48 protein-coding genes (1 of these 48 running past the window's edge) are annotated in these 57,671 nt (G+C 50.6%); 13 read left to right on the plus strand and 35 right to left on the minus strand.

The window, feature by feature from the left end; all coding sequences use genetic code 11:
• Positions 1 to 189 precede the first annotated feature (189 nt).
• The gene (locus WH45_RS06835) at positions 190 to 378 is read right to left on the minus strand and encodes a hypothetical protein (RefSeq protein WP_017812600.1); all 189 of its coding nucleotides are present in this window, start codon (positions 376 to 378) and stop codon (positions 190 to 192) included.
• A 467-nt stretch (positions 379 to 845) separates the two neighbouring features.
• Here WH45_RS06835 and WH45_RS06840 point away from each other — a divergent pair, with 467 nt between their 5' ends.
• Positions 846 to 1,886 (plus strand): serine hydrolase domain-containing protein, encoded by a 1,041-nt coding sequence (locus tag WH45_RS06840; protein WP_052723654.1) that lies wholly within the window; start codon positions 846 to 848, stop codon positions 1,884 to 1,886.
• Positions 1,876 to 3,117, plus strand: coding sequence for an MGDG synthase family glycosyltransferase (locus tag WH45_RS06845; protein ID WP_052723655.1), 1,242 nt, complete (start codon positions 1,876 to 1,878; stop codon positions 3,115 to 3,117). Before WH45_RS06840 ends, WH45_RS06845 begins: the two co-directional genes overlap by 11 nt.
• Before the next feature lie 25 nt (positions 3,118 to 3,142).
• Here WH45_RS06845 and WH45_RS06850 read toward each other — a convergent pair whose 3' ends face one another.
• Positions 3,143 to 3,715, minus strand: coding sequence for a xanthine phosphoribosyltransferase (locus WH45_RS06850; RefSeq protein WP_046213668.1), 573 nt, complete (start codon positions 3,713 to 3,715; stop codon positions 3,143 to 3,145).
• A gap of 661 nt (positions 3,716 to 4,376) precedes the next feature.
• Between WH45_RS06850 and WH45_RS06855 the strand changes: the two genes are divergently transcribed.
• Positions 4,377 to 4,736, plus strand: coding sequence for a helix-turn-helix domain-containing protein (locus WH45_RS06855; RefSeq protein WP_046213669.1), 360 nt, complete (start codon positions 4,377 to 4,379; stop codon positions 4,734 to 4,736).
• A gap of 229 nt (positions 4,737 to 4,965) precedes the next feature.
• Here the strand turns inward: WH45_RS06855 and WH45_RS06860 are convergent, their stop codons facing one another.
• The 17 genes from WH45_RS06860 to WH45_RS06940 all read right to left on the minus strand — a co-directional run bounded on the left by WH45_RS06860 (position 4,966) and on the right by WH45_RS06940 (position 23,749).
• The gene (locus WH45_RS06860; RefSeq protein WP_046213670.1) at positions 4,966 to 6,291 is read right to left on the minus strand and encodes a UDP-glucose dehydrogenase family protein; all 1,326 of its coding nucleotides are present in this window, start codon (positions 6,289 to 6,291) and stop codon (positions 4,966 to 4,968) included.
• Positions 6,292 to 6,578: 287 nt separating this feature from the next.
• Positions 6,579 to 7,742 carry a glycosyltransferase gene (locus WH45_RS06865; RefSeq protein ID WP_052723656.1) on the minus strand — a complete coding sequence of 388 codons (1,164 nt, stop codon included), beginning with the start codon at positions 7,740 to 7,742 and terminating at the stop codon, positions 6,579 to 6,581.
• Positions 7,706 to 9,073: a sugar phosphate nucleotidyltransferase gene (locus tag WH45_RS06870; protein ID WP_046213671.1), complete on the minus strand. Its 1,368-nt coding sequence runs from the start codon at positions 9,071 to 9,073 to the stop codon at positions 7,706 to 7,708. Before WH45_RS06870 ends, WH45_RS06865 begins: the two co-directional genes overlap by 37 nt.
• 63 nt (positions 9,074 to 9,136) lie before the next feature.
• Entirely contained in the window at positions 9,137 to 10,429 is a 1,293-nt protein-coding gene (locus WH45_RS06875) for a glycosyltransferase family 4 protein (RefSeq protein ID WP_046213672.1), read from the minus strand.
• Positions 10,430 to 10,719: 290 nt separating this feature from the next.
• The gene (locus WH45_RS06880; RefSeq protein ID WP_046213673.1) at positions 10,720 to 11,304 is read right to left on the minus strand and encodes a WcaF family extracellular polysaccharide biosynthesis acetyltransferase; all 585 of its coding nucleotides are present in this window, start codon (positions 11,302 to 11,304) and stop codon (positions 10,720 to 10,722) included.
• 39 nt (positions 11,305 to 11,343) lie between these two features.
• Positions 11,344 to 12,594, minus strand: coding sequence for a glycosyltransferase family 4 protein (locus tag WH45_RS06885; RefSeq protein WP_152663499.1), 1,251 nt, complete (start codon positions 12,592 to 12,594; stop codon positions 11,344 to 11,346).
• The gene (locus WH45_RS06890) at positions 12,524 to 13,783 is read right to left on the minus strand and encodes a hypothetical protein (RefSeq protein WP_046213675.1); all 1,260 of its coding nucleotides are present in this window, start codon (positions 13,781 to 13,783) and stop codon (positions 12,524 to 12,526) included. Before WH45_RS06890 ends, WH45_RS06885 begins: the two co-directional genes overlap by 71 nt.
• Positions 13,746 to 14,393 carry a DapH/DapD/GlmU-related protein gene (locus WH45_RS06895; RefSeq protein ID WP_052723657.1) on the minus strand — a complete coding sequence of 216 codons (648 nt, stop codon included), beginning with the start codon at positions 14,391 to 14,393 and terminating at the stop codon, positions 13,746 to 13,748. The genes WH45_RS06890 and WH45_RS06895 overlap by 38 nt, the downstream gene beginning before the upstream one ends.
• The gene (locus WH45_RS06900) at positions 14,390 to 15,550 is read right to left on the minus strand and encodes a glycosyltransferase (RefSeq protein ID WP_046213676.1); all 1,161 of its coding nucleotides are present in this window, start codon (positions 15,548 to 15,550) and stop codon (positions 14,390 to 14,392) included. The genes WH45_RS06895 and WH45_RS06900 overlap by 4 nt, the downstream gene beginning before the upstream one ends.
• 431 nt (positions 15,551 to 15,981) lie before the next feature.
• Positions 15,982 to 17,349, minus strand: a complete 1,368-nt coding sequence (locus WH45_RS06905) for a flippase (protein WP_082096573.1) — start codon at positions 17,347 to 17,349, stop codon at positions 15,982 to 15,984.
• Between the two features lie 15 nt (positions 17,350 to 17,364).
• The gene (gmd, locus tag WH45_RS06910; RefSeq protein WP_046213677.1) at positions 17,365 to 18,348 is read right to left on the minus strand and encodes a GDP-mannose 4,6-dehydratase; all 984 of its coding nucleotides are present in this window, start codon (positions 18,346 to 18,348) and stop codon (positions 17,365 to 17,367) included.
• Between the two features lie 78 nt (positions 18,349 to 18,426).
• Positions 18,427 to 19,365 carry a GDP-L-fucose synthase family protein gene (locus WH45_RS06915; RefSeq protein WP_046213678.1) on the minus strand — a complete coding sequence of 313 codons (939 nt, stop codon included), beginning with the start codon at positions 19,363 to 19,365 and terminating at the stop codon, positions 18,427 to 18,429.
• A gap of 39 nt (positions 19,366 to 19,404) precedes the next feature.
• Complete coding sequence (locus WH45_RS06920; RefSeq protein ID WP_046213679.1) at positions 19,405 to 20,100, minus strand: sugar transferase; 696 nt, start codon at positions 20,098 to 20,100, stop codon at positions 19,405 to 19,407.
• The gene (gene galU / locus WH45_RS06925; protein WP_046213680.1) at positions 20,100 to 21,005 is read right to left on the minus strand and encodes a UTP--glucose-1-phosphate uridylyltransferase GalU; all 906 of its coding nucleotides are present in this window, start codon (positions 21,003 to 21,005) and stop codon (positions 20,100 to 20,102) included. Before galU ends, WH45_RS06920 begins: the two co-directional genes overlap by 1 nt.
• A 390-nt stretch (positions 21,006 to 21,395) precedes the next feature.
• Positions 21,396 to 22,067 (minus strand): CpsD/CapB family tyrosine-protein kinase, encoded by a 672-nt coding sequence (locus tag WH45_RS06930; RefSeq protein WP_046213681.1) that lies wholly within the window; start codon positions 22,065 to 22,067, stop codon positions 21,396 to 21,398.
• The gene (locus tag WH45_RS06935; RefSeq protein WP_046213682.1) at positions 22,051 to 22,806 is read right to left on the minus strand and encodes a YveK family protein; all 756 of its coding nucleotides are present in this window, start codon (positions 22,804 to 22,806) and stop codon (positions 22,051 to 22,053) included. The genes WH45_RS06930 and WH45_RS06935 overlap by 17 nt, the downstream gene beginning before the upstream one ends.
• A 565-nt stretch (positions 22,807 to 23,371) precedes the next feature.
• On the minus strand, positions 23,372 to 23,749 hold the full coding sequence (locus tag WH45_RS06940) for a hypothetical protein (protein ID WP_046213683.1): 378 nt from the start codon (positions 23,747 to 23,749) through the stop codon (positions 23,372 to 23,374).
• A 528-nt stretch (positions 23,750 to 24,277) separates the two neighbouring features.
• Here WH45_RS06940 and mscL point away from each other — a divergent pair.
• Positions 24,278 to 24,739 carry a large conductance mechanosensitive channel protein MscL gene (gene mscL, locus WH45_RS06945; RefSeq protein ID WP_046213684.1) on the plus strand — a complete coding sequence of 154 codons (462 nt, stop codon included), beginning with the start codon at positions 24,278 to 24,280 and terminating at the stop codon, positions 24,737 to 24,739.
• Between the two features lie 171 nt (positions 24,740 to 24,910).
• Here the strand turns inward: mscL and WH45_RS06950 are convergent, their stop codons facing one another.
• The 3 genes from WH45_RS06950 to WH45_RS06960 all read right to left on the minus strand — a co-directional run bounded on the left by WH45_RS06950 (position 24,911) and on the right by WH45_RS06960 (position 27,195).
• Positions 24,911 to 25,216 (minus strand): hypothetical protein, encoded by a 306-nt coding sequence (locus tag WH45_RS06950; protein WP_046213685.1) that lies wholly within the window; start codon positions 25,214 to 25,216, stop codon positions 24,911 to 24,913.
• A 239-nt stretch (positions 25,217 to 25,455) separates the two neighbouring features.
• Complete coding sequence (locus WH45_RS06955; RefSeq protein ID WP_046213686.1) at positions 25,456 to 26,244, minus strand: TrmB family transcriptional regulator; 789 nt, start codon at positions 26,242 to 26,244, stop codon at positions 25,456 to 25,458.
• Positions 26,245 to 26,346: 102 nt separating this feature from the next.
• Positions 26,347 to 27,195 (minus strand): zinc ribbon domain-containing protein, encoded by an 849-nt coding sequence (locus WH45_RS06960; protein WP_046213687.1) that lies wholly within the window; start codon positions 27,193 to 27,195, stop codon positions 26,347 to 26,349.
• A 234-nt stretch (positions 27,196 to 27,429) separates the two neighbouring features.
• Between WH45_RS06960 and WH45_RS06965 the strand changes: the two genes are divergently transcribed.
• On the plus strand, positions 27,430 to 29,508 hold the full coding sequence (locus tag WH45_RS06965) for an ATP-dependent helicase (RefSeq protein ID WP_052723659.1): 2,079 nt from the start codon (positions 27,430 to 27,432) through the stop codon (positions 29,506 to 29,508).
• 115 nt (positions 29,509 to 29,623) lie between these two features.
• Here the strand turns inward: WH45_RS06965 and WH45_RS06970 are convergent, their stop codons facing one another.
• From WH45_RS06970 to WH45_RS06985, 4 genes are all read right to left on the minus strand, one after another.
• Positions 29,624 to 30,331 (minus strand): hypothetical protein, encoded by a 708-nt coding sequence (locus WH45_RS06970; protein ID WP_046213688.1) that lies wholly within the window; start codon positions 30,329 to 30,331, stop codon positions 29,624 to 29,626.
• A 146-nt stretch (positions 30,332 to 30,477) separates the two neighbouring features.
• Positions 30,478 to 31,419, minus strand: a complete 942-nt coding sequence (locus WH45_RS06975; RefSeq protein WP_046213689.1) for a M15 family metallopeptidase — start codon at positions 31,417 to 31,419, stop codon at positions 30,478 to 30,480.
• A gap of 78 nt (positions 31,420 to 31,497) precedes the next feature.
• Positions 31,498 to 32,394, minus strand: a complete 897-nt coding sequence (locus tag WH45_RS06980; RefSeq protein WP_046213690.1) for a hypothetical protein — start codon at positions 32,392 to 32,394, stop codon at positions 31,498 to 31,500.
• The gene (locus WH45_RS06985) at positions 32,391 to 35,537 is read right to left on the minus strand and encodes a DEAD/DEAH box helicase (RefSeq protein WP_046213691.1); all 3,147 of its coding nucleotides are present in this window, start codon (positions 35,535 to 35,537) and stop codon (positions 32,391 to 32,393) included. Before WH45_RS06985 ends, WH45_RS06980 begins: the two co-directional genes overlap by 4 nt.
• Before the next feature lie 235 nt (positions 35,538 to 35,772).
• Here WH45_RS06985 and WH45_RS06990 point away from each other — a divergent pair, with 235 nt between their 5' ends.
• A complete protein-coding gene (locus tag WH45_RS06990) occupies positions 35,773 to 36,477 on the plus strand; it encodes a copper homeostasis protein CutC (protein ID WP_046213692.1) in 705 nt (234 codons plus the stop codon).
• 111 nt (positions 36,478 to 36,588) lie between these two features.
• Here the strand turns inward: WH45_RS06990 and WH45_RS06995 are convergent, their stop codons facing one another.
• From WH45_RS06995 to WH45_RS07015, 5 genes are all read right to left on the minus strand, one after another.
• Entirely contained in the window at positions 36,589 to 37,518 is a 930-nt protein-coding gene (locus WH45_RS06995; protein WP_052723660.1) for an ROK family protein, read from the minus strand.
• A 288-nt stretch (positions 37,519 to 37,806) separates the two neighbouring features.
• Positions 37,807 to 40,251 (minus strand): glycoside hydrolase family 31 protein, encoded by a 2,445-nt coding sequence (locus WH45_RS07000; protein ID WP_046213693.1) that lies wholly within the window; start codon positions 40,249 to 40,251, stop codon positions 37,807 to 37,809.
• A 468-nt stretch (positions 40,252 to 40,719) separates the two neighbouring features.
• Entirely contained in the window at positions 40,720 to 41,994 is a 1,275-nt protein-coding gene (locus WH45_RS07005; protein ID WP_046213694.1) for an ABC transporter substrate-binding protein, read from the minus strand.
• Between the two features lie 181 nt (positions 41,995 to 42,175).
• Positions 42,176 to 43,012: a carbohydrate ABC transporter permease gene (locus tag WH45_RS07010; protein ID WP_046213695.1), complete on the minus strand. Its 837-nt coding sequence runs from the start codon at positions 43,010 to 43,012 to the stop codon at positions 42,176 to 42,178.
• Complete coding sequence (locus WH45_RS07015; RefSeq protein ID WP_046213696.1) at positions 43,012 to 43,941, minus strand: carbohydrate ABC transporter permease; 930 nt, start codon at positions 43,939 to 43,941, stop codon at positions 43,012 to 43,014. The genes WH45_RS07010 and WH45_RS07015 overlap by 1 nt, the downstream gene beginning before the upstream one ends.
• 421 nt (positions 43,942 to 44,362) lie before the next feature.
• Here WH45_RS07015 and WH45_RS07020 point away from each other — a divergent pair, with 421 nt between their 5' ends.
• Positions 44,363 to 45,121 carry a tryptophan-rich sensory protein gene (locus WH45_RS07020; RefSeq protein ID WP_046213697.1) on the plus strand — a complete coding sequence of 253 codons (759 nt, stop codon included), beginning with the start codon at positions 44,363 to 44,365 and terminating at the stop codon, positions 45,119 to 45,121.
• A 147-nt stretch (positions 45,122 to 45,268) separates the two neighbouring features.
• On the opposite strand, the gene WH45_RS07025 is transcribed toward WH45_RS07020, so the two are convergent.
• From WH45_RS07025 to WH45_RS07035, 3 genes are all read right to left on the minus strand, one after another.
• On the minus strand, positions 45,269 to 45,649 hold the full coding sequence (locus WH45_RS07025; RefSeq protein ID WP_046213698.1) for a RidA family protein: 381 nt from the start codon (positions 45,647 to 45,649) through the stop codon (positions 45,269 to 45,271).
• Between the two features lie 114 nt (positions 45,650 to 45,763).
• Positions 45,764 to 47,053, minus strand: a complete 1,290-nt coding sequence (locus tag WH45_RS07030; protein ID WP_046213699.1) for an MFS transporter — start codon at positions 47,051 to 47,053, stop codon at positions 45,764 to 45,766.
• Positions 47,054 to 47,687: 634 nt separating this feature from the next.
• The gene (locus WH45_RS07035; protein WP_046213700.1) at positions 47,688 to 49,082 is read right to left on the minus strand and encodes a sensor histidine kinase; all 1,395 of its coding nucleotides are present in this window, start codon (positions 49,080 to 49,082) and stop codon (positions 47,688 to 47,690) included.
• Positions 49,083 to 49,328: 246 nt separating this feature from the next.
• On the opposite strand from WH45_RS07035, the gene WH45_RS07040 reads away from it, so the two are divergent.
• The 5 genes from WH45_RS07040 to WH45_RS07060 all read left to right on the plus strand — a co-directional run bounded on the left by WH45_RS07040 (position 49,329) and on the right by WH45_RS07060 (position 55,759).
• Positions 49,329 to 50,186: a carbon-nitrogen hydrolase family protein gene (locus WH45_RS07040; protein WP_046213701.1), complete on the plus strand. Its 858-nt coding sequence runs from the start codon at positions 49,329 to 49,331 to the stop codon at positions 50,184 to 50,186.
• Positions 50,187 to 50,191: 5 nt separating this feature from the next.
• Positions 50,192 to 50,905, plus strand: a complete 714-nt coding sequence (locus WH45_RS07045) for a GNAT family N-acetyltransferase (RefSeq protein WP_046213702.1) — start codon at positions 50,192 to 50,194, stop codon at positions 50,903 to 50,905.
• A gap of 3 nt (positions 50,906 to 50,908) precedes the next feature.
• Positions 50,909 to 51,580, plus strand: coding sequence for a hypothetical protein (locus WH45_RS07050; protein ID WP_046213703.1), 672 nt, complete (start codon positions 50,909 to 50,911; stop codon positions 51,578 to 51,580).
• Positions 51,581 to 51,906: 326 nt separating this feature from the next.
• Positions 51,907 to 52,617 (plus strand): YoaK family protein, encoded by a 711-nt coding sequence (locus tag WH45_RS07055; protein ID WP_046213704.1) that lies wholly within the window; start codon positions 51,907 to 51,909, stop codon positions 52,615 to 52,617.
• A 463-nt stretch (positions 52,618 to 53,080) separates the two neighbouring features.
• Positions 53,081 to 55,759, plus strand: coding sequence for a YhgE/Pip domain-containing protein (locus WH45_RS07060; protein ID WP_046213705.1), 2,679 nt, complete (start codon positions 53,081 to 53,083; stop codon positions 55,757 to 55,759).
• Between the two features lie 39 nt (positions 55,760 to 55,798).
• Here the strand turns inward: WH45_RS07060 and WH45_RS07065 are convergent, their stop codons facing one another.
• Positions 55,799 to 57,358, minus strand: a complete 1,560-nt coding sequence (locus tag WH45_RS07065; RefSeq protein WP_046213706.1) for an HD-GYP domain-containing protein — start codon at positions 57,356 to 57,358, stop codon at positions 55,799 to 55,801.
• 257 nt (positions 57,359 to 57,615) lie between these two features.
• Here WH45_RS07065 and WH45_RS07070 point away from each other — a divergent pair, with 257 nt between their 5' ends.
• Positions 57,616 to 57,671: the start of a potassium/proton antiporter gene (locus tag WH45_RS07070; RefSeq protein WP_046213707.1), read on the plus strand. It continues 1,420 nt past the right edge of the window; the window shows 56 of its 1,476 coding nt (coding positions 1–56); it begins with the start codon at positions 57,616 to 57,618; its stop codon lies beyond the right edge, outside the window.

The following is a 57,671-nucleotide window of genomic DNA, read 5'->3' on the forward strand; positions in this document are numbered from 1 at the left end:
TGACGCCGGTAGAGTACCGACGCCAGTTTGCTTGATGGGGCTTTTTTAACTGTCTACAAAATAGGGGCTTGACCAAGAGCTGCCAGGGGACATGTATTTTGCAATTTCAGTATGGTTAAAATCAAATTCGGGTGTTACTTTGGATGTGAGCGGTAGCCGCTCCTTTCAATGTGCTTATACACGAGTTCATTAAGAGACGGATGAATTCAGTCGGATCAGCTCATCCTCCACAAGAAGCGTGAGTTCTTCTTCGTATCCTCCAGTTATGTGGTATTTTCGCACATATTCCTTCACGAATTTCTTTGGATCCTTAGGCCGGAAGATTCTTGTCATCTCCCGTAGACTTTCCTTGACTTCGTTATGACCTTTAGTTGCCATGGAATTCCCTCCCCAAAACGTGCCTTGTTTTTGAGAACGCCGAAAAGATCCGCGATGTGTAGTGTGATATGAAGTTGTGTCGTCTGTGATCTTTTAGCACTTTCGGTAGGCATTTATCCTAAACAATACCCCTGCAAAGTCGTGCTGAATCATTCCGGCTGTCTACTCCTATGTTGCTGTACAAGGCCGATATTGCCTGTATAACTCTGGAATCTCTGTAATGAGTGTGCCTCTCTGGCGCACTGACTGCTCAGGCATGGCTGTCTACAATCAGTACTTATCTAAGCACCATCTAGGTTCATCATACCACATATTGTGGCGGCATATCATCTTTATGGAAGAAGTTATTTAGCGAAAAAGGCTTTAATTTCAGAAAAACAGCATTAGAAAGCATAGATTCTCGAGCGAGTACAGCATTGCACTCCAAATCGGGTAAAGAACAGTAACCTACCCGAAGGAGAATACCCATGAGCGAAAAAATACCCATTCTAATCTCATCCAATCTGCTGCGCCCTGCACTGCCTGTCGATATCGCCCGTAACCCTGTTATTGACGAACAGCAGCTGCGCAAGACCGATGAGCGGCTGGAGCGGGAATATCCTCGTATCAATAGCTTCCTCGTTGCCCAGAGTGGACAACTGGTATACGAGAGCTATTATAATGGCAATACGGCCAGTAATCTGGCAGATCTGCGTTCAGCGACCAAGAGCTTTACGTCTGTCCTGGTCGGCATCGCCAGGCAGCAGGGTTTGTTTGACAATATCGATGAACCGATTGAGCATTATCTCGCAGACCAGTTTCCCGCCCATCCGTCTGCAGAGCTGCGCTCGACGACGATCCGGCATCTGCTGACGATGACCGCCGGCTTCGCCTGGAAGACTGGCAAAAAGCTGGGCGAGCCGGATATTCACCAGTTCCACCGTACCCGTCACTGGGCGCGTGCCGCACTGCGGCGTCCGATTCTGCCGGAGACGCGGGATGTGTTCCAGTATCGCAGCATTGATACCCATCTGCTGTCGGTGCTGATCAGCCGCTGGAGCGGACAAGATGCCTTTAGCTATGCCAGAGATACTTTGTTCGGTTCGCTCGGTATTGAGCAGGCTGCCTGGTCCCCATCACCCGAAGGGGATTCCATGGGACATGTCGGCCTCTGTCTAACGCCCCGGGATATGCTGCGCTTTGGCGTCTGCTGCCTCCAGCAGGGCAAATGGAAGGAACAGCAGATCATCCCGGCCGATTGGCTGGAACAGTCATTTACACCCCAATCCGAAGGATACGCCGGTTATGGCTACTATGGATACGGCTGGTGGACCGGCAAACAGGACGGATTGGATTATGCCTGTGCGCATGGACATGGCGGGCAGGAGATTATTATTTTGCCGCAGCTGGATACTGTTATTGTATTTACGTCGGACAGCAAAGTACGCAAATATAAAAACCCCCGGCATCTGCTGCCGGAAATGCTGTTCCCTGCGCTTCAGGAAGCACAAGAAGCCAATGGTAAATGAATCCAAGCAGGAAAGGAATATCCCTATGCAGCATGGTTCACCCTGTGTTCTGATTGTATATGCAAGTTATGGCGATGGACATCTGCAGGCTGCCCGCTCGCTTCGCGACAGCCTGTATCAGCGAGGCATCGAGCGGGTCATCCTGCTGGATCTGATGGCAGAATCCCATCCATGGATGAATGAAATGACCCGGCTCATTTATATGCAGAGCTTCAAGACGATTCCGCATCTGTATGGCTGGTTCTATTACCGAACTCGTGAAATGAAAGCAGGCACTCTGCTCTCCAACTGGCTGCATTCGTTTGGTATCCGTCGTCTGCGGGAAGTGATGGAGCGTGAACAGCCGCATCTGGTTATACATACCTTTCCCCAGCTGGCCCTGCCCCATCTCCGGACCCGCTGGGGCCTGACGATCCCGCTGGTGAATATTGTGACCGACTATGATCTTCACGGACGCTGGCTGCATCCGCATATCGATCATTATTATGTACCTTCCGAAGAGATGAGAGATGAAGCGATACGCCGCGGCGTTGCTGCCGAGAGGATCACTATAGCCGGCATTCCGCTGCATCACAGCTTTGAACAGCCGGAGACGGATGAAGAACAGCGCAGACAGCAGCGCCGGAAACTGCAGCTGCAGACCGGACTGGATCCGCAGCGCAGAACCGTCCTGCTGCTGGCCGGAGCCTATGGTGTCCTCAAAAATGTGCAGGAAATATGCGAAATGATCGACCGGCGTGCAGATACGCAGCTAATCGTCATTTGCGGGAAAAACAAGGAACTGTGCGAGGAGATGGGCAAGCGTTATGCCCATCATCCGTATATACGGATTGAAGGATTTACGAAGCGGATGAATGATTGGATGAGCATGAGTGACTGTGTCATCACCAAGCCGGGCGGCCTGACGATGGCGGAATGCATCAGCTGCAGACTTCCGGCATTCCTGATGAATCCGGTCCCCGGACAGGAACTGGAAAATGCACTCTATCTGGAAGCCAGGCAGGCCGCACGAATCTGCAGGAACGCGCAGGAGCTGAATGCTGCGCTGGGCAGCGCACTGGATCAGCCGGAGATACTGGAAAGTATGCGGCGGCATATGGATACGCTGCGTACGCCGCCTGCCTCTGCGCAGATTACGCAGGAGCTGATTGACCGCTACCTCAGCCGTGTGACAGATGAAGCAGCCGCTATCCGGCCCATGCTGGCTTTGCAGGGCGGCCGTTATATGTGAGCGCTCTGATCAGGCAGCCACAGATTCAGTCGGCGAATTGTACCTGTCCATCTGCCAGACCGGCGATGCGAACGAGCGATTCCAGCCGGTAACCTTCGTCTGTCAATAATTTGGCTCCGGGCTGGAAGGACTTCTCAATCACAATGCCAATCCCGGCTACCTGCGCTCCCGCCTGCTGCACGATCCGCGCGAGGGCAAATGCCGCCTCACCATTGGCCAGGAAATCATCAATGATCAGCACCCGGTCTCCGGGATGAATGAACTTTTTGGATACGGTAATATCGTTGCTCTGCTGCTTGGTGTACGAATAGGCAGTTTCTACATAGATGTCCTCCGTCAGTGTCAGTGACTTTTGCTTACGGGCAAAGATCAGCGGCACATTCAGCTCCAGTGCCGTCATAATACCAGGCGCAATCCCCGACGATTCAATCGTCAACACACGCGTCACATTTTCACCGGCAAAACGGCGGGTAAATTCCCTGCCAATTTCCTTCATCAGTACAGGGTCCATCTGGTGATTGATAAAGGAATCGACCTTGAGTACATTGCCCTCCAGTACGATACCCTCCTTGATTACTTTGCTGCGCAGCAGTTCCATAGGTCCCATCTCCATCTCTTTTTTGATTACATTGTATATACCACATTTGTGGCATAACATCCACACTGCAATCTTCCAAAAGACTGCCGATGATGTTCATCTTCATACAGAAGCGCCAGCTGTTATCCTGCAGGATATAAGGCGATAGCCCTGCACTTCCGTCCAGAAGTCGCATCCTCCTGAAGCGATCTGCCCATATCTTCAACTCCATTTTCCACCGGGTTCTTCCGGTTAGTTATATATCTGCCGATAATTCATCCGAAAACTTATAATTTTGGAATCAAATCCGATATATAAATAGGATGCTGTATTTACAGAGGAGCCTGTTTATTTTAGTATCTTGTTATTAAACCGTTCGCAAATCGAATAATATTTTATAACAGTATTACATAACCCAATTTTCTCTGTTTGGCTTGCCAGTGTTTATAATACTTTTAAATCTATTATTTATATTTTTTGTAAAAATTGCCTATGATAAAGATAATAGGCGTATACTATTGAAAATGGAAGTATATTGGTTATGTGGCACCGTTATAGAAGTTATCCAAAGTAGGCAATCATATCGCACCATGATATACTTTATGTATTGTTTGCGGCTTTTCTCCTACTTCCTCTATTATTCAGGTCGCATACATTATAGCTTCATTAGGAGGTCTTTGTATTGTTCGCCCAACGCCTCAAACAACTTCGCAAACGGCGAAATATGTCGATGAAGGAAGTCGCAGATTATATTGGAGTAGCCAAAAGCACGTATGCAGGCTACGAGTCCGGCTATCGCCAACCTACACTCGAAACGATTCAGGCTATCGCCCGCAAGCTGAACACTACTTCGGATTATCTGCTTGGCTTAACGGAGCAGTACGACCCCATTTCCCCAAATACGAACGCTCGTGAATTTCTCAACCATGCCCATCTTCACTGGGATGGCGTTCCCCTCGAAGCTGATGATCTTCAGTTGATCCGTCAGCTGCTGGAGCGTGTCGTACGGGATCGTGCACACTCTGAAGAAGAACAGCATTAGTCATTTCACTTCTTTCCTGCCCAACATCATGATTATAATATAGATTTTTACCTGCCTACTTTTCTATACTATATGCAGCAATATAAGCCGGTCTGATCGGTCATAAGCAGGCCGGCTTATTCGTATTTTTTGTCCTGCCCGATTTGTCGAAAAACAGCACAAAAAAGCACCGGGACGCTCTAATAGGCGGCCCGGTGCTTTTTTTGACAATTATTGGTTCAAATTTAGGTTAATTGGCTACTATAAAACTATCACGCAAGAGTGATGGACGACCCATGGAATGGTAGTTCAGACCAGTCGCCTTGATTCGTTCGGCACTGTACACATTGCGTCCGTCGATCAGTACAGGATTGTTCATAACCGCCTGAACTTCCACCAGATCCACGTTCACGAACTCGCCCCATTCGGTGAGCAGGCAGATCGCATCGCAGCCGCGCGCAGCTTCCAGTGCATTTGCTGCATAAGTGACGGATGGGTGATCGTACTCACGACGGAAATTATCTGCTGCTACCGGATCGAATACCTGTGGCAGAGCACCAAACTCAACCAGTTTTGGCACGATCTCCAGGGATGGTGCATCACGAACATCATCGGTATCCGGCTTGAATGCCAGACCCCAGACAGCAATCTTTTTGCCGCTGAGAGTACCGAGTGAATCCAGCAGCTTGTCGATAACCGCCCAGCGCTGGGATTGGTTGACTTCAACGACCGATTTGAGCAGTTTGAAGTCATACTCCACGTTACCGGCAATCTGGATCAGTGCATGGGTATCTTTCGGGAAGCATGAACCACCGTAACCGATACCTGCATTCAGGAAGGAAGCGCCGATACGACGGTCCATACCCATACCTTTGGCTACCTGATCCACATCCGCGCCTACTTTGTCGCAGATGTTGGCAATCTCATTGATAAAGGAGATTTTGGTCGCCAGGAAGGCATTGGATGCGTACTTGATCATCTCGGCACTACGGATATCCGTGATAACCAGATTCTCTGTCAGCGGTCTGTGCAGAGCGATCAGCATGTCAGCTGCTTGTTGTGTCTCTACACCGATAACGAGACGATCCGGGTTGAATGCATCTTTGACGGCAGAACCTTCACGCAGGAATTCCGGCATGGATGCTGTAGCAAACGGTTGATCGGTCAGGCTGGCAATAATGCTGTTGACGCGCTCGTTGGTACCAACAGGCACGGTACTTTTAACAGCTACTACGGTGTAACCGTTAATTGAAAGCGCAATCTCGCGTGCAGCGGCCTCGATATACTCCAGATTCGCTTCACCGGATGGCAGTGGAGGCGTACCTACCGCGATGATAACCAGATCGGATTCGGGTACGGAAGCACTCAGATCCGTTGTAAAGGAAAGGCGTCCTTCTTCGACGTTGCGCAGCATGATTTCCTGAAGGCCCGGCTCATAGATTGGAACGCCGCCATTTTTCAGTGTTTCGATTTTTGCAGGAATCTTGTCGACACAAGTCACTGTATTACCGACTTCCGCAAAGCAGACACCAGACACCAGACCAACATAACCTGTACCAATAACCGTAATTTTCATTATTCACACTCCCATTTCTGTTTGTTGTTGAGTATTGAAAGCGATGCTATTTCACCAAGTGATTGGGTAATCTCTATTCACGTATAATGTTAATCAACCGATATAGTCTATATAAGTATTGGAGTATCCAATCTCATTTCTATATTTGGAGGCTGATCATTATGAGAAACCAGGGAAATCCGACATTTGCCAAAGGTTGTCTGTGGGGTACTGCAGTGTCTCTGCTGCTGTGGGCCGCTATCTTCTGGATGGTTATGCACTAATTGACCGACGCTGCGTGTAATCCATTACACTTTTACATGCTGTAAAAGATTATGAATATAGTCCGTAATGTCTGTCAGTGCCGAACGTGAATATCCGTATGTTTCGTTAAAGGAAACATGCTCGTGCGGTTCATCATTCCAGAGTTCCAGGCCCTGCCCGGACATCAGATCAAGCTGCTGTATTTCTTCCCATGACATTAACGTTACCGGATGTTCCAGCGGAATAGCCGCGATAGTATGACGGTCTTCATAGAAACTGCTCCGGTTCAGCAGAACCAGCGGCTTGTTCAGCTCGACCGCTTCACAGATCGTGCCCCAGCCCGGCTTGGTAATGACCAGGTCTGCGGCAGCCACATAATTCTGTGACTCGCTGTAGTCTGCAGGAATATGGGAAATATTCGGCCGCTCGATATCCATATTGGCAGATACGATAAACCGGCAACCCTCACTATCCCACAGCTTCAGGGAAGACAGCTCGTCCACCTGAATGCTCATGCCGAGTGCGAAGAAGATCAATTTGCCCTTGCCGTCCGGATTCAGCTCCTGGCGAATCCGCTGCACTTCTACCGGATCAGGCTTCCGGCAGAAAAACCCGGTATCGATCCTGCATTTGCATCCCCATGCGGGTTCTGCGCTGCCGGCCAGACCGATAAAATGATCCATGCGAGCATACGCTTCGCGCAGTCCGTTCAGTTCATGCAGCTCCAGCATATCGCGGTAGGCCGTATACCAGGTAAAGTTGGAAATGCCCAGTGACTCAATGCCTGCCTTAGACGCTGCTGCTACCGGAATCGGCGAGATATCGCTGATGACCAGCTGTGCTCCGCTTTCCAGCAGAAAATTCTTCTCCAGCTCCACTTTTTCATCAAACAACGACATGTCGCTATTATATTGATGACGCAATCGTGGAATATCGGCTGCAATCGAATCCTTTTGCAATACATAGCCGGTATCGGAGAACGTACGCCTGAACTCCAGCTGATGCTTGCCTGTGGTCTGCAGGGATTCCTGCAGGAACGATAGTGCTTTGCCCGAATTGATAATCAGGCGTATGGGCGTCTGCGTGCAGTTGTCCAGCATCTGCCGGATCACTGCAATACTGCGTGTGGCATGCCCATAGCCGTAATCAGAGACGTAGTAGCAGATGGTCGTCAGATCTTCAGGCAGTTTTGAGCGATATCTTCCCATGAATGAAACAGCTCCACCAGTTGATTATTGCGTGCATACATTCCTGTCTGTACAACAATAAATTCCATTGTGCTTGACGCCCGCATACTGTGCATCGCTTTGACCGGAATATGCAGTACGTTGCCTGCACTTACCCGCATCACATTACCATTGAGGACAAATTCACCTTCACCTTTGACGATGGTCCATACTTCTTCACGTTCCGTATGGCTGCGGTAGCTGAGGTTATGGGCTTCTTTGAGTCCGATCCGCTTGGTGGATACGCAGCGTCCGTCTTCATACTGCTGATCATCCAGCACATGGACCCAGCCCCACTGGCGTTCCTCAAACATCGGTCCCTGGTCAAAGTTCACCAGTTCTTTCAATTTGGGGCTGCTTGCCTTGTCGGATACGAGAATGCCATCCGGGCTGACCGCCACGACAACATCCTTCATGCCCAGTACGGTAACCGGAATATTCGTCTCATTGACCAGATGCGTGTTCTCGCAGTCTACGCTGATAATGCCGCGTCCGATCTGCACACTGCTCATTTCCTCGGTCAATGTGTTCCAGGTACCCAGGTCTTTCCAGTAGCCGGTATAAGGAACCGCTACGATATTTTCCGCTTTTTCCACGACTTCATAGTCAAAGCTGATCTTCGGCAGACTCGCATAACTGCGCAGGAATTGCTCGTAATGAATCGGCATTCCCTTTTGCTCCAGCAAGTTGATAATGTAGCCGAGTCTGAAGGCGAATACGCCGCAGTTCCAGAGCGCTTTCTCTGCAATCAGCTGTTCTGCGTATTCTTCCGTCGGTTTTTCCTGGAAGCGGCTGACCGAACGAAGACCGGTCACGCTCGTCTCACCGGACGGGATGATATAGCCATATTTGGAAGACGGATACGTTGGTTCAACACCGATCAGCGCCAGATCCGCATTGGATTCTTCCAGCGCGTCCTCCAGGCTGCGTACCGTTTCAAAGAAATGATTATCGACATAAGGATCGACCGGGAGAATCGTAACGACTTCGTCCAGGCTTACACCCTGAATGGAATACAGATAGGTTGCTGCCAGTGCAATGGCAGGAAACGTATCCCTTCTTTCCGGCTCAACGATTAGCGGTACATCGGCTCCGACTTGACTGCGCATAATCTCCACCTGAGACTTGCCGGTGGCAATATAGCTGGATTCGCTAAGTCCGCTGATGTCCAGCTGATTCCATACACGCTGAACCATCGATACCAGCTCACCCTGCTCATTTTCCAGCACTCTCAAAAACTGTTTGGATCTCGCATCATTGGATAGAGGCCACAGACGCTTTCCTGAACCTCCGGATAAAAGGATAAGTTTCACTCCGATCCCTCCTATGTTTTCTGTATATTTGTTGTCTTGCTCGCGAATCATTGGTGACACAGCTTACCTGGATTCAGGCAGCATACTTGGCGATGAGGACGGTGTAACCATGGACAGCAGCAGCTGGCGGTATTTCTCCAGCGATACATCGCGGCGGAGATGTTTTTCCAGATAGTCTCTTCCGTTTTGACCGACCGTTTGCAGTTCCAGGCGATCCATCGCATACAGTGTGCGAAGTTTTACAGCGACATCATCATAATTTTGAGGCTCTGCCACCAGACCGCAGTAGCTTTCCACAATCAGGCGATGCGCTTCACTTCCTTCCTCGAGTACACCGAGTACCGGTTTGCCGGCAGCCATGACTCCGTAGATTTTGCTGGGAACCGATACACCCTTGATTCCCTTCTGATTGACAACCAGATGAACGTCAGCGGCATTGAGTGAATATTTCAAATCCTCTTTCGGTTGAAAGGGGAGAAAACACACTTGTCCGGATTGAATCAATCCGTGCTGTTCAGCATAATCCATCATTTTCTTCTTCATTGCGCCTTCGCCGATAAAAGCGAATACCATGTCTTTGCATTCTTTCAGCTTCGGCACCACACTGATCAGGTTTTCGAGGTCATAGTAGAGTCCCAGGTTACCGGAATACATAACGACGAATTTGCCTTCCCAGCCATTGTCGCGAATAAACTGTGCGACACGCGGATGGTCTTTGCCGACCGGCACAATCTCCTGCTCATTGGTCCAGTTGTTGATGACCGTGTTGGCAATCTGCTTGCGTCCGCCGAACCGTTTGTCCAGCGTCTCCTGCATATCCTTGCCGACTGTGATGACATGATCGGACATGGAGCAGTTAAAGTTATCTACCGCCCGGGCCATATTGAAAATCCACTTGCGATCCGTGTATCCGACCGCTTCCGCCTGTTCGGGATTGAAATCCTGGATATTGTAAATATGCTTGGAACGTTTCAGGATTTTGCCAATCGTACCGATCAGTCCACCCAGTACCGGCGGCGTCGAGATCGTGTAGATAAAGTCGGTGTTTTTTTCCTTCAGCAGCTGATAGGTTGCGAACCAGAAATACGTCGAGATGTACTTGATCCGGCTCAGCTTGTTCTGCTTGTCCACTTCCGGCAGACGAATGCGAACCACTTCGATGTTCTCCAGACGGTCACGCATAACCCGTCCCTGGGCACCCGAAGGACTCACATAGCCCGGAGGGCATTCGGCAATGACGGTAATATCAAAGTCATGCTGCAGGTACAGACACAACTCGGTTAACAGTTGTCCCGTTGAGGCATAATCGGGATAAAAGTAGTTAATGACAAATACGATTTTCGGTTTATCCTTCACATTTATCCCTCTCCAGCGTTTGGATTTTAAAACGCGATGTTGCTATAGTGCTTCATCCGCTTCGGCAAGGGATTCGGTCACGTCCTCCGGTGGACCATGGGAATCTTGGATAGGTTGGTAATGATGGATTCCCATCGTCCAATGTCGTCCTTTGACCGAATTCCCTTGCCTGCGCTCTGTGCATATGCGCGGTTGCGTTTGTAACATCCAAATATTTTTCAATACATTTACAAGATTTATTCAAGATCTGGATTACTGAAAAGATAAGTATTATGAGCATAGATACTTTATTACTTCACGATGTGTACAGCAGCGGGCTGCTGTTCTTCCGGGAACCGGTGCTTATGGAAAGCAGCGGGGAAGCCGATGTGGACTTCGTTTCTCGGGATGTCTTTGATGACGGTGCTGCGTGCTCCGGCTACGCCCAGTTCATGGATGGTGATGCCCGGGTAGACAAATACGTCGCTTGCCACCCATGCGCCATCTTTGATAATGATCGGCTTGGTAATCAGGCCGAATGTGGGGTCGCTGAGCTTGTGGCTGCCAGTGCACAGATAGGAATTCTGTGAGATGACACACTGGCTGCCGATGACGATCTCATCCAGACTGTAGAATTCGACGTTGTCTCCGATCCAGGAGTGTTCACCGATGGTGACTTTCCATGGATACGTGAATTTGGCGGTTGGACGAACCCTTACGCCGGGCGCCAGTCTGGCACCAAAGGCATTGAGCAGGAATCGTCTCCAGCCGTACATGTTATGCAGCGAGAAACGGAACAGCGTTCCCTGAATGAACCACCAGATCAGGCAGTACCAGCCGGGTTTGCCCCGTGAGTATTCTGCCTGGGTGTATTGATCCAGTCTGATTTGCGTCATTTCCGTCTCCTCCCTTCCGGCGGCAGGGCTGCTGCCGCTCTACTCTGCCGGTGCGGACTCGGAATATACCGATGCTTCCGGCTTGCCGCTGATCGCGCGGCGCAGTACTTTGTCGATCTTGCCAGCCACCACTTCGTGGGCACAATCGCTGACCAGCCATTCCATGGCTCGGACAGGATACAGGCTGTACTGCTGCGGATGAGCAAGAATCTCGTTCAATCCGGCAGCCAGTTCCTTGGGATCGTCATTGTCATACGTTACGAACATATTCTGATTAATCACATTGATATCGGACACGCCGGAGGTTAGTACCAGCTTGCCGTATTTGATGTATTCCACGACTTTGGACGGGAACGAGCATTCACTGAAGCTGATTTTCTCGCGCTGGGTGTTAACGAACAGGTCAGCGGTCTCCATCAGCTGTGCATAATCGTGATCGTCCAGGAACCCGTGGAATGTAATCTTGATCTGTGGATTCTGATGGCTCTGGATAAACTGCTTGAGCTTGTCTTCCAGCGGCCCGTAGCCGGTTATATCGAGCTCCAGCTTGCGGCCGGTGTTCACATAAGGAAGGGCATCCAGCAGAATCTCAATGCCGCGATCATAATCCAGTCGTCCGGAGTAGACCATCCGGAACGGGCGCTCGTCCGTCCCTAGATCCACTTCACGGACCGGCTTCAATCTGGATGGATGAACGGTACCGCCGCGTACGACGGTATAGTTATCCGTGGTAACTCTTTTCTTCAGTACCGAGGTCACCAGTACGGCGCCATCGAGCAGCTTGTTGGCGAATTTCTCAACAGCTACGGATAATTTTTTGTAGTGTTTGTTCGTCTCGGTGACGGCGTAGATGCCATCCTCGTATTCCACAACCAGTGGTACACGGTACAGCAGTTTGAACAAAATCGCCGGCAGTGCCGTCTCCAGGCGGTAGTTGTAAAACACAACCGCTCTTGGTTCTTTCTTGTGCTCCCGGTTCCAGCGTACGAGCTGGAAGAAGGTTGTGAACAGGGTCATCAGCAGGCTGACGCCTTTCAGGTCCACCGTTCCCGGATAGACCACTTCACTGTTGTTGCCAATCGGATAAGCATCCCGGCTGAACCATTTCATCGTATTTTGCTTGAGCAGCAGCGGGGAGATGACGGTAATGTCATTGCCGCTCTCTTCCATGGCCAGCAAAATGCAATCGATCTTTTTGTTACCCGCCGTATGCTTGGCGCTATATCCCCTCTTTTGCTGTAACTGGCTGTTGACGTAGGGGGCGACGTATGCGACTGACTTCGTTTCCACGGATTTCACCACTCTCTATCTTTTCGTTAAGTCTCAGTCTGCTCGTATCCAGGAACATCAGCACGAGGAATATCGGCTGGAACAGCATATTCTCTGTGGAGAAGACAATCACCAGACCGATAAAGATGAGCAGTGTCTGAAACACGCCGCCAATCGGCCTGAGCAGTTGGAAGAAATAATAAATCATCAATATCAGCAGCAGCGGCAGTCCAAACTGGTATCCAAAAGTGAGCAGGGAGTTGGAAGAATCCGGTAGCCCGTATCGCTCCATCAACACTTCATTATTCTGGAATCCCCAGCCGACCAGCGGCTTCTCCACCAGCAGCTGCAGATTGGATGTCGTATCCAGTGAGCGCCGGTTAAAGGAAGCATTGTCCTCCTGGAACTTGTCGGTAATGACACCGCTTTGGACGATGAAGAAGGCCAGCGGGATAAATACAATCAGGGACATGACCATCTGTGCCAGCTGCTCGCGCTTGCCGTTACGGATGACATACGCGAGATAAATCAGTGCGCAGATCATGTAGCCCGATGTGGACATCGTTGTCAGCAGGGTAGCCGTCAGGATAAGCAGTTTCCATTTCGGCACTTTCCGGTTGGTGAACAGCATCAGGAAAATGCCCAAATTCAGAAACACCTGATAAGCGCCCGGCTCCCAGAAGATCCCCTGGTTGCGTGTCATGTTCCATAGTCCGTATACATGGAAAGGCGTAATCCGGTAGGCGCCTCCCCATACCGGTGTCGGTGGAACGAGCTGGCGTACCAGCGCCGCATCCAGCACTCCGGCCAGATAGAACGGCATGCCCAGCAGAGCGAGTGCCACGATCAGCCACTGGTAGCTTTGGGCGGCCTGACGGAGATCAATCCGGTTCAGGACCATGAATACCGCTGCCATCTTCAGGATCAGTCCGATATAGCCGTTCAGATTGTTCTGGTACAGCAGCATGTTAAACAGGAGAAAGATAACAATGAAAAGCAGAATCAGGAACTGTTTGGGTTCAATCCGTTTCGGAAAATAGAACACCAGCGCAATCGCGAACAGAATCATAATAAATTCGGAATACAGCAGTTTACCGAATAATACGGAGCCCGATGTAATCACAATGAGCATGACGGCAATAAACGTCAGAAACTTGTTTTTGACCGTGATGTCATTTGGATTGGACAGCGTATAGGGATTTAACGTCATTATCATTCACTTCCAAACGTTTGATCACTTTGGCAGGCACTCCGGCTGCGATGCAGTTCGGAGGAATGGAACTTGAGACAATACTGCCTGCGCCGATGATGCTGTTTTTGCCAATCGTTACACCTTTTAACACAATCGAGTTGGCGCCGACCCATACGTTATCTTCGATAGTCGTTGCCGCTGTGCCGATATCTTCGGGCTGCTTGTTGAAGCGCCGTCCTTCCGGCTTGATCGGATGGAAATCCGTATCGCTGATCTGCACATTCACACCAAGCATCACTTCATTACCGATCTGAACACTCGACATCGCACAGATGCTGGCACCACTGATGCCCACATCGTTGCCGATCGTAATGTTCGCTCCACTGCGCAGCGTACGAATCACGGTCCGGTGATTCAGCCCGATCGGATTACTGTAATCCGACGAGCACAGAATCGCGTTGCGACCGATCGTAATCTGGCTGCCCGGTTCCTGATCGACAATCGGCATGCCGACCGCGATCAGGTTGGGGCCAAAGGCGATCCGCTGTTCCTTGAACATCCGGCGGGTCACCCAGGTGGAACACTTCTTGGCCACTTTCCGTTTTACTTTGATAAAAGAATTAATCATACAGGCTCCCTGACAAAGAAACGGTTGTAGAAGTCAAAGGTGCGTTTGGCATTCTTTCTGGCATCAAAGTTCTCTTCGGCAAAGGACAATGCGTTCTGTCCCAGCTTCTCGTACAGCGCAGGGTCCGTACCGATCTTGATCATGTACTGGGCCATCTCATTGTAGTTACCCGACTCAAACAGATAACCGGTCTTGCCATGCAGGATCAGTTCATTCGGTCCGCCGATGTTGGTACCGATCGCCGGCTTTTTCATCGCAGCGGCTTCGATAATGCTGCGCGAGAAATGCGGTTCTACGAACGGGCACATCATGACATTGCTGGCAGCAATCATCTGCGGTACATCATCACGGAACGCCAGCGGATGGATCTGATCATTGCCTTTGCAGGCTTCCATGACTTTGTCTTCATACGCGTTGTTCTTATTAAAGTAAAATCCACCAACGATCAATTTGAACTTCGGATGATCCTTGCTGATTTTGTTAAAGGCATTGACCATATCGAGTACACCATTGCCGCTAACAATACGGCCGATATATAGGAAGACGATATCGTCATCTGCAAGGCCAAGCTCTCGGCGTACTCCGGCACCACTTACATCCGGGTTATAGGATTTGAAATCCACAAAGTTGTACACGACTTCCAGCTCACGTCCCGCACTGTCGACAGTCTCGGAATCGAACTGGTCAATGGAAATGTAACCGTCCACGTATTTATGATTCATCCGCTTCAGGATGTTACCGGCAAAAGAGTTCAGCAGCGGCTCCCGCACATGGCAGACCACTTTGGTATCCGGGGATACTTTTTTGGCTGCACGTGCCACCTGGAACAGACAGGTGCTGTTCAGATGAATAATGTCCGGCTGGTATTTGCGAATGTATTTTTTAGCCTGAAAATAAGTCGGCAATGCACCGATCAGATTACGAACAAACAGCTTAGGCGTCATGCCGGATACGGTAGATCCGTGGAAAGGAAACATGCCTTTCGCCACTTCCACCGGCAGTCCGCCGGATTCCAGCAGCTTGACCGCAGGACCATTTCGAATCGTGAGCACGTTCCCCTGGAACTTTTGCTTGTCCAGATGGCTGATCAGGTAGGTCAGGCTTCTCGGTGCGCCACCCATATAACCCGAATGATGGACATACAGTACTTTTTTCAATGCCTACGCCTCCTTATTTCTTTGCTTGAATTTCTTTGCTTAAATTCACTTGAATATGAAGTTGGCGACAGTTCAGCGATACACCGCTACAGCATCGGCTCATTCTTTCAGGCGCTGTTAAGATTGAATATCCTGAAATACTGCTTTCAGCAGTGGATATTTAATCTTAAAGGCTTCTTCAAGAACGATTCCGTTGCTTTCGCTCAGGTTGTCCGCACCACTTCTGCGAACATCACATTCAAAAATATTTAAGAGAAGATATTGCGTCGGCTTACCATGTGGGTAACCGATCGTCTGTTGTAGTATATCCGTTATGTTTGTGTCCATTGTTGCTATGTCAGTTGTGCGTTATTTCATATGATTTCAAGCATTTTCAATGACTGACGCTAAGAAGGACAGGTTCCCCGGTGAAGGGGAACCTCTTCTTTAGGTTATTCCTGGTTGGCAGGCAGCTTGGCCTTGCCGGGTCTTAGTTTGGCGATGATCGCCGTTACCGGGGAGATCAGTGTCTTGGACATCATTACGCCGGATACGCGGGTTTCCTTGAATAGGAAAGTGAACGCGTAGCTGGAGACGATGAAGGCCAGGACAGTACCGACAGCTGCTCCGACACCGCCGAACAGCGGGATCAGGATCAGGTTGACGATGATCTTGGTAACTGCGCCCATTACCTGACTGATCAGTTCGAACCGGTACATGCCTTCGCTGATAATCCATTTGTTCAGCGCTGCTCTCATAAAGATGAACAGGCAGGCCCAGACGTGAATGACCAGGATACCGATCGATTCGATATATTCCTGACCGTACAGAATGGAGATGACCGGCTTAGCCATCAGGGTTACCGCGATACAGATACACAGTGCGAACCAGAACAGCAGATTGTAAAGCTTTTGCAGTTCGGCTTTGTAGACGTCGGGGCCGAGCTGCTTGTTTTTGATCATACTGGGAAAATAGGAAGCGGCGACGACCGTCGGAATCACGTACCAGACTTCCGACAATCGTGCAGCCACCGCGTAGATCCCGACAGCCGTATCGTTGATCATGTAGCTGAGCATGACCTGGTCAATTTTCAGATAGATGATAGTCGAGATACCCGCTACAATCAGCGGCCAGGAGCTGTTTGTTAATCTTTTGCCTAATTCCCAATTAAATGTCCATTTGGTTAATGAAATCTTTTTTTTCTGGGTAAATAATAAGAAGAGATAGCCGAGAATCAGTTCCAGCGCATACGATGCGGCGAACCAGATCAGGGATGCATGGAACACAATAAGCAGTACCTTCATCACGGAAGTGATCGCAAACGCGATCCCTTTGGCATAGACCGCATACTTGGCTTCCACCGTAGAATCGAACCACTGAGAGATGACATCCAGCGGCTGGAACAGCATGTTCGCCGCAATGATGACGATACTCCAGCGAACCATCGGGTCCTGACCGGGAATCATGAAGGCCAGCGCGATCGTTATCGCGAAGGCAATCACTCCACTGCATAAGCGCAGCGTGGAGACGGTTCCCAGTATCTCATCCTTATTACCAGGGTCCTGTACCAGTTCCTTGACGATGATATTGGCCAGGCCCAGCGGAACGACGGCAGCGATAATCGTTACGAAGGATATCGCAAAGTTGTACTGTCCGAACTGTTCCGGTCCCAGATAGCGCGCAATCCAGATACTGACGATCAGGTTGATTCCCAGTCGCAGGAATTTGTCCATCAATTGCCAGTTGCTGTTAAAGAAGATTTTGCGCTTCTCCGGTGTCATGGAGAATTTATTCTTTATTTTGGCAATTGCGTTAGCCATTCAGAATCATCTCACTTAGTAGACAGGTACAGCGGACGGCTTCAGAGAATGTCTCTTCAGGTCAGCGTCAACCATATTTTTTACCAGTTGATCGAATCCGACTTCCAGCTCCCAGCCCAGTTGTTCTTTGGCTTTGGTGCAGTCGCCGAGCAGCAGATCCACTTCAGCCGGACGTACGAATTTCTCGTCGATAACGACATAGTCTCTCCAGTTCAGACCTACATGGTCGAACGCGATTTGTACGAGTTCTTCTACAGTGTGCATCTCGCCTGTGGAGATGACATAATCATCTGGAGTATCCTGCTGCAGCATCAGCCACATCGCTTTTACATAGTCACCGGCAAAGCCCCAGTCGCGCTGTGCATCCAGGTTACCCAGACGCAGTTCACTTGCCAGACCCAGCTTGATCTGAGCAACGCCGTCTGTTACTTTACGTGTTACGAATTCCAGACCACGACGTGGTGACTCATGGTTGAACAGGATACCGGAGCAAGCAAACATGTTGAAGCTCTCACGATAGTTGACTGTGATCCAGTGACCGTACAGTTTCGCTACGCCGTAAGGGCTGCGTGGATAGAAAGGTGTCGTTTCCACTTGCGGAATCGCTTGTACTTTACCGAACATTTCACTGCTGGATGCTTGATAGAAACGCGCTTCCGGTTTTACCAGACGTACCGCTTCCAGCATGTTGGTTACGCCCATTGCTGTCATTTGACCGGTAGCAATAGGTTGTGGCCAGGAAGCAGCAACGAAGGATTGTGCAGCCAGGTTGTATACTTCGTCCGGATCGGACAGGCGAACCGCTTCGATCAGGGAAGCAAGGTCACCCAGGTCAGCAGAGATCCATTCGATTTGATCTTTGATATGCTCTACGTTTTCGTAGTTCGGTGTGCTTGTTCTGCGGCGCACGCCGTATACTTTGTAGCCTTTTTCCAGCAGAAGCTCTGCCAGGTAAGATCCGTCTTGCCCTGTAACACCAGTGATCAATGCGCTTTTCATAAATTAATTCCCTCCACAGTATGTTTTTATTTGTTTAATCCCAATCATATGTTTGTATGTTTCAGCCAGGCTGAAGATTTACGGCTGAACGGCCAGGCTGCTGCGATAATCTTCGTATACTGCACGAATACCATCTTCCAGCGGAATGCTTGCTTTCCAGCCCAGAGCGTTGATTTTGGTTGTATCTACCAGCTTGCGCGGCGTACCGTCCGGTACGGAAGAGTTGAATACGAGTTCACCCTCATAACCCACAATATCCTTGATCAGCATTGCCAGATCCTTGATAGCGATGTCTTCGCCCACACCCACGTTTACAATCTCGTTGTCCTCGTAGTTGTTCATCAGGAAGATACAAGCGTCTGCCAGATCATCGGAATGCAGGAATTCGCGTTTTGGTGTACCTGTTCCCCAGATTTCCACGGTTGGGGAGCTCTGCTCTTTGGCTTCGTGAATTTTACGAATCAATGCAGGCAGTACATGGGATGTTTTCAGGTCAAAGTTATCGTTTGGCCCGTACATATTGGTCGGCATCGCTGAGATGAACTTCGAACCGTATTGACGGTTGTAGGATTCACACATTTTGATACCGGCAATCTTTGCGATTGCATAAGGCTCGTTCGTCGGTTCGAGCTCGCCGGTCAGCAGGTATTCTTCCTTGAGCGGCTGTGGAGCGTATTTCGGATAGATACAGGTAGAGCCCAGGAACAGCAATTTCTGTACGCCGTTAAAGTGCGCTGCATCGATCACATTGGTCTGAATCAGCAGATTGTCGCGAATGAAGTCTGCCGGGAAATCGTTGTTAGCAGCAATTCCGCCAACTTTTGCCGCGGCCAGGAACACATAATCGATCTTTTCCTGTTCAAAAAACGCGTATACTTCAGGCAGTTTGCGCAGGTCGAGTTCGGAGCTTGTCCGGGTTACCAGATTGGTATACCCTTGTTTCTCCAGTGCTCTCAGGATCGCTGATCCTACCAGACCGCGATGTCCTGCTACGTAAATTTTGGAGTCTTTATTCATTAATGGTCACCTCTTCATCGTCGGTATGATTGTGGTTCTTCAAAACGCGTCCTTGGCACCGAACAGCACCTTCACGGTTTTCAAGAGAATAAACAAGTCGAACAGGATTCCCCGTTTCTTGATGTAATGCAGATCGAGGTCAACCATTTCCTCAAAGCTGAGTTCGTTGCGGCCGCTGACCTGCCATAATCCGGTACAACCCGGTGTTACGCTCAGGCGCAGCTTGTCGCGCTGGCTGTATTCTTCCACTTCTCTTGGCAGCGGCGGTCTTGGTCCAACCAGACTCATATCCCCGCGCAGCACATTCCAGAGCTGTGGAAGCTCATCGATACTGGTCTTGCGGATAAAGCGTCCGATCCGCGTAATGCGTGGATCGTTCTTCATCTTGAACATGGCACCCTGAATTTCATTCTGTGCCAGCAGCTCCTTGAGCCGTTCTTCCGCGTCTGACACCATAGACCTGAATTTGTACATTCGGAAAGGCTGTTCATCTTTACCGACGCGGGTCTGGTAAAAGAACACTTTGCCTTTCGGGTCTTCCAGCTTGATTAAAATGCCAAGTACAATAAAGAGTGGTGATAGAACGATCAAGCCCAGCAATGAGCAAATGATATCGAGTGTGCGCTTGACCATCATGTAGAACCGGAGCTTGGCCGACATACTACCGACATGTGTCGCATAAAACTCGCTATAGCTCGCTAAAGCTTCCGCTTCACTCCCTTGTCTTGGAGTCATTAGCTCTCACCTCTTGCTATGAGCGCTTCCTCCTGCATCTCCCGCTCGATTACAGCTTTGAGAGAAGACAGAAGGGGCGCCTTAAGATCATCATTCTTCAAAGCGAATTCAATAGTAGTTTGAATGAAGCCCAGTTTCTCACCCACATCAAAGCGGGTACCCTGGAAGTCATAGGCGAATACTTCCTGCAGTTCATTCAGGCGCTGGATCGCATCCGTCAGCTGAATTTCACCGCCGGCACCTACCTGCTGTTCACCGAGGAATTCGAAAATTTCCGGTGTCAGTACGTAGCGGCCCATGATTGCCAGATTGGATGGCGCTGTACCGGCTGCCGGTTTCTCTACAAACTGGCGTACCTGATGCAGACGACCGAATTGCTCCAGTGGATCGATAATGCCATAACGGTGAGTATGGCTCTCAGGTACAGTTTGTACACCGATTACCGATTTTTCCGTCATTTCATACTGTTCGATCAGCTGGCGTGTGCAAGGTGTATCGGATTCGACGATATCATCGCCCAGCAGAACCGCAAACGGCTCATCTCCGATAAAGTTGCGTGCACACCATACGGCATGACCCAGTCCTTTTGGTTCTTTCTGGCGAATATAGTGAATATCCACTTTGGACGATTTTTGCACTTCATCCAGCAGGTCCAGCTTGCCTTTTTCCAGCAGCGTCGCTTCCAGTTCAAATGCATTGTCGAAATGATCTTCAATAGCGCGTTTCCCTTTACCTGTTACGATGATGATGTCTTCAATACCGGAAGCAATCGCTTCTTCCACAATGTACTGAATAGTGGGCTTGTCTACGATCGGCAGCATTTCTTTGGGCATAGCCTTTGTTGCAGGTAAAAAGCGAGTTCCAAGTCCTGCAGCCGGAATGATTGCTTTACGAACCTTCTTCATCAGATCACACCCTATCCTTTTTTTGTTGGTTCTATCATGCTGACCAAGTTGCAAGTATGTAGGCACTGCAGCTTCAGAACCCCTTGTCCTGACAATTGCAGTTCCCGCCGGTCCACTCAAGCATAGAAGGTCTGAAAATACGCGTTATATTCTCTCCATGTATGTTTACCTATAACGCGTGTTTTCAGCGTCATTCATCGGGCCGGCTTCAAACAGGTACCGGGCATTCAACCCGTCCTCATCATCATACCTTTGACGATAAACGTCTAAGGCTGCATGGCAGCCCACAGCATGACCGAGTGCCTCCAGTGATATGGGTGCAGGAGACATTACCCCAAGCTTGGCCTGTAATGATGTAGATCATGGTACATGGAGATGGAATTGCCTTATTTATTGTTCATGGTACGCGCTCACCAATGTTTTGCGGTTAGCCTGATTCAGTACGGCTCCCAACAGATGGGCACCTACAAATTCAAGGCTGGAGACCGCTTTGGCGATATCCTTGCGGCTCTCGCCTCCTGCCTTGATCACCAGTACAGCGCCATCACACAGCGGCGTGGCGACCTGTGCATCCGTAAACGGCAGAATAGGCGGCGTATCCAGAATCACCAGATCGTATTGCGACTTCACTTCATCCATCAGGGCTTCCATTTGCCGGGAGCCCAGAATTTCCGACGGATTCGGCGGGACAGGACCTGACGTAAGGACGCTCAGGTTCATCGTCCGGCTCGGCTGGATGTTTTTCTCCAGCTCGGCGGTGTTGAACAGTACGTTGGATAATCCTTTTTCATTGGAAAGGTTGAAAATCTTGTGCATCGCCGGGTTGCGCAGATCGCCATCGACGATCAGTACGCTGCGTCCGGTCTCTGCATAAGCGATCGCCAGGTTGGCGACGGTTGTGCTCTTGCCTTCACCGAGTGCTGCCGAAGTGACCATAATGCTTTTCACTTTGGCATCCAGCCGGGAGAAATCGATATTGGTACGCAGCCCTTTATAAGATTCTGCGATCAATGACTTGGGATTCTGCTTTGTAATCAACGGCCATTTAAGTGTGGTTGGCACGTTCTCCACCTCCTACAAGAGGTTTGGCAGGCATTGTACTTTTGGCCTCCATGTCTTCCTCTTTCATTTTGGCGATCACGCCCAGTACCGGCAGCCCCAGCACGTCGCGGATATCTTCCTCACTCTTGATCGAGTCGTCCATGTACTCCAGCAGGAAGGCAACTGCAATGCCAATAACTACAGATAGTACGAGAGCAATCAGAACGAACAGCAGCGGGCTTTTCGTAATTGGTGGTGCGGATGCTGACGGGTCAGCCTGATCCAGCACAGTAATATTGTCAAGCTTCATGATCTGCGGAATCTCACGCTTAAACACAGTAGCTACAGCATTGACTGTCTCTGCAGCCCGCTGATAGGAAGTATCCGTTACGGTCAGGGACATAACCTGCGTCTCATCTACCGAACTTACATTGATACTGTTAATCAGCTGGGTAGCCGTCAATCCAAGTTTGGGATGTTCTTCCGCTACTTTGTTCATGATGGCAGGTGTTTTGATAATCTGCTCATACGTCTTGATCAGCTGAATATTGGAATTGATCGTTCCCAGATCCAACTGGTTCGCAGTCCCGCCGTCACTCGTGCTCGGTGTGCTGTTCACAACAAGCTTGGCAGTGGCAGTGTACATCGGCGTGTTCGTCATGAACCCGTAAATTCCGGTTCCTACCGTTATAACCACAACGATGAGAAGCACCAGCCAAAGACGCTTCTTGATGATATTAAAATACTGTTTAATCTCCACTATATTTCCTCCAATTACTTTTAAATTAAGCAGCACATCGGTTGGCTTGAACCGTACCTGCCTGTTTCGTAAAAGTTCCTGCATTCCCCTTTCGTCTTCTCGCATTCGGAAGCATGCCAGCAGCATATTCCGTACCCCTTGAATAAGATGTATTACTCCAGGTTACATTTTGTCATTATGAAATTACAAATTTGTAACATCTACAAAATAGAAAATAACGGCGATCGCTTCATTGCTAAAGTAAGAGATAATGCCGTCCTGTATAGTATGACTGTCGTAAAGCGGTAAATGTTGCTTTGTACATCCATGCTTATTTTTAATTTTATAACAGATTGGTTACAGCAGGATCAAGTTTGGCATTCATCCATGCATTATTCCTGTTTGCTGCATCACCTTTGCAGCAGCCTGTCCAGCATAAGGATCTGCGAGCTGGCGGCCGTGCATGACAGGTTTTTGTCCTCAACTCAAATGTTATTCATTTTGAATAACTTATGCGCTCATTATAATCCTTCATGAAAACTTTGTAAACCACCTCTACTTGCGTAAATAATTACATTTACCGTTTTCAGAGAGATTGATTCCCTTGTGCTGCAATGAATCCTTCCAGCGTACCACCACTATTTATATGTTCCATCAGATCGTTTACACTGCATTTCATGCCCATGTTTTGGAAGATCATATCGAGCAGCAGTGCTACGTTGATGCTTTGTTTGCCATTGTCTGGTAATGGACGATATGTTTTATCCTCGTAAATCCCGTGGTAGTAGGTGATTTCGTGGTTTAAAGGATAACGGGCCAGAGACAACCAATCCATAAGAGGTTCACTCGTGTTCGATGTCTGCGTGGGCTGGAGCGTAGGGTCTGTAGCTAGCTTATGAAAAAATGTTTTGACCTCATGACTCTTTTCATTCCAGTTCTCTTTCAGGACGTGCTGATTTCTCACCGTTAATTCCCTCCTATAAATCCAGGTTTCTTTTTATTCGTTTTGAATAATTATAAAATAGGTTATCTAAAAATCATGTCGAACGTTAGGATAAAAATAAAACTTTATTTATTTAATTTTCGACTTTCTGCACCTTTAGTACTGAGCATTAAGCAACACAAAATGTCGTATTTATCCCCTATAGTCTCGGTTTTAATTGGTTACAAAAAGTTTACAGGCCTTTTTGTCTAGTACTTTGTCAAAAAAGGCTTATCTGGTAATTTAAACAGTTTTTTAATTTTGACGCAGGAAATAATTGTTAATTCATCTGCTTAGCTAATAAAGCATTACTCATGTATCCGTTTTCATTTATTGCTACATAAAGCATCTTCATGAAAATGATTGGAAATAAATGATTTTTCTTTGAGCTATGATAAAATTGAAACGATCAAAAATGGGAGTGATAATCCACGAATCCGCATAAACGACAATATTTCCCATGATTTAGGGTCATTTTGCCAATTTAACGATAAAAAGGAGCTAAGCACTATGGGTGTAATCAAGGAATTCAAGGAATTTGCCGTCCGGGGGAATGTAATCGACCTTGCAGTCGGTGTTATTATCGGGGCAGCCTTTGGCAAAATCGTAACATCCCTGGTGAATGATATCATTATGCCGCCTGTCGGCAAGCTGCTCGGCGGGGTTAACTTTGCCGATCTGTTTTGGAATCTGGATAGCCTGACTGACAGTAACGCCAAACAATATGCTTCTTTGGCGGAAGCACAGCAGGCTGGTGCAGCAGTTATAGCGTATGGACAGTTTATTAATACGGTCATCGACTTTCTGATCGTCGCCATGTGCGTCTTTTTCCTGGTTAAGGGCGTCAATATGATCAAGCGCAAGGAACATGCCAAGCCGGAACCGGAGAAAACGACCAAGCAATGTCCATACTGCCTTAATGAGATTGCTCTCAAAGCAACCCGCTGCTCGCACTGCACTTCCGAAGTGTAAAAGGCAGATAGGTTAACGCCTATTTTTGTTAACTTTAGGCTTGTTTTCATCATTTGCATAAACACGCAAAAAGCGCCCTCTTTCCGGTGAAGGAAATGAAGGGCGCTTTTGTTTTGAGCTGCTTTCACATCCAGCAGCTTATTTTCCTGCTTCTTCCGGATCAGCTCTGACTCAGATCGGTCGGTTCTGATTAGGTAGAAGATTGGATAACAGATTCTTCAGGTCCCTGTCTTCGGTAAACTTCTGTTCACCGGTATCCAGCTCCCGAATCCGGATATACTCAAAGTCCGCTTGTGGTCCGGCAGGCAAAAAACGCATCGGATCACTGGAATCTGCAGTTACCTGGTAGCTCATATCCTTGAACATATCGGTCAGCTGGTCGGTACCTGGCATCGAATCCTTATCTACAAATACCAGCCCCCGCAGCGATTTGGTCTCCTGATTGTGCACAATATCGAATTTTACGATACATTCCATTTTGTTTATCATCCTTTCATTCGTGGTGTGTTACGGAATTGTAAATATTCCGCAGCCTCCGCTACGCATGATACGGAGATAATAGCAGAGAATTACCTTCCCTTTACAATGAGCTGCTTCCTGTGCAGCAGCTCTCTATTATAATAGAAGAAACTCGTTTGAAAAAATATGAACTATTTAACTTTTAAGCAACCGGAAAGGAAAAAAGAACAACTCCCAAACGTACATTTCGGCCTGATTTAATCCTCCAGCGGCAGCAGCCCTGGCAGATATCGCTCCAGAATAAGGCCATATCCCTTGCCATAACGCCGGATCAATTCCTGCCCCAGATCATTCTCCATTTCATACAGGATCACTTCCTGGGAAAAATGCTGCAGCAGCAGCTCCGCCATCAGTGGATGCTCGGTAACCAGCGCCTGGGCAGGCATAGTGTCTCCGCGCATCCCGACAATACACCATCGGCGATCGATCACCAGCCAGAACTTGCGCCCGCTGATTCCCTCACGCAGCATCCGTATGCCGGGATGCCCCTCTTCTTCCACATCTTCAAAAGACCATAGTACCCGGACGCCCCGCTGCTCTGCCTGCTCCAGCTTTTGCCGAAACCAGGCGGCTTCCTGCTGCCAGATCGCCGCGATGATCTCCTCCTGAGCCTTGTCGAGCTCCCGGTTCAGAATCTCCATAATCCGCCGCTCCCCTTCGACACTGTAAAAGGAAGGCGGGTCTTCGGCAGGACTCGGCATCGCCTGTTCCAGATAGGAGAGTGACTCCCCGACCTGACCGGCAATCATCCGGGTCAGCTCCTTGACGGGCAGCACACTGTAGCGGGCAGGTTCGCCCGGTGTAAGCTGTACCATGCCGCGGGTAGACAGACGCTGCAGGGTAGCATACACATTGGAACGGGAGACGCCGATTCGCTTGGCGACTTCGTAACCGGACTGTGTCCCCTGCTGTGCCAGTGCCACCATGACCTTGGCCTCCAGCTCGGTAAATCCCAGATTACGCAAATGATTGAGCACTTGTTCCATCAGGCATTCCATCCTTCCCGGTTGGCTTGCTGTCTGATCCAATGATGTGTATGTATGGGACAACAGGCCGATCACAATTGGATGATCAGCCTGCCTGCCGTCTTATATCTGTTCCGCTCCACAGTGCGGGCACCATTTGGAGCCTTTTTGCAGAACCTGTCCGCATACCTGGCAGCTGAATGTATCGGTATCGATGTCGGTATCGTCATCAGCTTCCATTTCCAGCGGCTTGGTAACCGTAACTACCTTCTGTACCGGCTCCTGGCGTACTGCTGTTTGGGGTTCCGTCTTTATCGGGCGCTCCGGAGCAGCTGTGGCAGCCGCAGCAGGCATTTCCTCTTCCGGTTCGTCATCATGTTCAATGCCCAGATCCTGCTTCCATGAACGCACGAGACGATCCAGTTCTTCCTGCCGCTCACGCTCTTCCTGCAGACGGGCTGCCCGGCGGCGCTCGGCTTCGTCGGCTGTCAGTTCCTCATGTTCATATTCCTCTTCTTCCCGTTCATGCACCTGGGAATCGGTCGGGAATACGATTGGCTCATCGCGCGTCACATCCCGGTCTCTCTGGAATTCTTCCCGGTCTTCACGCGGAATCGCCAGCTTTTCCATTTTGCGTCCGCAGTTCGGGCAGAAGTTCGCATCCAGTGCCACGACTGCTCCGCATTCGCAAACACGTTCATTTCTAAGTATCGCAATCCGCGTACGGATTTCCTCAATTTCTTCATTCAGAAGATCGCATGCCTTGCACAGCTCAGTCATCTCTTCTTCGGCAATCGACATATCGCCGGCGCGGTATCCTTCGTAAAAGACTTCACCCATGCGCAGATAATGAACCCCGATCTCCCGCTCAATATCCACAATATGACCGTTCATGCGATTCACTTCCACTGCATTCTGCGCCCGCTCGGTTGCTTTTCCCGCACCGCTTTTCAGCCGTTGTAACAAATTCATGACTGTTCTCCTCCTCTAATTCCACCATATCACTGTATACCTATAGTGAACGGTCGTACCTGTTTACATTACAATTTTTGATGAAGTTCCATATTGGGGATTACTCATCGGTTATACATCCATTATAATAGAAGGATATGCATAACAGTACCCGTATATAGGTTGATACAACCCTATCATACCAAATTTCTGCCTCACTTGAAAAAAAGCGAAGCCGGAAAGGAAGATTACCTGTTGAAAGACACGATGACCAAAGAAGCACTCCGACCTCAAGGTATCCCTGTGCATACCCCGCTGCCGGCCGCCAAACCGGCTCCTGCCGATACAAGTATTACCCTGGTGCCCGATGCTGCGGAGGATGCAGCCTTTTTCCGCGCACTGGAACAGCAGGGCATTCTGCTGAATGCGCCGCAGATCGAAGCGGTGCGCCATGGAGAAGGACCGCTGTTGACTCTGGCTGGTGCAGGCTGCGGCAAAACGACCGTATTGACTGCGCGTGCCGGCTATCTGTTATCCGTACGCAAAGTCGATCCGAAGCATATTTTGCTTGTTACTTTTACGACCAAGGCTGCGGCCGAGATGAAATCACGAATCGCTGCCCTGCCTGGTGTCACAGCCAAAACCGCACGTGCGATCGAAGCGCGTACGTTCCATGCGTTCGGTCTGCTGCTGCTGCGCCGATACGGCAATCTCAAGGACGAAATTTTTGGAGATGCCCGCGCCCAGCATGCGGTGCTCCAGCGTCTGCGCCGGGAGATTGGTTCTACCAGTATTACCCCGCCAGAGACCCTGCTGGCTACCCTGTCAGCAATCAAGCTGGAGGGCGGTACTGCAGATGATCTGCCCAAGGATACACCGGAAGAACGTGACCGCTGCGCCCTGCTGTGCCGGTATGAAGAATGGAAGCAGGAACACCGGCGAATCGATTTTGATGATATTTTGCTGCGTACCGAGCAGCTGCTCCAGGACCCGAATCTGCTGGCAATGCTGCAGGATCGATTCCGCTATATTATGGTGGATGAATTTCAGGATACGAACCGGCTCCAGTACGAGATGGTTCGCCAGCTCGCTGCTGTCCACCGCAATCTGATGGTGGTCGGTGACGATGACCAGACGATCTATTCCTTTAACGGGGCCAGACAGGAATATATTCTTGATTTCCCCAAGGAATATCCTGGCACACGCATCATCGCGCTGGATATTAACTATCGCAGCCATCCGCAGATTCTGGGACTCGGCGTCAAGCTGATCGCCCGCAATGAAGCCCGTCATGACAAGACGCTGCAGGCTGGAGCTTCGGTCGGTCAGAGCCCCATGTATATACGGCCGGCCCATGCCGATGAAGAAGCGGACGAGATTGTGAAAAGGCTCAAAAAACAGCAGACTGATGGCCGTTCGCTGGGAGATGTCGCTATTTTGCACCGGACCGTCAGCGGCACACGGGCGATCGCCGAGCGGCTGCTGATGGAGGATATTCCGTTTATCCAGTACGGGGAAGCACCGGTATTCTATGATCACGCGCTGATCCGGCCGGTTATGGACCATCTGCGGCTGTCCGTCAATTCACGGCGGATGGATGCGCTGCCCGGCGTGATTGGTCCCCTGTACATTTCAAGAGATGCCGGCATAGAGCATATTATGCAGCAGGAACAGAAGCAGGCCAAGAAATACCCGCTGATCCACCTGTTCCACTGGGAACGTCTGCAATCGTTCCAGCGTCAGCAGGTCAAAGATCGGATCGTCTTCCTCAAAAAGATCAAGGAAATGAAGCCGCTCTACGCGATCCGCGAGATCCGCCGGGTATTTTACGACAAGTTTGCCAGCGCGGACTTTAGCGGACCTGCCACACGGCATAAAGATAACATCCGCGAGACTCTCGATGAGCTGGAAAGTGCAGCCGGCAAATTCGCCACGGTCGAAGAAATGGTCAAATTTGCCGATGAACTGTCTGCCAAACGAGAGCAGATGATCGAGCTGATGAAGCAGGAAGCGCCGGAAGGTGTGCATCTGATGACTGTTCACCGGGCCAAGGGACTGGAATTCCCATGCGTCTATCTGCTTGGCGCATCGGAAGGCATCCTGCCGCACAAAGCGGCCCTGCAGGAAGAAGCACCCGAAGACGTCAAAGCCGGACAGAGCGTTACCGGACCGGACCCCGAAGGCAAACTGATGCAGGCTGCCCTGGAGGAAGAACGGCGAATCGCCTATGTCGCTGTCACCCGGGCCAAGCATGAGCTGTACATCTCCTCACCCGTGATGCATCATGGCAAGACAGTGCCCCCTTCGCGCTTTTTGCTGGAAGCTTTTCAGTGAAATAATTGGATGGCACTATCCATTGTGTACCGAGCCTTACCCATAGCAAATACAAAAAAACCTGCCTGCTGAACATACTCAGCGGCAGGTTTTTTAGATTATAGGTAACAAAAGATCAGGAAGCTATAGGCTCCAGCGTGATGTCTTCGACTCGCAATACACCGGACTGCCAGCTGTACTGCAGGATGGCTGCAGCTACCGCTTCTCCACTGGACATCTGGGCAGCCACTTCGGCGTTCAGCAAACCCTTGTCATCCACATAATAACGAATCACCGAGCCAAACTGCGGCAGCTCCGCAGAGTGGACTGTATTGACCGGCAGGGAGACCGGTGTTTGTCCGGGTACACGGGCCTGAACAATCTGCTTACCTTCCCGATGCAGCACGGAAAAGGACACCTGCTCACGCGTATAGTCCAGCGGGTCCTGTACCTCCAGCTCCTTTGTACTGTTCCAATCCACAATATGCGGCTCGGTAATGTACGTCCCGGTCCCATATCCTCTGGTCGTAATAACGACCACTTCCACTCCGCCGTCTCCGTTCAGATCGGTCTGATAGACCAGCGGTTCATAGCCTGGACTGCTGACCGTCTGCCAGTCATACTGCCGGCTGCTGCCGGTTTTTTCATTTTCAACGGTTATATGGTGATAGACCCCATCGCTGTTCTGACTGGCATACAGACGGATGGGACCTTCCTGAACCAGTGGCGCAGCTGACGTCCGGGCGGGCGTAGACGAATCATCCGGTGCCGGACTGAATGTGCATCCTGTCGCTTCCAGCAGGACGAAAGCGGCAAGTATCGTCAAAAACCGCCGATGGTTCATGAATGTTCCCCCTTTGCTCTGAAGATAAATGCAGATCACCATACCAGCCTCAGAATAAAGTAGGATTATTATCGCTTATTTCATAAAAGCTGAATTCATTTATGGGGTGAATCTGAGTGTGTTGGATAGGCTTGCGTCGTTTCAGTTTACTGCTTGATCTTGTTCTGGTCAAAATATTCTTCCAGTGTCATATCCTTGGCGGTGACGTCTTCGGCCAGTGCTTTGCCGATATAGCGGATATGCCATGGCTCCCACGTATAGCCGGTGATATCATCCGCGCCTTTTTTGTAGCGGATCACAAATCCGTATTCCGCAGCATGCTGCTTCAGCCATTTGCCTTCTGCCGTTTTGCCAAAGCTCTGCTCCAGTCCATAACCGATCCCCGGTCCGGAGACGTCGATTGCGAGCCCGGTCTGATGCTCACTCGTACCCGGACGTGCGCTTACGCGGTCGGTATATGCCTTGCCTTTGGTAGCAACATTATTATTGTAAATGGATACCTGGCGTTTGTAGGAACGGTAAGCGGATACCGCACGCAGATCCAGTCCGGCCGACTTGGACGCTTTGAACAGCTCTTCCAGTGCTCCGGCGGCTTCTTTGCGCATATGGCTTTTCTCCAGTACACCGTCGTAGGAGAAAGCTACATCGGGCACGACCAGATCCGGCGGCTCGTAGCCTTCCGGCAGGTAACGGTTCTTGTTGACGATGACGGTCATGGACTCCGGATTGGTGACCACGTCTTTGCCTTTTACCTGTTTGATGGTCGACTGCAGGGAACTCTTTTCACGCTGCGCAGTCAGATCCTTACTGCTGTCGGTAGAAGGAGCGGACTGCTCACCACCTGCTGCGGATTGACCAGCTGTGTTACCGGCCGGAGCTGCAGCAGAACTGCCGTCTGCATTTCCTTTTGCCTCGCCTGCTGCAGGTGCGGATGCGCTGCCTGTCTGGGAAGGAGTCTGCGTCTTCGGCGCGGCGGCTGAATCGGTACCGCTATCTGCTGCCCCGCAGCCTGCCAGCAGCAGACCGGACATGAGTACTCCTGCAGGCAGCATGACTTTCCAACCTGCCCGTTTTTGCTTATCCATCATGATAAATCTCCTTTGCTCACTGCCTCCATCAGGAAGAAAACAGAGCCGGTTGTACATACCGGCTCCATACGGTGATCCTTATTTTTTACCCTGCCGGGACAGATGGCGCTGTCTGATACGATCGGCCACTTTCCGGCGTACTTCTTCATATCCGTCCATGGCACCTTTGACTTCAGGCAGCAGCTTCTGCAGATTCGGCATCGTCTCCTCGCCGGGAGAAGGCGTATATACAACAACTGTAGCATTTTTCTTCAACTGCTGCTGCCAGCTTTTATTGGCATTTTGTAAATATTCTTCGACTTCGCCCAGAGCTTCTCCGGTCTGATGAAGCGTTCCTGCTGCGGCCGATTCGGCGAGCAGACTGCCCAGACTTGGTTCATCGGATAGGGCCGAAGTCGCTTCGTCTTCCTGCTCGGAAATGTTCCATTCGGCAGGTGCGGACAGCTGTTGTCCCCACTGCTGCCAGATCTCGCGCAGCAGCTTCTCCGTGTTCCAGCCTGCCAGCTGCCAGGCGAGCAGCGGCTGCTGGTTCAGCTGCTCGGCAGCCTGTGTAAGCAGCACCTGTATCTGCTGATTATCTGCCTGTGTATCCTCATCCTCTACCCGGTAAGACATCAGATCTTCACCGGTACTCAGATAAGGGGTACATGCGCACAGCGCTTCGGCGATCGTCGCATCCGGCGCCAGCTCTTGTACATATTCCAGTCCGATTGCAGACAGCAGGGAAGGAGCGGCTGCAGATGCATCCTTTTCCTCCATTTCCTCACGGAACACATCACGCAGCAGTAAATATACATTCTGGGCAGATGCGCTGAGACGATTCAGCAGATGACGCTGTTCCTGTTCAGAAGGAGGCTGAATCCGAACTGTCACTGGCCCGGCAGATACCTCGGGATCGTCAGCCTGCTGAACGGTTCCGCGAATCAAGCCCTCTGCGATCTCGCAGTCCTGGGCTGTCCATTTTGGTGTACTCATTCGTCAGCCCCCCATTCCGCAGATTGCAGGGATACCAGCTGCTTCAGCTCTTCATCCGACATCTCGGTCAGCCACTGCTCTCCGGCACCGACAACCTGCTCTGCCAGTGATTTCTTGCTCTCGATCAGTTCATCGATCCGCTCTTCCAGTGTTCCCTGACAGATCAGCTTGTGCACCTGCACATTACGCTGCTGTCCGATCCGGAAGACACGGTCTGTCGCCTGATTCTCCACCGCCGGATTCCACCAGCGGTCATAGTGAATAACATGATTGGCACGGGTCAGATTCAGCCCGACGCCGCCGGCTTTGAGTGACAGTACGAACAGCGGAGGACCTTCCCCCTGCTGGAACAGACTGATCATCTCGTCCCGGTTGGCTTTGCTGACGCCTCCGTGCAGGAAGAATGGCTCTTCGCCAAAATGCTTGCTCAGTCGCGCGGTCAGCAGCTCACCCATTTCGACATACTGGGTAAATACGAGCGCCGCTTCCCCGCTGTCGCGGATCATATCGAGCAGTTCGATCAAGCGTGCCATTTTGCCGGAGCGTTCCTGCTTGCCAGTGTCGCCCTTGCCGGTATTGTGCAGCAGATACGGGTGATCACAGATCTGCTTGAGCTTGGTCAACGAGGACAGCACAATCCCTTTGCGGGTAATGCCTTCGGTATTGCTCATGCGCCCGAGCATATCGGAGACGACGCTCTGATACATGCCCGCCTGCTCGACGGTCATATAACAGTAGGACTTCAGTTCAATCTTGTCCGGCAGATCGCGGCGGATATCCGGATCGCTCTTCAGACGGCGCAGCATGAAAGGAGACACCAGCTTGCGTAGTGTAGACAGCTTGTCCTCCATCTCCTGGCCGACGCCTGCATTATAATTATGCCGGAAGGAAGAAGCCGTTCCCAGATAACCCGGATTGAGGAACTGGAAAATGGACCACAGTTCACTCAGACGGTTCTCCACCGGTGTACCTGTCATGGCAATCCGGTGCGGCGCATTCAGCTTCATGACACTTTGCGCCTGCTTGGTCCGGTAGTTTTTAATATACTGCGCTTCATCGAGTATGATCGATGCCCATTCGATCTGTCGCAGGTCTTCGCCATCACGTCCTGCCAGATGATAGGTAGTCAGTACGATATCATGAGATCTCGCTTCGGCCGCGAACTCTTCGCCGCGCGGACGGCGGCTGCCATGGTGAATGTACAGCTGCAGTTCCGGTGCGAAGCGCTCCAACTCACGCTGCCAGTTGCCCAGCAGTGAAGTCGGGCAGACGATCAGTCTCGGTGCGGTCACCGGTTGATCCAGGATGCAGGTGATAACCTGTACCGTTTTGCCGAGACCCATATCATCAGCCAGACAGGCACCAAATCCCAGATCCCGCATCGTAGCGAGCCATTGGAACCCGCGTTCCTGATAAGGACGCAGTGTACCATGCAATCCCTCCGGTACGGTCCGTTTCTCCAGATCGCGCCAACCGGTGCCTTCCATCAGGTTCGTCAGCATCGGATTGGTCTCAATCTCGAAGATATGCAGCCCGTTCCAGAGCGCGTCCTCTTCTTCCGCGTAGATATGCATCAATTCATTAAAGGAAATCTCGCCTTCCTCATGGCGGCGGATAAAGCGCAGTACCTGCTTGATCTCATTCAGATCCACTTCGATCCAGCCGCCATCGAGCGGAATAATCGGCACTCCGTTTTTGACAATCTCGGCCATCTCGGCAGCAGTCAGCGTACGGCCATCCAGTACGGCCTGCGGTTCAAAGGAAACCATCTGCTCCATCCCGAGTTTGGAACTTTCATTGGTATTGCGATTCTCCTGCGGCTGAGGCGACTTGACCTTCAGCTTCAGACCGGCACGCTTCTTGCCCTCACGTGTCCAGCGGGAAGGAATCTGTACGGTAATGCCAGCTTTACGCAGACGCGGTACATCTTCCTTAAGAAAAGCATAGACATCGCCCGCTTCCATCATGCCGCCTACCGGACTGGCCGTCCGAATAAACAACGATACAATCGGGGAACACTCTGCAGCGCGACCCAGCTGCATCAGCAGACGCTGCTGTACATGTTCATACGTGCGTCCCCGTACAATCATACGGTTCTCCGCCTGCTTCCACAGCATCGCCGCCGGAAGCAGTACCGCCGGATCGGACTCGTCTGTTGCCCAGAAGGACATCCGCCACTGCGGCAGCATATCCGAAGGCATCTCGGCAGCCTTTTCCCGGCTCTCCAGCGGCGGCTCCAGACGAACCACGAGACCCAGCTCGCCGATACGTTCCTCCAGAATTCCCGCCTCAGGAAGCGGCACTTCCGCTCCATTATGATCCCGGATTTCTTCTTCCAGCTCTGCCATATCCTCGGCGGTTCCCTGAACAGCCAGTTCGGCTGTCGCATCAAACATGGAATTCCACCAGAGGTGTGCATGCGGGGAAGATCCCCTGCGGTAATTCGCCTGATAGGCGCGGAACTTGCCGTAGCCGGCATCCCGGAACATCCGGCGAACTTCCGCATCGATCATTGCCACCAGAAAAGAGTGCAGCACTTCTGCACGAGCCTGGGAAATGCCTGACGGCTCTCCTGCCGCGAACAGTGACAGGGCCGACAATCCGATCATCGGAATTGACTCTGCCAGACGGGCAAACATCTCCCGATCCTCGCCGACCAGCAGCGGCTTCCATACGCCGCGCAGCGACGCCTGAGAACTGCGTCGTCCGGTACCGGCAATGACACGGCTGTCCGGCAAAATCTTGCCTTCCCGCAGCAGTTTCTCGGCGAATTTCGCAGCAATATGCCAGTACCGCATCTCTGCACCAGCCTGAATACCCTGACGGGCTACCAGCTTCTCATCCCATTCGAGCAGCAGATCATACGCCTGCTCGGCCGAGAGCGCCAGTCCTTCCACCATGCGTCCGGGCAGCCTTTTATTGCGGCCGGCCCGGCGTGAAAATGTCTCTTTGGACGCAGCATTGACCGGTCCCGACTTGAGCTCGGCCAGTCGCAATCCCGATTGGGCAAAAGGACGCCGCCCTACCGGCAGTTCCATCCGGCGCATGACTTTCATCCATGCATCCACTTTAGGTTCCGACATTTCACCGGAAAAACAAAAAAATACGTCTCCAATCCATATTCCATATAACGGTTGATCCATCATTGTCTCCCGTCCATCTCGGTCAAATCTTTACGATTGTAATAGTTAGTGTGTATTCTCATAACAGGATATTCCTCTCCTTACACGTAAGCAAGCTTTCAGGCCATCCTGTGCATGGCATCTGCTTTCTGGATAAATGCAAATAAAGCAGGTATCTTATCCATTATAAGGTTGGATGTTCGAAAATTCCATATACACTGTTAAAAATACAATAATTATAAGGGAGAAAATGATCATGACAAATGCCATTTTGCTCGAAGTTATCGCCACTACTGCGGAAGATGCACGAATCGCAGCCGCTGCCGGAGCGGACCGGATCGAACTGATTGCCGCCCAGCAGCAAGGCGGATTAACTCCCGAAATGAATCTTGTCCAGCAGATTACAGCCGAGAGCAGCATACCGGTTCATGTCATGATTCGCCCGCACAGTCGCAGCTTTCAGTATACGGCTGACGAGCTGGAGCAGATGGTCCGCGATATCCGCCAGGTCACTGAACACACGCAGGCTGCCGCACTGGTGCTCGGTGTACTGAACGACCGCCAGCAGGTGGATGAGCCTGCCCTGAACCGACTTCTGGAAGCTGCGAATGGTCTGTCGGTTACTTTTCACCGGGCCTTTGACGAGATCCGGGATCAGGAGCAGGCACTGCATACACTGGCCCGCTATCCGGGGATTACGCGTATTCTTACTTCAGGCGGGCAGCCTTCCATACTGGATGCACGCGACAAGATTGTCCGGCTGGATAAGATCGCCCGCCAGCATCAGATCCGCCTGCTCGCGGGAGCCGGACTGACGCTGGACACACTGGGAGAATTTGTCCGGGATACCGGAGTGCAGGAAGTCCATCTGGGCAGCGCTGTCCGGCAGCAAGGTGATATTCACCTGCCGCTGGATGCAGAGCGAATCCGTCAGGCCAAAGCGATATTGCTGTCCAGCTAACTACAGTATTTGTTCATATAATTATACTATTGTATCTGCACGTTCTCATCCGACCACCTGCAGCCCATTCGCAAATAAAAAGCAGACAGAAATTTATCTGCCTGCTTTTTTTCACTTTTTCATCCGGTGATTCTGCATGGCAATCCGGGCGGCCCCCACCATTCCTGCCTGATTGCCGAGCAGTGCCGGCTCCAGCAGTACCGGTCTGCCGCCCAGTTCATCAATACGCTGTACCAGGAGCGGCCACCATGTTTCACGTGTAACAATAACGCCCCCGCCAATAATAACGGCCTGCGGATCAAAGATCTGATCAATATTAATAATGGTACTGGCAAAGTCATTAATCCAGTTATCCAGCAAGTATCGCGCTTCTGCATCTCCTGCCCGTGCGGCATCCATCAGATCGGATAATCCCCACCCCGCATGATAATCGGCGGCAATTCGGTTGAGTGCCCGTCCGGAAATGTACTGCTCCACACAGCCTCTTTTGCCGCAGTTGCATGGCAGACCGCCGGGATGCAGAATCATGTGTCCCAGCTCTCCGGCACCGCCGTACTGACCGGAAATAATCTCTCCATAATGCACCAGCGCTCCGCCTACTCCGGTACCGATTGTCAGCATAATCCAGGAGCGAATGACCGCTGCCGCACCGATCCAGTCTTCTCCCGCTGCTGCTGCATGGGCATCATTCACGGTATAGACCGGCAGACCGGTAGATTCCATGACCCGCTCCGCCAGGCGTAGCCCTTTCCAGCCGGGAAGATTATCGGTTGCATCGATAACGATTCCTTTTTCCCGGTCGATCCGGCCTGCCGATCCGATACCGATGCCATGGATAGTAATGAATTGTTTTTTGACACTGTCGTAGACAATGCTTTTCAATTCATTGGCAATATAGAGGACACGGTTCAGGATAAATTCCGCTCCCTGCTCCGCCTGGGTAGGCAGCTCCATCCGCTCAATCATCTGACCCTGTTCGTTCACCAGTGCACCCTTGATTCCGGTGCCGCCGATATCTATACCAATCCAGCAAGATTCCATATTGATCATCTCCATGAGCTTGAATGTGTTATGTAGTATCAAGGATATATACAATGTTATCGTGTATTTTCAGGGAAAACGTTAGCTTTTCCTCTAACTCTCGGCTATATCCATTATATGCTATCCAGCGTACCTATTAACAAATTCCATTGTTTACTTATAAAGGTATATACAGCGTATCATAAAGAAACTTGCCATGGAGGAATATGAAAAAAAAGAGCAGGCAGCCAATTGTACCGGCCGCCTGCTCTTCGTTCATTTCAACCTTGCCTTTCCTTATTCCATAAATTACGCCCGCAGAATCAGCTGTTCCAGCTGACGATCCGGAATCTGGATCAGAATATCTCCGCTGCTGTCATCCAGACTCCAGCCGATCTGCCCTGCAGCCAGTTCATCCAGTGTAATCCGCTCCAGCTGGTCGATGCCAGCTGGCGTGAATGCCGGCTGCCGGAGTGTAAAGCGCAGATGCTCACGCTGCGCCTGATAGCCATCATCCATATAACGGATCGACAGTGCCAGTGCTCCCTCTTCACCGCTCACCCGGATATGCAGTCTGGAGTATTTGCCGTTCTCATGGGCAAATGTCTCGCCATCATCTTCATACAGCGTATATTCCGCCTGGAACGAACTTTTTGCCTCCGCTCCATAAATATGGAAGGTGACCACATCATCTGCCCGGTGATCGGCGGCATATTGACGCAGCTCCCCTTCGGCAATAATCGCTCCGGCGCGAATATACATCGGCATTACATCCAGCGGAGCAGGTGCCAGAATATGACGGCCGCCTTCATGCTTCTCGCCGGTCCAGTAATCATGCCAGATGCCTTCCGGCAGATAGACCGTACGGCAATCGGTATCCGGGCGGTACACCGGGGCAATCATCACATCCGGACCGAGCAGGAATTGATCGCACAGATTGGTCACTTTCGGATCTCTTGGATATTCCAGCAGAACCGGGCGGAGGATCGGCATGCCTGTTCGGGAAGATTCATAGAACAGATTGTACAGATGCGGCATCCATCGGTAGCGCAGGCTGATATACTCGCGAATAATATCTTCCACCTGCTCGCCGAACGACCACGGCTCCTGTCGTATCGTCCCAATCGCCGAGTGGTTGCGGCAGTAAGGGAAAAAGGCTCCCATCTGCGTCCAGCGCACCAGCAGCTGGTCCGATGTATGATGCGCGAATCCGCCAATATCCGGTCCGGCAAAAGGCAGCCCGGACAATCCCATATTCAGAATCATCGGCATCGCCATCGCCATATGCTCCCAGAAGCTGCGATTGTCCCCGGTCCATATCGCCGCATACCGCTGAATACCCGAGTAGCCGGCCCGTGTCAGTACAAAGGGACGCCTGCCGTTCATATGCTGCTTCATGCCTTCATAGGTCGCTTTGGACATCAGCATGCCATACAGATTGTGGATCTCCTCATGGGTCATCGGATCGCCATCATTCAGATGCATCACATCCGGGTCCATCGTCTTCAGCTCATTGAATACAGCGGGTTCATTCATATCATTCCAGATGCCATCGATTCCGAGCGATGTATAGAATGCATGATGATCTCCCCACCACTGGGCGGTACGGGTCTCTGTAAAGTCCGGAAAAGCACTGATGCCCGGCCATACATTACCATAATAAATATCCCCTTCCAGATGGCGACAGAAATGCTCTTCCTGCACCCCTTCCCGGTAAATCCGATACTTGGGATCTTTTTTCACTCCCGGATCGACGATCGGGATAATACGAATACCCATTTCCTTGAGCTCGGCGATCATGCCTTTCGGATCAGGGAAACGAATCTTGTCAAATGTAAACACCCGGTACTCATCCATATAGTGAATATCCAGATAGATTACGTCACACGGGATATTTTTCTCGCGGAAACTGTGGGCCAGCTCCATCACTTCCTGCTGGTCCATATAGCTGTACCGGGACTGATGATAGCCGAGTGCCCATTTGGGAGGCAGCGTAATCCGTCCGGTCAGAGCGGTATAGCGGCGCACCACATCCTTGATCTCCGGTCCATAGATGAAATAAATATCATACGATCCGGTCGTGCAGCCAATCGTGTAAGCGACTCCATGAGAGCGCATATCAAAATCCGAACGACCGGGATTATCCAAAAACACTCCGTAAGTGGAGCCTTGGTGCATATGAATCAGCAGCGGAATCGATTCATACAGCGCTTCGATCTCCGGCATATGCGGCGCATAGACATCGGTATTCCACATCGTATACCGCTCACCACGCTTATCCAGGAAGCTCGACTTTTCGCCCAGTCCATAGAAATGGGAATCTTCCTGCATATTAAACAGCGCATTGGTCGCTCCGCGCGGCGTCCAGCTGATACTTTCCTGACGAGCAATCTCGCTGCCTTCATGATCCTTTACAGTTAGTGCAAACGTTTGCTTATCAAGGGTGACGACAAGCATCGATGTGCGGAAAATAAGTTCCTGTTCGCTCTCTTCCACGTCCGGCCTGATGATTTCCTTTTGCGGCAGTACAGCGATGGTCGTCGACAGATCGAGCACACCTTCACTGAATACTTTGAAACGGAATTCCGCGTCCGACAAAAATACCAGTGCGGCTCCGGCATTCTGTCCATGACAGAGATAGGCACCGTCGTATTCTCTCCATTCTCGCAGCTGGCCAAATGAACTCCAGACTTCCTGGACTGCAGGGCCGTCGACCTTGTCCGGGTGTATTGCTTCGCTTGTATCTTCCATCATCGTATATTCCCTCCAAATGTGGTGGTGTAGTACCTATGAATTCCGGGATGACTGAACCTGCTGCTGCCTGTATAACATGCTGTCTTCGCTGATCCAAATAAGAGTACAGAGCGTGCTGATTATAAATGTATATAAGCTATGTAACTCCCATTTAATCCGCTATGTAGAAAATCCATGATATTTGGCATCATATCATTTGTGGTAGCGTTTGCACAATAGGGAGTATACAGATTATTATCCTTGTGAAGAGGGGTTTTTCTTACTATTTTGCGATTATTCTGGTATATACACTAATTTGCAAATAACCGAAATATTATCATAAATAACTGCGATCATTAAGCAAGTAAAGCAAATACGTTTTTATCTGCGTTCTTACCTGATATAGCAGCCAGCAGATTTTGCGAAAAAGAAAAAGCAGCCGTAGATCGCTCCATCGGCTGCTTTAATTATATTTTCCGAACTTATGGGTTAGCGCAGCTGTAGATTGACCCACTGCTCCTGCATCTGCTGCAGCATGCCCTGTCGGTCCAGCTCGCCGGCCAGATAGGCCTGCATCGTGCTGCCATAGTCCTTGCTCAATCCCATCGGGAATTTCGGGAATATCCACGGCAGAATCTTGCCTGCATCGTTGTACTTCACAATATCGGCTCCGATTGGGCCGAGCTGTTTGTCGGACGTCGGAATATTTTTGAACGCCGGAATAAACTTGAATTCGTCGGTAATGTAGCGTTTGCCTGTCTCCGAGCTGACGAGCCAGTTAAGGAACTCTTTAGCTTCCTCTTTAACCGGGGAATTTTTGTTAACGACCCAGTTGTTCGGTACCCGTACATAGACACGGTCATTCTCTTCCTTGTTGTTGTTGATCGGCATCGGCATCAGACCGATATTCATATCCGGCTTAATTCCGTCGATCTGTACCTGTGTCCAGTTCCCCTGCTGCATCATGGCAGCTTTGCCATTGGCAAACAGGGTGACCTGGGTATTGTAATCGGTAGTCAGCGGATTGGCGTTGCCATATTTGACCATCAGATCGAGCAGATTGAGCCATTCGTCGAACTTGGCATTGCCCGGGATCTGGGCCGTGCCATTATCCAGCTGCTCCAGGAATGCATTGGGATCATCCTGATGGGCAAATGGAATCGTCACGTTATGGTTGCCCAGCACCCACCATTCCTGAAATCCGTTGGAAAACGGAGTATATCCTGCCGCCTTGAGCTTCTCGCAGGCAGCTCTCAGCTCATCAATCGTTGTCGGCACTTCTGTAATGCCGACCTTTTTGAAAATATCCTTGTTGTAAATAAATCCATAGCCTTCCAGACCGTTCGGCTGGCCGTAGATATGACCATCCTTGCTGATCTGCTCGGCTGCCCCATCCACGATATTTTTGACCCATGGCTGGTCGGACATGTCTTCCAGGTATTCGAGCCACAGATTCATCTCTTCATCTCCACCATTGGTGAAAATATCCGGTTCATCCCCGGCAGCGAATTTGGCTTTGAGGGAGGCGGCATAATCGGCTCCACCACCGACCGATTGAATCTCCAGCTCCACATCGGGATGCTCTTTCTCGTATTCTGCTTTGAGCTTGCTCAGGGCGTCGGCAATCTCGACCTTGCCCTGGTAAATATGAATGACCTTTTTGCCGTCAGCGGTCACATTGCCGCCCTGCTGGTTCCCGCATCCGGCGATCAGCAGTGACAGGCTGAGCAGCGCGGTAAGCGGGATGAGCCATAACTTTTTCATTGAAGGTCCTCCTGTCTTTCTGGGCTTGGCTGGGGTTGTGCAGCATTATTCCAATATGATTTGTATGCGTCGTGCACGGGTCGTACATGGATTGCCATATCTATGGATATGCATCATGCATGAACTGTCTAATCCATGAAGATCATCGCTACCCCTGTCTATTGCAGGATGATTGCCTGTATTATCCTTTGACCGATCCGGCAGTGATGCCCTGGATAATGTAACGCTGAAGGAACAGGAAGAAGATAATGATCGGCGTGATACCCAATACGAGCGCCGGCAGCGCCATATCCCACTGCTTGGTATATTGGCCAAAGAAACTGTACGTCGCGATCGGAATCGTGCGCAGCTCGGGACTGGACAGCATCAGTGACGGCAGCAGATAATCATTCCAGATCCACAGCGTGTTCAGGATAATGACTGTAACGAACATCGGCATCATGAGCGGACATACGATCCGGAAAAAGACGCCGTAACGGTTGGAGCCATCGACACGTGCCGCCTGTTCAATCTCCAGCGGTACGTTTTTGACAAAACCGTGGAACAGGAAGATCGATAGCGGCGCCCCAAAGCCCAGATAGCTGATGATCAGACCGATCATGCTGTTATTCAAACGATAAGTGCTCGCCATCTCCATCAGCGGCAGCATAATTGATTGAAAAGGAATCACCATCGCGGCGACGAAGACAAAGTACAAGATTCGGTTGAACCGGCTCGGATGACGCACCATCTGGTACGCCGCCATCGAGCTGATCAGCACCAGCAGCAGATCACTCACAACAGTAACGATCAGCGAGTTTTTGAAAGCGGACGGAAAGTCGATCGCTTTCCACGCTTCCACATAGTTGCTCCATACAAACTGCTGCGGCCAGGACGCCGAGTTGGACAGGATATCACCAAATGTTTTGACTGAGTTGATAATCAGAAAATAAAACGGGATCAGGAACACCAGTCCCAGTAAAATAACGACAATTTCCAGAATCAATGTACGGGCGCTGTATTTGCTTTGTACGTCCATTACATTTCAACCTCCCTGCTCTTGGTAGCACGTACCTGGATACTGGTAATGATAGCGACGATGACGAAGAAGATAACCGCTTTGGCGGTACCCAGTCCGAGACGGTTGTTGGTAAAGGCTTCATTGTAAATATCCAGTGCGACCGATTCGGTAGCCTTGAACGGTCCGCCTCCGGTCAGCGCCAGGTTGAGATCGAACATTTTGAACGCCCAGGAGATCGCCAGGAACAAACAGATCGTTACAGCAGGCATGATCAGCGGCAGGATAATATTGCGGATGACCTGCCAGCGGCTGGCTCCATCAATCTCTGCCGATTCCAGTACGTCCTTGGGAATATTGTTAAGTGCAGAGATGTAAATAACCATCAGATAGCCGGCTGTCTGCCAGACGAATACAATGACGATTCCCCAGAAAGAAGTCGCCCGGTCACCGAGCCACGGCAGGTTGAACAGCGACCAACCGGTGGCTTCCCCAACCGCGGAGAATCCACGGATAAAGATAAACTGCCAGATAAACCCGAGCAGCAGACCACCAATCATGTTCGGCATAAAGAAGACCGTTCTAAGTATGTTTCTCGTGCGAAGCGGTTTGGTCAGTAAGTACGCAAGGACAAATCCCAGCAAATTGGTCACGATAATGCCGACAATGGTGAATCTGACGGTGAACCAGAACGCGTTACGGAAATCGGGGTCTTTGGTGAGGATGTGGGTGTAGTTTTCAATCCCGATCCAGTTGATCTGGCGGGAGATACCGTTCCAGTCTGTGAAAGAGTAATATACGCCCAGGAAGAAAGGAACAATCACAATGAAAAGGAAGAAAAATGTGGCAGGTCCTACAAATACAAGCTGCTGAATCCACTGCGACAGCTTGCGCTGGCCCGATGTCCGGGTAACATGGCGTGCTGCCTGTGCCGCTCTGGTATCGTTCATGCTTCCAACCCCTTTAATAGTCGACTTTTTCCATATTCTTATTCGCAATATATTGTTATATACCCAAACATTGTCAGAATGATGACATTTGGGCATGTTTTTTTGTAAACGCAATCATTTTAATTCGATACCTGTCGATTTCTGTGAATTCCCCTCTCTATAACTTCGTCTATATTGCGTTATATGCACGATTATGCGTAATTTGGACCTGCTGCGCTTGAAACAGTATTTCACGTTTTATCACGCCATCTGCAGGCGATCTGCGGGTTATCCAGCTGGCTGAATAACGGCTGGTTAAACAGGGAAAGGGTGGTTCACAAAATAATCTGTCATCAGCCTTTACAAGGAGGCTAACTACGGGTATATAAAGAGAGTACTGTAATCCCTGCAACTACATATCCCACCAAAGGAGGCAAAAATCTTGGCAAAACTGAATATCTACCGCTGGCTCAATGTGCTGGGAATTGTCGGTGTGCTGATTGTCAATTATATGGCAAGCGCGCTTACCCTGTTCGGAAGAGACACAGGCGACATCTCGGACCAGTACGAACTGTACATCACTCCGGCAGGCTATGCCTTTTCAATCTGGTCGCTGATCTATGTACTGCTGATCGGGTTTATCATTTACCAGTTCCGCAATACGGATGAGAGCCGCGAATCGGTCAAGGCAATCGGTCCATGGCTGTTCCTGAACTCGCTCTGCAATATGGGCTGGCTGATGCTCTGGCATTCGCTTGAACTGGAATGGGGCGTACTTCTCATCGCACTGCTGCTCGTTACCCTGATCATCCCCTATCTCCACATACGCCGAATTGTGCAGCCGACCATGGCACAGATTCTGCTCGTGAAGCTGACTTACAGCATCTATATGGGCTGGGTATCGGTCGCTACGATTCTGAATACAGGAATCGCGCTGAACAAAAATGAATGGGACGGCTTTGGATTATCACCGACTGTCTGGTCAGTCATTGGTCTGGTCGCTGGTGCATTGCTTGCAATTATCATCAGCTACCGTTTCCGGGACAGTATTTATCCGCTGGTATTCGTCTGGGCGTATATCGCTATTGCCGTGAAGCATCCCGATCTGCCGACCACTCACTGGACCGCACTGATTGCTGCCGGACTGCTGTTTGTGTATGCGATCTGGATCTTCTTTGTCCGCAACAAATCAAGGGATTGAATCTCTTGCCCAAGCTCGTCGGTCTTTTCCATTACGATTGAAAAACGATAGCCCATAATAAAAAAGGGACACTGCCGCATGATCGGGCAGTGTCCTTTTTTGTTTCACTTGGTCATTGACTCATGACCATTTGAAATAGGTGTTCTCTTATTTCTTGAGCGCGATGACTTCGATCTCTACCAGTGCATCCTTTGGCAGACGGGCTACCTGCACCGCACTGCGTGCCGGATAAGGCTCCTGGAAAAATTGACCGTAGATCTCATTCATCGCTGCAAAATCATTCATATCCTGCAGGAAAACAGTAGTTTTGACGACCTGATCCAGGCTGCTGCCTGCGGCTTCCAATACGGCTGTTACATTTTGCAGGGCAACACGCGCCTGCTCCTGTACACCTTCAGCCATTTCTCCGCTAACCGGGTCCAGGCCGAGCTGGCCGGATGCGAAAATAAACATGCCTGTATCAATCGCCTGGGAATACGGACCGAGCGCTCCTGGTGCGCGGTCGGTTGCAATCGGTTGTTTGCTCATAATATATGCCCTCTTTTCTTCAATTGGAGTCTGCAGTGCAATAGCATTGACTTTCCTTATTCTAAAGGGCACCCGACAGCTTGGCAACCGCTCTCCCGCGCAGGAACACACGGGTCAGGCTTCGATTTCCCGGTACTGCTGGATCGGTACAGATGCAGGTGCTTTGAGTACCTGACGTCCAGCGGTTACCGCCAGCAGAATCAGCAGCAAGCCGACCAGCATCTGGAATCCATACGCCTGTACCCAGAACGGCATTGGCTTCATCCAGGCAAAGATCTGTCCGCCCACCAGCGGTCCGATAAAGGAAGCGAGTCCCGTAATCCCGGAATAGACGGCGATAAACATCGGTCGCGCATTTTTGGGCGTATCCCCGATGATGAAGTTAAACGACAGTTGGTTGAATCCGCCAATCCCGATACCAAGCAGCATATGAATCACCAGCAGACCTACGATCACCGGGGCAAAGGCCAGCAGTCCCCACGACATGCATGCCGCCGCAATAAACGGAAGCGTCCAGTACAGCAGCGTCTTGTTGCTGAATCGTGCATTCAGATTGCCCCAGAAGTAAAATCCGAGCATCATGAACATCGTCTGCACGACGGTCATGAGGGTAGTCACCGAGTAGCTGACCTTGAGCACTTCCAGCATGACATACGAGTACAGCGGAACGACCAGCGTCTGCATCAGCAGCCAGACGGCCAGAAACAGCGAGGCCTTGATAAAAGGCCCGTCATGCAGCGGCTGGCGCAGCATTGGTACAAACTTGGTCTCGGTCGAACGCTCAAACGGCGCATCCGGATAAAACAGAATAACCCCGATATTGATAATCGCACAGATCCAGACGATGATGTACAGGAACAAAAATCCCTGGCCGCCCGGCACCGCATCCAGCAGAATCCCGCCGACAAACAGCGTCAGACTGCCGAGCGCGTTGAGAATCGTATTGCGAATACCGAAATAGCGTCCTCTTAGCCGTCCGGGTACGATATCCCCGATCAGTGAGGCCCAGACGACCCCGATCACCGCGTTGCACAGGAAAGCGGCGATATACAAAATGATGAACCAGTTGACCCAGGATGATCGGTCAAACAAGAATGGCACCAGCCCCGTCGCTCCCCATAGCACCCGCTGCAGGATAGTGAACAGGACGAGCACCCATTTGCGTGTATTCAGGCGCTGCAGCAAAAAGGCGATAATGACCTGCGCCACATTGACCAGCGTGGTCAGCGCGATGACAAAGCCGATCTGTGCCGAACTCGCTCCCAGATACAGCAAAAACCCTGTCAGGAAGGGCCCCCCGAGCAGGGTAGTAAATATCGTTGAGGGTACACCTTCTATAGTGGCAATGCGCAAATGCTTGCGGTACATCGAATAACGGCGCTTTTGCATATTCAATCGGTTCATCCCCAAGGCATGTCTTCGTTTAATAACGATCCCTCCTTTAATGGCATGAAACTTTTGATTTTCCGTCAGTTTTGGATAATGCACATCGTTTAGACTTGCTACAAAATTGGCTTAGGCCTGCTAAGGACCGAATGTTGTTTTTTTACCCTTTTGATAAAATACCAAACGCCGATCCCAATATCTTGATTTCGAGGTGACCGCTTACATTGCTATAGTTATAAGGTATTTATGGTCTCAAAATTTATTCTTAAAAAAGAAGATGTGCTTACTCCCCTGATACGCTGACTCACTTTTGGCGAATGGTGCTGGTCTGTCTCGGTGATGTGATCATTTTATACCTGTTCTACCACTATGTTGTTGCCGCCCATATCGTTAAAACGGCTCCGACTTGGCGCATGCATCCAACATTTTCCCTAATCGCTTTTGTACTGGCGCTGCTAATGGTTATTGTCTTCAAATGAGAACCTTTTGTCCGCGCCAAAAAGTCCCTCTGATCCGTTCACCAGCAGGCTCATCTGTCCGAGATGACACGGCTGAATGTCTGAATCAGGGGACTTTTCGTTTTATGGATTATGCTGTTCCAGGTTCATTTTATAACTGTCTCTTCCCATTTCGCTTCCATGCGTACTCAGGATTAACTCGCCGGCAGATATAACGAGAATACGCTGCCCTCACCTTCCTTGCTCTGAAGGCGCAGATGGCCGCCCAGCAGATTGGCCAGATTGCGGCTGATCGACAGGCCGAGGCCGGTTCCGCCATAGCGCCGGGCAATTGAGCCGTCCGCCTGCTGGAATGCTTCGAAGATCTGCTCATGCTGCGCCTGTGCAATGCCGATCCCGGTATCCTTGACATCAAATACCAGCCAGCTGAGCTTCTCCTCGCCTTCCACCACCCGGCGAATATGCAGAGTCACACTGCCCTCCTGGGTAAATTTGAACGCATTGGCGAGCAGATTACGCAGAATCTGCTGAATTCGCTGGGAATCCGAAATGATCGTATCCGGTACATTATCTTCCCGAATCACCTGGAACTCCATGCCTTTACGAACCGCTACCATCTCAAAATGCATCTGCAGCAGCTCAGGAATCTCCTGCACACTCACCTCTTCATAGGTGACCTCCAGCTTGCCTGCCTCGACCTTGGACAGATCCAGTACATCGTTCACGAGTCCCAGCAGGTCCAGACCGGAACGGTAAATCATCTCGCTGTACATGCGGGTCTCTCCGGGTACACGCTCTTCATCCTGTTCATGCATGAGCTGGGCCAGATTAATAATGCTGTTGAGCGGCGTGCGCAGTTCATGCGACATATTGGCCAGAAATTCCGATTTGTACTGGGAAGCCAGCATGAGCTGCTTGGCCCGTTCTTCGAGCACATGATGCGTCCGCTGCAGCTCTCTCGTTTGTTCCGAGAGCAGCTGATTGGCATGCTCCAGCTGCAGCATGCGCTGCTGTTCCAGATGGAATTCGCGCAGCAGGATCATCAGCACCGTACTGAGGATAATGGATACCGGCAGCATAACAGGCATAATCTCGGTCAGATATGTATGGGTGGGCAGCACTCCGAATGTGGCTATGTTTATCGTATTGACCAGATTGATCGTCAGCACGGTCACCGCCCCTTTGACCGACAGCTTCGCTGTACTGCTTCGCATCCACACATTCAGTACAGCACCCACGACGCCGATAATGATCAGATTGAGCAGTCCCACAAATGCCGCTTCACTCAGCCCAAAGGTTAGCCGGGCCAGACCGATGCCCAATCCGATCAGCATAACTACCCATGCACGGGAATACACGGTAGCAGCTACGATAACAGGCATAAATCGGAGATCAAAAATTAAATTCCCTGGCAGCCGAAATCCGAAAAAGGAACTCATCCAGCCTGCAAAAATGAGCAGCAGTACTGAACTGGCATATTTGGCTCGACTGGACATCCTCGATAATCCATATTTGTAAAGCAGATTGGCTATGTAAGCGATCGTTACCATCATTCCGGCATTCATAAGGAAATTTTTCAAAAATCCCATATGCTCACTCCTGATCAGGATCAGATAAATAATTATTGTACTGGTTGATTTCCCATTCACCTTCCAGTAACCGCACTAATAATTGAAAATAAATGGAAAAAGTTACTCTCATCATACCATAAAAGTACAGCGATTCATCCTCTTTGTCGTACAGTGCCTTTCTGGTATGATATCAGTAGTATTTCGATATGAATATACTTGTTGAAATATCATGATCCAAAATGACAGGGAGGTTCTGCTCTTATTATGAAATTTCGCGTATCTGCGGTGCAATATCACCTTCACACCATATCTTCATTTGACGAATTTGCCGCTCAGGTTACTCATTATGTGCGGACTGCCCAGGAATTCGAAGTAGACTTTATCCTGTTCCCGGAATTCTTCACGACACAGCTGCTGTCGATTGGGGACGAATCCGGTGCAGCGCTTGGTATTGAGCGGCTGCCTGAATTTACGGATGCCTATCTGGAACTGTTCCAGGGACTGGCCCGTGAGACCGGAACGCATATTATCGGCGGCACTCACGTTACGGAAAAGGAAGGCAAGCTGTACAATACGGCCCATCTGTTCTATCCGGACGGCCGGGTAGCCACCCAGCCCAAAATCCATATTACTCCTACCGAAGTAACCGAGTGGAACATGTCTGCCGGTGACGGATTGACCGTATTCGAGACGGACAAAGGCACGATTGCCCTGCTCACTTGTTACGACATTGAATTCCCCGAGATCGTACGTATGGCCAAAGCGCGCGGAGCGGACGTTATTTTCTGCCCGTCGTGTACCGATGATCGGCACGGGTTCCACCGGGTACGTTATACGAGCCATGCTCGTGCGATAGAGAATCAGGTATATGTGGTTACCACAGGTACGATTGGTTCCCTGCCGACGGTAGACTTTATGCGTGGCAATTTTGGTCAGGCCGCTGTCATTACACCAAATGATGTGCCTTTCCCGCCGCGCGGCATTCTCGCCGAAGGTGAGATTAATGACGATATGATCATTACCGCTGACCTGGATCTGGAACTGCTCTACAAAGTAAGGGAAAAAGGCTCGGTCACTACCTGGCGCGACCGCCGTACCGATCTCTACACCGATTGGAGCTGAAGAGCATGAATTCGCTGTCTCAGCGAGCAAGTCAGTATGAGAAGTCCTGTTATGTATTCCATGAACAGCGCCCATATCCTGCTGTTATACGCTCTTATATGGCAAAGGATTTTGAGCGGCTGATCGAGATTCAGGCTGCTGCCTTCCCGCCTCCCTACCCGGCGGAACTGTGGTGGAATGAAGAGCAGCTGCAGGAGCATATCAGCCGATTCCCCCAGGGAGCGCTGTGCGTGGAGATTGATGGAGTGATCGCAGGTTCGATGACCAGTCTGCTGATCAATTTTGACGAGCAGCACCCGGAGCATACATGGGAAGAGATTACGGATCACGGTTATATACGCAATCATCAGCCTGACGGAGATACACTGTATGTCGCTGATCTATGTGTGCACCCCGATTACCGTCAGTGGGGGCTCGGCAAGCTGCTGATGCAGTCGATGTATGAAGTGACAGCCTCGCTCGGGCTGCAGCGTCTGCTTGGGGCAGGCCGGATGCCCGGCTATCACCGTGTAGCGGACAGCTGTACTCCACAGCAGTATGTCGAGCGTGTCACCCGCGGCGATCTGTATGATCCGGTCATTTCTTTTCTGATGCGATGCGGCAGGACGCCGCTGACGGTGATTGCCGATTATCTGGATGATGAGGAATCGCTCAACCATGCGGTATTAATGGAATGGAAAAATCCGCTGCCACCGGCAGCCAATCAGGGAGGAAGTTAAAAGATGGATTATGTACGCATTACTCATATTGATGATCCTTTGTTCGCCGATATGCACAAATTGATGGGACGCATTTTCCCGCCGGAAGAAGTGCTGGAGTTCGAGCTGTGGCGCGAGCCTCTGGAAGATCCGGGCATCCGTGTCTTCGTTGCTGTGCATGAAGGTAACGTGGTTGGTGCGACCGAATACCGTTACTATGAGGACGATAATGTCGCCATGACCGATTTTACGATTATCGGGGAGCCGGGACTGGGCATCGGACCGTTTCTGGCTCAGCATCGTCAGGCGGATCTGCGGGAAGTCGCTGCAGCGGCTGGCAAGGAACTATCCGGCATGTTCGCAGAGATCTACGATCCCTATCGTGCCGAGCGTCATGAATTTGGCAGTGTAAAGCCGATGGACCCGTTCGTACGCCGTGAAGTGCTGGCGCATCTCGGCTACCGACGTCTGGATTTCACCTATGTGCATCCGTCGTGGAATAATGATGGTGAAGCGGTATCCGAGCTGGATCTGTGCTTCCTGTCCTATGATCCATCCGTGCATTCCCTGCCGGGCGCGCTGATCGAGAAGTTCCTGCGCCGCTACTACGCTGTACTGGCGCAGAAGCCGGATGCCTGGGAGCAGATGGTACAGACGGTCGGCCAGCGTGATCAGGTCGCACTGCTGCCTCTGTAGAAAACGTATACTCACCTTGGAATCATGTTTGGTTTAAATACATTTTAAATAAGCAAAAAAACAGCTCAAAAAGGACAAATAAAAACAGGCGGCTGTAGTCTCCTTAATCAGGATTCTACAGCCGCCCTTTATATTATGTGCCATCTATGTCGTAGTTACATGCAAAGTAATCTTAACGTACTTTTGGAATTCTGGCAAGAGGTTTTGATTAAAAATTGCCATTTGGTAAATATTACATATTTATAAAAAGAAGAATCTGTCGAACCTCATGCTCCATTTATAGTATGATTAATGATCGATAACAACGTTTGAAAAGGAGTTTGTTTATGCAATCCACATTTTACCGCAATCTGATTATTTTGCTGCTCTGCATGGTATCCGGCATCGTGGATGTAATCGGTTATCTGCAGCTGGGGCATGTATTTACGGCCAATATGACCGGTAACATTATCATTATGGGGATGGCGCTCGGTCATCTGCACACCGTCTCGCTGATGCGCTCGGGTGCTGCTTTTGTCGGCTTTATTATCGGCAATGCGGCAGGTACTCTTTTCCTTGGACGCTCCCATCCCGGATCGGTCTGGTCTTCCCGGATGACGATGATCATTTCGGTGCAGCTGGTCTTTTTCCTGCTGTTTGCCTGGCTGTCCTCCGCTCCGCTGGTGCCTGCGATGGAGTATACGTTGATCATCCTGCTCAGCTTGACGATGGGAATGCAGACAACCATGGCCCGCAAGCTGGCTGTCGCCGGGATCTCGACGACCGTACTTACCAATAATCTTGCCAGTGTGATCGAGGATCTGGTCACCCATATGCGCCAGTGGTTCGGACGTTCTTCTGCAGATCAGAGACGCCGGCTCTCTACAGACACGGTGCTACGCTTCGCTGCAGTCGTCATTTATGGAGCGGGAGCTGTAGTCGCAGCGCTGATTGAAGAATCTCATACTCTGCTCGGTATCTGGATTCCGATTGTCATTATGGTCATTATTTTGGGGATTGCCTATGCCCGTTTTCGCCATTCAGCCACTTCCCGCTAAGCGGAGTGTGGCTGGAAGGCAACAGGTTACTGGCTTAATGTCATTCATGAATATTCTGCAACATTATGCAATGATCCGTGCAATACGAGCATAATTGCAGTATAATTAGATAGGTTACCTAAATAATTTGGGGTTAGCACTCTATTTTGCCGAGAACCGGCAGCCAGAGCATGATACTACCTCACAGCCTCAATTATTTTCGCATCTGTATCTTTGCAACTTACTCTTTTACCCTTGATGCCGTACCCCCTATTTGATCACCGGGGTACCGATTCATAGGCTTCACCTTTCCCCTCTCGTACCCGCTTCCGACGCTTTCAATCCAGCAGCATGCTCCCTTTTTGGCAAGTTCCATCCCTGCTGTAGAATGTTTATTGACTTATATCGCGCAGCTCCCTTATTTCAGGGTAATAAGACATGCTGCAGATTTGAATATTATGTATCGGGTGGTTAGAATCATTTTATGAAAAATATATGGGAAATTTACAAAACCGACTGGAAAAATCTATTCAGCGTATCGACAGGAATTCTGCTCGTGATTGCGATTATGCTGCTGCCTTCTGTCTATGCCTGGTTCAATATCAAGGCGATGTGGGACCCGTACAGCAACACATCGGGAATTATTATTGCCGTTACCAATGAAGACAAAGGCACGACCATTCAGGACAAAGAAGTTAATGTTGGCGATCAGGTGATCGATAATCTCAAAAAGAACCATACGCTGGGATGGACATTTGTCGATCGTGCCCAGGCACAGAAAGGTCTGGATAATGGGGATTATTATGCGACGCTGCTGATTCCGTCCGACTTTTCCGAGAAAATCGGCAGTATTCTGACCGATAAGCCGGTAAAGCCGCAGATTCTGTATACGGTTAATGAGAAGATCAGTGCTATCGCTCCCAAGATTACGGACAAAGGGGCCACCACGCTAACCCAGCAGATCAGCGAGGAATTTGTCAGCACCGCCAGCGAAGCGGTGCTGACCAAAATGCAGGAAGCCGGCATCAAGCTGGAAGAAGAGCTGCCGACGATCCGCAATATCGAGAACAAGATTCTGACGCTGGAATCAAGGCTGCCGGAGATTAACCAGTTTGCCGATCAGGCGCTGCAACTGGAGAAAAAGCTGCCGCAGATCAATGCGCAGGCCCAGAAAATCGTCGAGCTGCAAAAGCGCATTCCCGATATCGAGAAAGCCGGCGATATGATCCTCAAAGTCGAGGACAATCTGCCGAAAATCCGCGAAGCCGGTGACCAGATTCTGCTGCTGCAAAAGCGGCTGCCTGAAATTCAGAATGCTGCCGACAAAGTCGGTGAACTGGACCGGAATTTCTACAAAGTCGAGGATGCGCTGAATCAGGCGATTGAAGATGCGGACAAGCTGGCGAATATTATCAGTACGGCCCAGCAGGCACTGCCCAAGGTCAAGGAAATTACGGATATCGGTACCGAATTTGCCGACCGGGTGAATACCTTCCTGGATGAAAATGATGGGGCCTTTGACTCGATCGCTCCGGTCATCCGCCAGAATCTGGTGCTGCTCCAGCAGACCGCCGATGCGACGACACAGCTGGTCGATGCTGTGCAAAATGCGGATATCGATCCACAGACAGCGATCGATACGCTATCGTTTCTAGATCAGCGGCTCTCCCGCGGCGCAGCCATTCTGGAGCGTACGACCGATCTGCTGAGCCGGATCAATAACGTGCTGCCGAACCATCCGTTGGATCGGATGATCAGCCGGCTGGATAATGTGCATAATCTGATGGAACGCCAGATTACACTCGTGCGCAGCATCCGTCAGGCGATTGAAAATGGACAGCAGCCGGCTCGCGAGATTCTGGACAATCTGCGCCAGCTGTCGACCGAGGCGAGCGATACACTCGGTGATATTATCTCCATCTATGACGCCGAGATCGTACCGGACATTAATCGCGGACTGGATAATCTCAAGACAGCTGCCCGTGATGCGGCGGATGTGCTGCACACCGCGCAGGCTACCCTACCCGATGTGGAAGCCGTGCTGAACGATGCCCAGAGCGGCGTACAGTTCGGCCAGGAAGAGCTTGGACTGCTCAAGCAGGACCTGCCGCAGATTCGGCAGAAACTGCATGACGCCAATGAGCTGATCCAGAGCCGGATGTCCCAGTTTACCGAGGTGGTCAACAAAGCCGCCAATTTCGTAAATCATGATCTGCCCGGCATTGAAGATAAAGTTCATCAGGCGGCAGACTTTGTCCGCAATGATCTGCCCCGTGCTGAGCGCGAGCTGAACAAAATTACCGACCTGATTCAGAATAAACTGCCGGAAGCGGAAAAGGCCGTACACAAAGTCGGCGACTTTGTCCGCAACGACCTGCCGGGTCTGGAGAAATCCGTTCGCAGTGCAGCCGACAAAGTACGGCTGCTTAAAAACAGCGATAGTGAACTGTCCCAGATTATCAAATGGCTCAAAGGCGATATTCAGCAGGAGAGTGACTTCCTCTCCAGCCCTGTCGATCTGAAGCAGGTGCGTACCTATCCGATTCCGAACTACGGTTCATCGATGTCACCGTTCTATACGACCCTGTCGATCTGGGTCGGCGGCATGCTGCTGATCTCCATGTTCAAAGCCGAAGTCGACAATCCGGAGCGCCGCTTCCGTCCGTATCAGGTGTACTTTGGCCGTCTGTTTACCTTTATGACGATTGGTTTGGTGCAGGCATTTGTTATCTCGATGGGCGATCTGTTTATCCTCAAAGCTTATGTGGTGGACCCGGTATGGTTCGTGACGATGAGCATGCTGATCAGTATGGTGTTCGTCACGATGGTGTACACGCTCGTGTCCGTATTTGGCAATATCGGGAAAGGTCTGGCCATTATTCTGCTGGTGCTTCAGTTCTCCAGCTCGGGCGGTACCTTCCCGGTCAGCATGACCGGTACATTCTTCCAGCATCTGCATCCATGGTTCCCGTTCACCTATGCGGTCGAACTGCTGCGCGAGACGGTCGGCGGGATGCTGATGACGACGGTGTACAAGGATATATGGTATCTGATCATCTTCATGCTGCTGTTCATCCTGTTCGCCCTGCTGTTCAAAAAGCCGCTCGGTCCGTTAACCGAGAAAATGGCCGAGAAAGCCAAAAAAACCAAAATGATTCCATAAAAAAAACCTGCAGCATATACACTGTAGGCCGAGGCCTGATCATAAGATCAGGTCTTTTTCTTTGCGTGGAACATGGATGCTGTCGGTGTCGGGAGCAGCCGGTCTGGCTTCCTGGGTGCTGTAATAATGCTCGATAAACAGCGTCGCCAGCTGCGGGTCCCACTGGGTGCCCCGTCCTTCTTCCAGAATGGAGATCGCTTTGACTTTGGGCATGCCTTTACGGTACGGACGGTCTGAGGTCATCGCGTCAAAAGCGTCCGCTACCGCAATAATACGGCCGAACAACGGAATATGATAGCCTTCGAGACCATCCGGATACCCGCGTCCGTCAAACCGCTCATGATGGGAGCGCACGCCCGGCAGATAGGGACGCATCGCATCCGCAGGCTCCACCTGACGCAGGATGCTTTCGCCCATTTCCGGGTGCTTTTTGATCTGGTCGAATTCTTCATCGGTCAGCTTGCCATCCTTGAGCAGGACGGAGTCCTGGACGCCGATTTTGCCGATATCGTGCAGCAGCGCCGTTTTGCGCAGCTGATCCAGGTCGTAGGCACAGAGTCCGGCACGCTTGCCGATCGTTACCGCATAATCGGCCACACGCAGAGAATGACCTGCCGTATACGGATCACGGGCATCCAGCGCTGCCGCCAGCGTGGCAAAATAACTGTCCAGCAGCAGCTGATTGCGTTCGTCCCGCATTTTGAGTCCCTGTACCATATGGTTGAATCCCGAGATCAGCAGGGAGAAATCATCCGAATAATAATCAAGTGCATCCGCGCTAAAATCGCCATCCTTGATCCGGGACATCGCATTGTACAGATTGTTGATCGGATGCTCCACATCACGGGCGAGCAGCAGTGCGCCCACAATACTAAAAGCGATACTGACGACAATCACGAGACCGGCCCAACTCCAGTATTCCGAAGCTTCGATACCTGTCATTTCCTGCAGACGAATCTGTGCGGCCAGACTGAACAGCATAATCGGGAATACCCCGATCAGGAAAATGCTCAGCTGGAACTTCCTACGAACCGTCAGGTGAATTTTGCCCAGCAGCAGCGTTTCTTTGCCATAAAGGGCTTTGAGCCGTTCCTTGACCGCGATCAGCATCGGTCGGATCGCCGAGGACGTCAGGAAAAATTCAATAAAAGCATGCATGCTGGCAACCATCAGCGCCCCCGCAATACCGATCCACAGATAGTATCCCGGCATCATGATCCATTCATAACGAATAGCAATCACGAACAGGATGATCGACGGGATCGTCAGACCCAGAAAGTGCGGCAGCATAATCCGGTATATCGACAATTTGGGGAAGCGGTGCAGCTGCGTATATGCCCGCTCCAGCTGCTCTTCCGTAGGTCTCTCTTCACGCATGGCCTCGCGAATCGGCTGAATATGCCTGCGGAATACCATACCTTCCACAATCAGCATAATCATAAATGCGACCAGCATAATGCTCACCATGCGCACGTTCTGCATGACCGACGCATCAACCGTATTCCATACGAGCAGACCGCCGACCACCATGACCGCGATTAACGATCCAAGAATATAGTTAAATAATACCTGACGGAGAAATTTTCGATATTCATTCACTGATGTCTCCTCATTTCTCAAGCTTTTGCCTGCGGTTACAAGGCATATGTTCCGTTTCATTTACGATTCATTTGGATTACATAGTGTAGGGAAAGTATTGGGTTTTCCTTCGATTTTGCTTCGATCCATGATCATCCTAACCTACTTCTTTATTTCGGATTTCATTCGTTAAAAGTTGATGCCAAACCTCATTTTTATTGTGCACAATTTATTTTGGTAGTTATTTACATATTAATATTTTCTGGAGGGGGCAATTTATGCAAGCTATCGATCTTACCAGTAATCTCATCCTGCTGCTTGGTACACTGCTGCT

Origin of the sequence: Paenibacillus wulumuqiensis, assembly GCF_000971965.1 — a bacterium.
GTDB classification, from domain to species: Bacteria; Bacillota; Bacilli; order Paenibacillales; family Paenibacillaceae; genus Saccharibacillus; species Saccharibacillus wulumuqiensis.

Coding starts and splice junctions, on each gene's coding strand:
- WH45_RS06890 (WP_046213675.1), bottom strand. CDS start 13,783: ATGACGTTAAATCCCTATACGCTGTCCAATCCAAATGACATCACGGTC.
- WH45_RS06840 (WP_052723654.1), top strand. CDS start 846: ATGAGCGAAAAAATACCCATTCTAATCTCATCCAATCTGCTGCGCCCT.
- WH45_RS06860 (WP_046213670.1), bottom strand. CDS start 6,291: ATGAAAATTACGGTTATTGGTACAGGTTATGTTGGTCTGGTGTCTGGT.
- WH45_RS07010 (WP_046213695.1), bottom strand. CDS start 43,012: ATGGACGTACAAAGCAAATACAGCGCCCGTACATTGATTCTGGAAATT.
- WH45_RS06980 (WP_046213690.1), bottom strand. CDS start 32,394: ATGAGTACACCAAAATGGACAGCCCAGGACTGCGAGATCGCAGAGGGC.
- WH45_RS07040 (WP_046213701.1), top strand. CDS start 49,329: ATGAAATTTCGCGTATCTGCGGTGCAATATCACCTTCACACCATATCT.
- WH45_RS06895 (WP_052723657.1), bottom strand. CDS start 14,393: ATGATTAATTCTTTTATCAAAGTAAAACGGAAAGTGGCCAAGAAGTGT.
- WH45_RS06975 (WP_046213689.1), bottom strand. CDS start 31,419: ATGATGGATAAGCAAAAACGGGCAGGTTGGAAAGTCATGCTGCCTGCA.
- WH45_RS07005 (WP_046213694.1), bottom strand. CDS start 41,994: ATGAAAAAGTTATGGCTCATCCCGCTTACCGCGCTGCTCAGCCTGTCA.
- WH45_RS06985 (WP_046213691.1), bottom strand. CDS start 35,537: ATGGATCAACCGTTATATGGAATATGGATTGGAGACGTATTTTTTTGT.
- WH45_RS06915 (WP_046213678.1), bottom strand. CDS start 19,365: ATGAATAAAGACTCCAAAATTTACGTAGCAGGACATCGCGGTCTGGTA.
- WH45_RS07030 (WP_046213699.1), bottom strand. CDS start 47,053: ATGAACCGATTGAATATGCAAAAGCGCCGTTATTCGATGTACCGCAAG.
- WH45_RS06920 (WP_046213679.1), bottom strand. CDS start 20,100: ATGACTCCAAGACAAGGGAGTGAAGCGGAAGCTTTAGCGAGCTATAGC.
- WH45_RS06850 (WP_046213668.1), bottom strand. CDS start 3,715: ATGGAACTGCTGCGCAGCAAAGTAATCAAGGAGGGTATCGTACTGGAG.
- WH45_RS06865 (WP_052723656.1), bottom strand. CDS start 7,742: ATGGGAAGATATCGCTCAAAACTGCCTGAAGATCTGACGACCATCTGC.
- mscL (WP_046213684.1), top strand. CDS start 24,278: ATGGGTGTAATCAAGGAATTCAAGGAATTTGCCGTCCGGGGGAATGTA.
- WH45_RS07055 (WP_046213704.1), top strand. CDS start 51,907: ATGCAATCCACATTTTACCGCAATCTGATTATTTTGCTGCTCTGCATG.
- gmd (WP_046213677.1), bottom strand. CDS start 18,348: ATGAAAAGCGCATTGATCACTGGTGTTACAGGGCAAGACGGATCTTAC.
- WH45_RS06960 (WP_046213687.1), bottom strand. CDS start 27,195: ATGAATTTGTTACAACGGCTGAAAAGCGGTGCGGGAAAAGCAACCGAG.
- WH45_RS06880 (WP_046213673.1), bottom strand. CDS start 11,304: ATGACGCAAATCAGACTGGATCAATACACCCAGGCAGAATACTCACGG.
- WH45_RS07060 (WP_046213705.1), top strand. CDS start 53,081: ATGAAAAATATATGGGAAATTTACAAAACCGACTGGAAAAATCTATTC.
- WH45_RS06970 (WP_046213688.1), bottom strand. CDS start 30,331: ATGAACCATCGGCGGTTTTTGACGATACTTGCCGCTTTCGTCCTGCTG.
- WH45_RS06950 (WP_046213685.1), bottom strand. CDS start 25,216: ATGGAATGTATCGTAAAATTCGATATTGTGCACAATCAGGAGACCAAA.
- WH45_RS06905 (WP_082096573.1), bottom strand. CDS start 17,349: ATGGCTAACGCAATTGCCAAAATAAAGAATAAATTCTCCATGACACCG.
- WH45_RS06995 (WP_052723660.1), bottom strand. CDS start 37,518: ATGGAATCTTGCTGGATTGGTATAGATATCGGCGGCACCGGAATCAAG.
- WH45_RS07015 (WP_046213696.1), bottom strand. CDS start 43,941: ATGAACGATACCAGAGCGGCACAGGCAGCACGCCATGTTACCCGGACA.
- WH45_RS06955 (WP_046213686.1), bottom strand. CDS start 26,244: ATGGAACAAGTGCTCAATCATTTGCGTAATCTGGGATTTACCGAGCTG.
- WH45_RS07050 (WP_046213703.1), top strand. CDS start 50,909: ATGGATTATGTACGCATTACTCATATTGATGATCCTTTGTTCGCCGAT.
- WH45_RS06835 (WP_017812600.1), bottom strand. CDS start 378: ATGGCAACTAAAGGTCATAACGAAGTCAAGGAAAGTCTACGGGAGATG.
- WH45_RS07035 (WP_046213700.1), bottom strand. CDS start 49,082: ATGGGATTTTTGAAAAATTTCCTTATGAATGCCGGAATGATGGTAACG.
- WH45_RS07000 (WP_046213693.1), bottom strand. CDS start 40,251: ATGATGGAAGATACAAGCGAAGCAATACACCCGGACAAGGTCGACGGC.
- WH45_RS07045 (WP_046213702.1), top strand. CDS start 50,192: ATGAATTCGCTGTCTCAGCGAGCAAGTCAGTATGAGAAGTCCTGTTAT.
- WH45_RS06990 (WP_046213692.1), top strand. CDS start 35,773: ATGACAAATGCCATTTTGCTCGAAGTTATCGCCACTACTGCGGAAGAT.
- WH45_RS07025 (WP_046213698.1), bottom strand. CDS start 45,649: ATGAGCAAACAACCGATTGCAACCGACCGCGCACCAGGAGCGCTCGGT.
- WH45_RS06845 (WP_052723655.1), top strand. CDS start 1,876: ATGGTAAATGAATCCAAGCAGGAAAGGAATATCCCTATGCAGCATGGT.
- galU (WP_046213680.1), bottom strand. CDS start 21,005: ATGAAGAAGGTTCGTAAAGCAATCATTCCGGCTGCAGGACTTGGAACT.